This is a genomic window from Burkholderia sp. AW49-1, assembly GCF_053427845.1.
In genome coordinates, this window is record NZ_JBSAXF010000022.1 from 1 (window position 1) to 56756 (window position 56756).

Here is a 56756-nt window from a genome sequence, read left to right on the forward strand (position 1 = left end):
GGCGGTTCTGTCGGTGCCTCGTGCGGCCGGCTAAGGCCCGCCGCTAGGCATCGCCGCATCATTCAATTCTTCGCGCGTCGGGTAGCTGCTTACCCGATATGGACTACTAATCGGAAGCCGACCGACGCGCGTCCAGTGGGAACCTATGAGTAACGCACCCATGTCGGAATTCGAGCGGGCGAGAGTCGCGCTCGGCTATGTTCCGCCCGACGACCGCGACACGTGGCGTCAGGTGGGGATGGCGCTCAAGGCCGAGTTTGACGAGGAGGGCTTCGCCCTCTGGAACGAATGGAGCCAAGGCGCGCAGAACTACAACGGCAAGGACGCGCGCGATGTGTGGAAGTCGTTCAAGGGCGGCAAGATCACCATCAACACGCTGTTTCACCTCGCCAAGCAAGGCGGCTTCGATCCGCGCGCGCATCGGGCGAAGCCGGTCGATCCAGCCGAGCGCGAGCGGCAGAATGCCGAACGCGCGGCCCGCGAGGCAGCCGAGCTGGCCGAGCTGACAGAGAAACAGCGGGCCGCGTCAGCGCTTGCTGAATCGATCTGGTCGGCGTCCGAGCCTGCGCCGGCCGATCATCCCTATCTCGTTCGCAAGCGCATCCCGGTCGACGCGCTGCGCGTCTATCGTGGCGGCTTGTGCATCGGCACCGCCGCGTGCGACGGCGCACTCGTCATCCCGGCCCGTGACGCGGACGGCAGGCTGTGGACGCTGGAATTCGTCCTGACGGACGGCCAGAAACGCTATCTGCCGAATGGCCGCAAGGCGGGCTGCTTCTCGCTGATCGGTGGCCCGTTATCTTCCGCGCCGTCCACGCTGCTGATTGGCGAGGGTTACGCCACGTGCGCGACGCTCGCGGCCGCGACGGGCTATCCGGCCGCCGTCGCCTTCGACGCCGGCAACCTGCACGCAGTCGCGACGGCGCTGCGCGGCCAGTATCCGGACGCCCGCATCGTCGTGTGCGCCGACGACGACCACACGACGAAGGGCAATCCGGGCGTGACGAAGGCCCGCGCGGCGGCCGAGGCCGTCGCCGGCATCGTCGCGGTGCCCGACTTCGGTTCGAACCGTCCAGCGGCCGGCACCGACTTCAACGACCTGGCTGCGCACGTCGGCCCGGATGCGGTGGCCGCCGCCGTGCGCGCTGCGCTTGCGCCGGCCGGTTTGGCCGCCTCGTCGGATGCCGGCCAAGGCAAGGCCACGCCAGCCGCCACGAAGCCCGCCAAGCGCCCCAAAACGGCCCGCGCTCAGGACGGTAAGTCGCGGTTCGTCGTCGACGACAAGGGCGTGTGGTTTCACGGCTTCAACAATCAGGGCGACCCGCTGCCGCCGCATTGGGTCAGCACGCGTATCGACGTAATCGCGGAGACGCGCAACGAGATGAACAGCGAGTGGGGCTACCTGCTCGAATTCACGGACCGCGACGGCATCCTGAAACGGTGGGCGGTGCCGGCGGGGCTCTTCGCAGGCGACGGCACGGAGCTGCGCCGGATGCTGCTCGATATGGGCGTGAAGCTCGGCGTGACGCAGATCGCCCGCACGCAGATCGCGAACTATGTGCAGATGGCCCAGCCTGACGAGCGCGTGCGCTGCGTGCCGCGCGTTGGCTGGCATCACGGCGCGTTCGTGCTACCCGATCGTGTCATTGGCACCGGCAAAGAGGCGTTGATCTATCAGGCCGACACGCCGATCCAGAGCCAGTTCAAGGAACGCGGCACGCTGGACGACTGGCAACGCGAGGTTGCGGCTTACTGCGTCGGCAATAGCCGGCTGCTGTTCTGCGTCGCTACCGCCTTCGCTGGTCCGCTGCTGCATTTCTCCGGGCTCCAGTCGGGCGGCTTCCACCTGCTCGGCACGACGTCCAAGGGCAAGTCGACGGGCGGTGTCATCGCCGCGTCCGTGTTCGGTTCGCCCGACTACGTGCGGAGCTGGAAGGCGACCGACAACGCGCTCGAAGCCGTCGCCACGCAACATAGCGACGCGCTGCTGATCCTCGACGAAATCGGGCAGGTCGAGCCGCGCCTGGTCGGCGATGTGATCTACATGCTCGCGAACGAGTCGGGCAAGGCCCGTGCGTCGCGTAGCGGCTCAGCAAAGCCCGTGCTCACGTGGCGGCTGCTGTTCCTGTCGAACGGCGAAAAGAGCGTGTCCGCGCTGATGGCCGAGGGCAACAAGCCGATGAAAGGCGGTATCGAGGTGCGCTTGCCCGCGATCCCGGCTGAGGTTGGGGAAATGGGCGTCGTGGAGAAGCTGCACGGCTTCCCGACGCCGGCCGCGCTGATCGAGCATCTAGAGCGGCACGCCGGCAGGCACTACGGCACGGCGGGGCCGGCCTTCATCGAGTGGGCGTCGTCGCAGGCCGATGAGCTGGCCGAGCATCTGCGCGTGCGCGTCGATGAGCTGGTCGGGCAATGGGTTCCGGACGGTTCGCATTCGCAGGTCGCGCGCGTCGCCAAACGGTTCTGCCTTGTCGCGGTGGCGGGCGAGCTGGCGACGGCGCACGGGCTGACCGGCTGGCCGCAGGGCGAAGCGGTCGAGGCCGCACGTCGCTGCTTCGAGGGCTGGCTCGAACTGCGCGGAGGCACGGGCAATTCGGACGAAGCGGATGCGGTGCGACAGGTGCTGCACTTCCTCGTCGCACACGGCGACAACCGTTTCGTGTGGATGAACCGGGCGCAGGACGACCATCGACCGAACGCGCCGCACCGTGCGGGCTGGAAACGACTCGTGAAACACGACAAGAGCAGCGTCGCGATTGAGTCGAATCAAGCCTATTACGCGGAGTTCGGCGACAAGATGAGCGCCGAAGATGCGGAGTGTGTCGAGACGGAATATCTGATCGAGTCGACCGTGTTCCGTAAGGACGTGTGCGCCGGCTTCGATCACAAGATGGTCGCGAACGCCCTGATAAAGCGTGGTGTGCTGAGGCCCCGCACCGACGGCTATCCGTACCGACGTGAGCACATTCCGGGACATGGCCCAGCCATGGTCTACCGTGTGCTGCCGTCGATCTTCACGCTCGAACTGTGAAAGACGCCGCCGCCGTCCGGGAGGGCGGTGGCGGGGATTCCTTTGCGCGGTATTTTTGGCCCGCGCGTCAAAGTTGCTTTGAGCGATACGTGCCAGACGGAACCGGGCCGGCGGCTGCCTCGACTCTTGCCGCATCCGTAACAATCCAGTCCGGTTTATCTCCAGTATCTCCAGCATTCTCCAAATCGTTTGGAGACACACGAATCCCTACCCCATAAGGCTTTGCGGCCGATTCAGGCGGTTATCTCCAACTCTCCAACTTATTTTGCAGTGAGCGGACACGCGTCGATCGTCTGTGTCGACCGCGAAGCTTGGCGGGGCTTGGCTCTACGGGATTCGAGAGGCGTCGAAACCGTGTTTTCGAGGGGGGTGTCCGCGATGCGCCCCGATCGGACATTGTTACGTTGGCCGCAAGTGTCGAGGGGGAGCAAGGGACCCTGTAGCAGGGTCAATATGCGGGGGCTCACACCCGCGTCTTTTCTCTACTGACGGCAAACATAGGGGGGGGCACATAATAATAAGGGGCCAAATCATCGCCTCACCCTATGCCTAGGCCGTGTCCGTTTTACTGGTGGGAGACGCACGGAAGGGGGGCATACTCGCAGCGGTACGGATCTATCTTGCCGCTGCGATCGGAATGATTTCCGCACCGGCTTTGAGCTTGTCGAGGTAGTCCGCCCACTGTTGCATCATCGAACGTCGGGCCTTGATGAATTTCGTTCGGTTGTACGCGCGCCCCAGGCTGTCAGGGACGGTATGCGCTAGTTGGTGCTCGATCACTTCCGGCTTTTCCTCCAACTCTTCATGCAGGATCGTCCGTGCCATTGCCCGGAAGCCGTGACCGGTAATCTCGGTGCGAGTGTCGTAGCCGAGCCGACGAAGGGCTGCATTGATAGCGGCCTCGCTCATCGGCCGATTTCGGTCGCGAGCACCAGGGAACACGTAGACGCCTTCGCCAGTCAGGGCGTGAAGCTCGCGCAAAATCGTGACAGCCTGCGCGGCCAGTGGAACAAGGTGATCCGTTTTCGTTTTGTTGACGAAATAGCGCCATTCGCCTTTGTCGAGGTCGAATTGCGCCCATTCTGCCTTCCGCAACTCGCCCGGCCTAACGAACAGCATGGGAGCTAGCTTGAGCGCGCAGAGAACCGGGAACGTGCCCGTGAAGCCGTCGAACGCGCGAAGCATCTCGCCCACTTTCTCCGGCTCAGTGATTGAGGCAAAGTGTGTTGTCTGCGCGGGCGGGATTGCATCTACCAGATCGCGGGCCGGATCGGCCTTGCAGTACCCCTCTTTGATGCCGTAGCGGAATACCCGGCTAATCTCGCTGCGGATGCGATGGGCGGTAAATCTGGCTCCACGCCCGTCTACGCGCTTCAGCACGACCAGTATCTCCGGGGCGTCGATTTCAGCGATAGGGCGCTTGCCGAGCCATGGGAATACATCGTTCTCCATGCGGGCGAGCGTCTTGGCATGCTGCGCTGGCTCCACGGTCGTCTTGCGCTCGGCCATCCAGCCACGGGCGACAACCTCAAACGAATGGGCGGCCGCGAGCAGGCTGGCCCTTTTTTCCGCCTTCTTCGCTTCACCCGGATCGATGCCGGCAGCGAGCTTTTCACGGGCTTCGTCGCGCTTCTTCCGTGCGGTCGCCAATGTAACTTCCGGGTAGACGCCGAGCGAGTAGCGCTTTTCCTTGCCCCCAAATCGGTATTTGAGGCGCCACCACTTGCCCCCGCTCGGGGCGACTTCCAGATAGAGGCCGCCTCCGTCGAACAGGCGCACGGGCTTGTCGGCTGGCTTGGCGTTCCGGATGGCTGTATCGGTTAATGGCACGGGGGCAACTCCTGACGGGTAAGGCAACTTCGGATCGGTTGCCCCCAATGTTGCCCCCGCTTGCCCCCGGCTGTCTACGCACTACACGGCACTTTGCCGGAATGAAAAAACCCGCGAAGCCTTGTGCTGTCGCGGGTTTTGGGACTTCCGGGAATTTCCCGGAACTATGTCATGGTGCCCAGGGCCGGAATCGAACCGGCACGCCTTGCGGCGGGGGATTTTGAGTCCCCTGCGTCTACCAATTTCACCACCTGGGCTTTGATCCTGGCCGCGCATGCGATTGTGCGCGGCGAAACGCGGATTATGGCGGAAAACGGGGCACCGGGCAAGCTGTCCGGCGATCGTCCCTGCGTTACCGGCTCAGATAGACGAACTGGCCGTGCTTCACGATCCCCATCACGCTCGCGCGTTGATCGAGCCCCACGTGATCCTTGTCGCTCGTATTGACGACGCCGTTCGGCACGACGAGCTCGTGCGCGTGCTCGAGCTCGCGCCGCAGCGCCGCGCGGAAGGCCGGCGTGCCGGGCTGCGCGGCCTTGAGCGCGCGGCCGACCGCGTCGGCAAGGCGCGGATAGACGCCCGCCGCATCACCGGCGAACTGCGTGACCGTGCCGGCGCCGTATTTCGCTTCGTACGCGTCGACGAACGCGAGCGCGGCCTTGCGGGCCGGATGGTCGGCGGGCAGCGTGCGCGCGACGACGACCGGCTGGGTCGGGAACAGCGTACCGTCGACGTCCTTGCCGCCGAGCTTGATGAACTCCGGCGTCGCGATCCCGTGCGTCTGGTAGATCGCGCCCTTGTAGCCGCGCTCGATCAGCGTACGCTGCGGCAGCACGGCTGGTGTGCCCGAACCCGCGATCAGGATCGCGTCCGGCTTCGCCGCGATCAGCTTCAGCGCCTGGCCGGTGACGCTTGCGTCGGTGCGGTTGAAGCGCTCGGTCGCGGTCACGCGGATCTTGCGGACGTCCGCGAAGCGTGTGAATTCGTTCAGCCAGCTGTCGCCGTAGCTGTCCGCGAAGCCGATGAAGCCGACCGTCTTCACGCCATGGTTTGCCATGTAGCGCGTCATCACGTCGGCCATCGCGCTGTCGCTCTGCGCCATCTTGAACGCCCAGGTCCGCGCGCCTTCCTGCGGCTCGACGATCGCGCCGGAGCCGACCAGCGTGATCATCGGCGTCTGCGCGGCCGCCACCGCGTCGAGCGCCGCGAGCGCGGCCGGCGTGATGTTCGGCCCGACCACGACGTCGACGTGATCCTCGTCGACCAGCTTGCGGATGTTGCGCACGGCGGCGCCCGGGTCGGACGCGTCGTCGAGCACCGTCACCTGCAGCGGCTGCCCGGCGATCGTCTTCGGCCACATCAGGATCGCATTCTTGCTGGTGATGCCGATCGCGGCGGCCGGGCCGGTCGACGACAGGTCGACGCCGACCTTCAGGTCGGCATGCGCGGCCGCGCAGGCGAGCACGAGGGCGGCGCCGGCGGCGCGGCGCAACAGGGCGGGAAGCGTCATGCGGGAATCTCCGTCTGCATCGGGCAATAAAAAGGGGCGCAATGTGCGCCCCTGTGTTTATACCTGTCCTTCAAAGCTCGTACGATTCGGATTCGCCCTTGAGCGCCTGCTCGATCAGCTTGCGGTTCAGCGTCGGCGACAGCAGCTCCACGAGCGTATACACATAGCTGCGCAGGTAGGCGCCCTGCTTGAGCGCGACGCGCGTCACGTTGCTGCCGAACAGGTGGCCGACCGGAATCAGCCGCAGGTTGCGGTCGCGCTCCGGGTTGAACGCGATGTCGGCCATGATTCCGACGCCGAGCCCGAGCTCGACGTAGGTCTTGATCACGTCGGCGTCGATCGCCTCCAGCACGATGTCCGGCGACAACCCGCGCAGCGCGAACGCGTGGTTGATCTTCTTGCGGCCGGCGAACGCGTCGTCGTACGTGATCAGCGGGTATTGCGCGAGATCGTCCAGCGTGACCGGCTTGCGTTCGAGCAGCGGGTGGTCGGCCGGTACCACGGCCGCGTGATGCCACTGGAAGCAGGGCAGCGACACGAGTTCCTTGTAGTCGGCGATCGCCTCGGTCGCGATCGCCAGATCGGCCTGGTCGTGGATCACCATCTCGGCGACCTGGGTCGGGCTGCCTTGCAGGATCGACAGGTGCACCTTCGGGAAGCGCTTCTTGAATTCGGCGATCGCGGCCGGCAGCGAGTAGCGGGCCTGCGTGTGGGTGGCGGCGATCGTCAGGTTGCCCTGATCCTGCGCCGCATAATCTTTTCCGACCCTTTTCAGGCTTTCCACTTCCTGCAGGATCCGCTCGACCGACGCGAGGATGATCCTGCCCGGCTCGGTGAGCGAGCGCACGCGTTTGCCGTGCCGCGTGAAGATCTCCACGCCCAGCTCGTCCTCGAGCTCGATGATCGCCTTCGATACCCCCGGCTGCGACGTGTAGAGCGCCTTGGCGGCCTCGGTGAGGTTGAAATTCTGCCGGACGGCCTCGCGCACGAAGCGAAATTGGTGCAGGTTCATTTATAACCCTTCCGCATATCAACAGAATTTTTTAGTCGTTTGAAATATAAGGCGAGTTTATTACGATTCACCGGAGTTTTTCAAATATGGATATCTGTTTTCGTCATTAGCAATCCAGCCGGGCCGCGGAAGGCCGGCGGTGGCGGCGGAACGGAGATTCGGGCGCGACGTGGCTAGGACGTCGCGCGGTCACCACGAAAACCCTGGGGTCCCCGAATGTATCAGTACGACCAGTACGACCAGACGATCGTCGACGAGCGAGTCGCGCAGTACCGCGATCAGGTGCGCCGCCGCCTGTCGGGCGAGTTGAGCGAAGACGAGTTCCGTCCGCTGCGCCTGCAGAATGGCCTGTACATGCAGCGCCACGCGTACATGCACCGCATCGCGATTCCGTACGGCAACCTGCGCAGCGAGCAGCTCCGCATGCTGGCGCGCATCGCCCGCGAACACGACCGCGGCTACGGCCACTTCTCGACCCGCTCGAACATCCAGTTCAACTGGGTCCAGCTCGAGGAAACGCCCGAAATCCTCGCGAAGCTCGCGTCGGTGCAGATGCACGCGATCCAGACGTCGGGCAACTGCATCCGCAACATCACGGCCGACCAGTTCGCCGGCGTCGCTCAGGACGAGGAGATCGATCCGCGTCCGTGGTCGGAAATCCTGCGCCAGTGGTCGACGTTCCATCCCGAATTCGCATGGCTGCCGCGCAAGTTCAAGATCGCGGTGTCCGGCTCGAAGCACGACCGCGCGGCCGTGCAGATCCACGACCTCGGCGTGTACCTGGAGAAGAACGCGCAGGGTGAAGTGGTCGCGAGCATCCTCGCGGGCGGCGGTCTCGGCCGCACGCCGATCGTCGGCGCGGTGATCAAGGAAGACCTGCCGTGGCAGCACCTGCTGACCTACTGCGAAGCCGTGCTGCGCGTGTACAACCGCTACGGTCGCCGTGACAACCTGTACAAGGCGCGTATCAAGATTCTCGTGAAGGCGCTGTCGCCTGCGAAGTTCGCGCAGCAGGTCGAGGAAGAGTGGCAGCACCTGAAGGACGGCCCGTCAACGCTCACGCAGGCCGAGCTCGACCGCGTGTCGCAGTACTTCTTGCCGCCCGTCTACGAGAAGCTCGCCGACACCGACGCATCGTTCGAACAGCACCTGCTCGAGAACAAGGCGTTCGCGCGCTGGGTCGAGCGCAACGTCGCGCCGCACAAGGTGCCGGGCTATGCCGCCGTCACGCTGTCGCTGAAGGATCACCGCGTGGCCCCGGGCGACGCGACCGACGCGCAGATGGACTTGGTGGCCGACTGGGCCGACGCATACTCGTTCGGCGAACTGCGCGTGTCGCACGAGCAGAACCTGATTCTCGCGAACGTGAAGAAGCGCGACCTGTTCGCGGTATGGGAAAAGGCGAAGGCGGCCGGTTTTGCGACGCCGAACATCGGCCTGCTGACCGACATCATCGCGTGCCCGGGCGGCGACTTCTGCTCGCTCGCGAACGCGAAGTCGATTCCGATCGCGCTGGCGATCCAGCAGCGTTTCGACGATCTGGACTACGTGTACGACCTCGGCGACCTGTCGCTGAACATTTCCGGTTGCATGAACTCGTGCGGTCATCATCACGTGGGTAACATCGGCATCCTCGGCGTCGACAAGGACGGTGCCGAGTGGTACCAGGTGTCGCTCGGCGGCGAGCAGGGCACGGGCCGCAACGGCGCGCGCCTCGGCCGCGTGATCGGGCCGTCGTTCTCGGCGGAGGAAGTGCCGGACGTGATCGCGAAGCTGATCGACACGTTCGTCGAGACGCGCATCGACGGCGAGCGCTTCATCGACACGTACGACCGCATCGGCATCGCACCGTTCAAGGAGCGCGTGTATGCGGCGCGCCAGGCAGTGAACGCGTAACCAACCGGGTAGAAGGAATTTGCAGATGGCTTCGATTATCAAGAACCGCGCAGTGATCGACGACGCATGGCAGGTCGTGCGCGCGGCGGAAGACGGTGCGCTGCCCGCGGTCGACGCGTTGCCGGCCGGCAAGGTGCTGGTGCCGTTCGCCCTGTGGCAGGCCGAGCGCGCGGCGCTCGTCGCCGCGAAGACGAAGGACGAACTCGGCGTGTGGCTCGCGCCGGACAGCGAGCCGGCCGATCTCGTGGCCGACTTCGCTGCGATCTCGCTGATCGCCGTCGATTTCCCGCGCTTCGCGGACGGCCGCGGCTACAGCATCGGGCGGCTGCTGCGCGAGCGCCACGGCTGGACCGGCGAGTTGCGCGCGATCGGCGACGTGCTGCGCGATCAGCTGCTGTACATGTCGCGTTGCGGCTTCGACGCGTTCGCGGTACGTGCCGACAAGGACATCCACGACGCGCTGAACGCGTTCGGCGAATTCACGCAGCGTTACCAGGGCGCGTTCGACGAGCCGGCGCCGCTGTTCCGCCGCCGCGATGCCGCGGCCGACGCCAAGGTGAGCGCATGAGCACCGCGACCGCACTGACGCCGGAACTCGCTACGAAGGTCGAGCGTCTCGACGCGCTGCTCGCGCAGATCGGCGCGCGCCACGAGAAGGTGAAGTTCGCGAGCAGCCTCGCCGCGGAAGACATGCTGCTCACGCACGCGATCCTGTCGAAGGGCGTGTCGATCGGCATCTTCTCGCTGAACACCGGCCGCCTGCACGCGGAAACGCTGGGCATGATCGATCGCGTACGCGAGCGCTACGGCTACGAGATCGAGCAGTTTCACCCGCGCCAGGACGCGGTCGACCAGTACGTCGCCGAGCACGGCCTGAACGCGTTCTACGAAAGCGTCGAGCTGCGCAAGTCGTGCTGCCACATCCGCAAGGTCGAGCCGCTGAACCGCGCGCTGGCCGACGTCGGCGCGTGGGTCACGGGCCAGCGCCGCGAGCAGTCGGTCACGCGTGCGGAGCTGCACGAGGAAGAACAGGACGAAGCGCGCGGGATCGCGAAGTACAACCCGCTCGCCGACTGGACGGAAGCCGACGTGTGGGCGTACCTGAAGGCGTTCGACGTGCCGGTCAACCCGCTGCATGCGCGCGGCTACCCGAGCATCGGCTGCGAGCCGTGTACGCGCGCGATCCGCCCCGGCGAGGACAGCCGGGCGGGACGCTGGTGGTGGGAGTCGCGCGACACGAAGGAATGCGGGCTGCACATCACGATCACGCCGATTCCCGCGAACGCCGAAGCCGGCGCCGCGCACTGAAAGCCGACAAGAAACCGAATATTGCGTCGCCCGCGATAGCGGGCGGCACGAACCCAGAAGAGAAGGACTGAAATCATGAGCACGACGCTCGAGCAATCCGCCTTTGCCCCGCCCACCGGCGCCGACGACCGCATGGGCCACCTCGACTGGCTCGAAGCCGAGTCGATCCACATCCTGCGCGAACTCGTTGCCGAATGCAGCAAGCCGGCGCTGTTGTTCTCGGGCGGCAAGGACTCGGTCGTCGTGCTGCACCTCGCGCTGAAGGCGTTCGGCCTCGGCGCGAACCGCAAGACGACGCTGCCGTTCCCGCTCGTGCACATCGATACGGGCCACAACTACGAGGAAGTGATCGACTTCCGCGACCGCCGTGCGCAAGAGCTCGGCGCCGAACTGGTGGTCGGCCACGTCGAGGATTCGATCAAGCGCGGCACGGTCGTGCTGCGCCGCGAAACCGATTCGCGCAACGCCGCGCAGGCCGTCACGCTGCTCGAGACGATCGAACAGCACGGCTACACGGCGCTGATCGGCGGCGCGCGCCGCGACGAAGAGAAGGCGCGCGCGAAGGAGCGGATCTTCTCGTTCCGCGACGAATTCGGCCAGTGGGATCCGAAGGCGCAGCGCCCGGAACTGTGGAGCCTGTACAACGCACGTCTGCACAACGGCGAGCACCTGCGCGTGTTCCCGATCTCGAACTGGACCGAGCTCGACGTGTGGCAATACATCGCGCGCGAGAATCTCGAACTGCCGTCGATCTACTACGCGCATCAGCGCGAGATCGTGCGCCGCAACGGTCTGCTCGTGCCGGTCACGCCGCTCACACCGATGCGTGACGGCGAGACGAGCGAACTCGCGCAGGTGCGCTTCCGCACGGTGGGCGACATCAGCTGCACGTGCCCGGTCGAGAGCGATGCGGACGACGTCGAGAAGATCATCGCCGAGACGGCGGTGACCGAGATCACCGAACGCGGCGCGACCCGGATGGACGATCAGGCCTCCGAAGCCGCGATGGAACAGCGCAAGAAGCAAGGTTATTTCTGAAGCACACGAGGACATTCACATCATGAGCATCATCGAGAACACCGAAGACCTCGGCGTGTTGCGCTTCATCACCGCGGGCAGCGTCGACGACGGCAAGAGCACGCTGATCGGCCGCCTGCTGTACGACAGCAAGGCCGTGCTGTCCGACCAGCTGTCCGCGCTGTCGCGCGCGAAGAACAAGCGCACGGTCGGCGACGAGATCGACCTCGCGCTGCTGACGGACGGGCTCGAAGCCGAGCGCGAGCAGGGCATCACGATCGACGTCGCATACCGCTATTTCGCGACCGCGAAGCGCAAGTTCATCATCGCCGACACGCCGGGCCACGAGCAGTACACGCGAAACATGGTGACGGGCGCATCGACCGCGCATGCGGCGATCATCCTGGTCGACGCGACGCGCGTGACGATCGAGAACGGCGTCGCGGAACTGCTGCCGCAAACGAAGCGCCACAGCGCGATCGTGAAGCTGCTCGCGCTGCAGCACGTGATCGTCGCGATCAACAAGATGGACCTCGTCGAGTACAGCGAAGCACGCTTCAACGAGATCCGCGACGCGTACGTCGCGCTCGCGAAGCAGCTCGGCCTGAACGATGTGCGTTTCGTGCCGGTGTCGGCGCTGAAGGGCGACAACATCGTCGGCGCGAGCGAGCGCATGCCGTGGTACGCGGGCGAGCCGCTGCTCGACGTGCTCGAATCGCTGCCGGTCGAGACGCAGGCGCATGACGCGCTGCGCTTCCCGGTGCAGTGGGTCGCGCGCCAGGACGGCAGCTCGGCCGACGATTTCCGCGGCTACATGGGCCGGATCGAATCGGGCGAGGTGAAGGTCGGCGACGAAATCGTCGTGCTGCCGTCGAACCGCACCGCGACGATCGCCGAGATCGTCGCGCCGGTGCCGGGCGGCACCGCGTCGGTTGCGCACGCATTCGCGGGCCAGACGGTGACGATTCGCCTCGAACAGGACGTCGACGTGTCGCGCGGCGACATGTTCGTCACGACGGCCGAGACGGTCGCGCCGGCGAAGAAGCTCGAGGCGGACCTGTGCTGGTTCGACGAGACGCCGCTGTCGCCGCAGCGCAAGTACCTGCTGAAGCAGACCACGAGCACGGTGTTCGCGAAGATCGGTGCGGTCAAGGAAGTGCTCGACGTGCATACGCTGTCGCACGCGACCGACCGCCAGGAACTGAAGATGAACGACATCGGCCGCGTGGCGCTGACGCTGCAGAAGCCGATTGTCTGCGACACGTACGACGCGCATCCGGGCACGGGCGCGTTCGTGCTGATCGACGAGGCGACGCATCATACGGTCGCCGCCGGCATGATCCGGGCGTTCTCGGCGTAACCGGCGTTTTGCGCCGCCCGTCTGGGCGGCGCGCGCCGGTCGCCGTTCACGAGCAGGACAAGCGAAGCGACAAACATGGGCAAGGTGTATCTGATCGGAGCAGGGCCGGGCGCGGCGGACCTCATCACGGTGCGTGGCGCGCGGCTGCTCGAGCAAGCCGACGTCGTGCTGCACGACGCGCTCGTCGAGCCGGCAATGCTCGACTATGCGCCGAACGCGCGGAAAATCGCGGTCGGCAAGCGCTGCGGGCAGCGTTCGACCGCGCAGCACTTCATCAACAAGCAGATCGTCGACGCGGCGCGCGAGCATGCGTGCGTCGTGCGCCTGAAGGGCGGCGATCCGATGCTGTTCGGGCGCGCCGAAGAGGAAATGCGCGCGCTCGAGGCGGCTGGCATCGATTACGAGATCGTGCCGGGCATCACCGCGGCGCTGGCCGGCGCGGCGACGCTGAAGCGCTCGCTGACGTTGCGCGGCGTGTCGCGCAGCGTCGCGTTCGCGACGCACAGCCGCGCGCCGGGCAGCGACGAGATTCGCGAGGCCGCGCGCGCCGATTCGATCGTCTACTACATGGGCCGCGACAGCGCGCCGGGCATCGCCCGCGAACTGATCGACGCGGGCCGCGCGCCCGCCACGCCGGTCGCGATCGTCGAGGCGTGCAGCACCGCGCGCGAACGCACGCTGACGCTCACGCTGGCGCAGATGGCGGCGGGCGACGCGCAGGCGTGGCTCGACCCGGCGGAACCGAGCCTGCTGATGATCGGCGACGCGTTCGCCGAACGCGTGCGGCGCGTGAAAGAGGGCGATGCGCTGCAGGATGCCGCTTGAGTCGAGCGCGTGGTTCGCAGGCGAAAAAAAAGCGCTGGCTTTCGAAGCCAGCGCTTTTTTGTTTGGGCTCGCCGATTCGCTTACGCGTCGCGGCCGAGCTGGTCGATGCAGTAGCGTGCGATCGCATCGAGCACGCCGTCGTCTTCCCCGACGGCCGTCGCGCAACGGATCTCGATGCCCGGATGCGCGGCGCGGCACGCGTCGACGAGCTGCGGCAGGTCGCGGCGCACATGGCCACCCTGGCCGAAGAATACGGGTACCACGGTGATGTGCGTGCAGCCGGCCGCGACCTGCGCGGCGATGGCCGTATCGAGCGACGGCGTCATCAGTTCGAGAAACGCCAGCGACACGTGCGGGGCAGGGGAGCCGGCCGCGCGCAGCCGCGCGGCGAGCCGCTCGAACGGCTCGGCCCAGCGCGGATCGCGTGCGCCGTGGCCGAACAGGACGATGCCGTGCGAACTCATGTCGAAGCCTCCGTCGTGACGGCGCTCAGTGCCGATCGACCCACTTGAGCGCGAACAGTCCGAGCGCGAGATAGATGAGGCCCGGTGTCGCCGCGGTCAGCGGCGCGGGCCACGTGTTCAGCGTGCCGATGTGCGAGAACAGCGTGTTGAGCAGCTGGAAGCTCATGCCGAGCATGATGCCGCCGAACACCTTCACGCCGACCACGCCGGCACGCGTATGCAGGTACGCGAACGGCAGCGACAGCACGAGCATCACGAACACCGCGAACGGGTAGAGCAGCTTGCGCCACAGCGCGATGTCATAGCGCTGCGTGTCCTGCTGGTTTTCGCGCAAGTGCTGGATGTAGCGGAACAGGTTGATGAGCGACATCCGTTCCGGCGACACGAGCAGCACCGACAGGATCTGCGGCGTCAGGTCCGAGCGCAGCCGGTATTCGGGCAGCGTCACCTGCTGCGACCGGTACACGGGGTTCAGCGCGTCGGCCGGTTGGCCGCTGATCGGCTTGATCGGCGTCAGTTCGGTTTCCGTCACGCCCTTGAGCAACCAGTGGCCGGGCGGCTCGTAGCGGCCCGTCTGCGCGATCCGCACGTTCTGCAACTGGAATTTCGAGTCGAATTCGTAGATGCGCACGTTGCTGATCGTCGAATCGGGCGACAGGCTGCCGACGTTGACGAAGCGCGTGACCTGATCGCCGTTCTCGCGGGCCGCGAGCGTGTCCTTCACCCACACGCCCGACTGGAAGTTCGACGACACCGATGCGCCGAGCGCCTGCAGCCGCACGCGTTCGGACAGCTGGTCGGCGTACGGGCCGACGAATTCGCCGATCAGGTAGGTGATGATCACGAGCGGAATGCCGATCTTCAGCAGCGAGCGCAGCGCCTGGTTGGTCGCGAGGCCCGACACGCGGAAGATCGTGAATTCCGAGTTCGCGGCCATCTGCGCGAACACGTAGATCGCGCTGATCAGCGCGGCGACCGGGATGATCTCGTAGAAGCGCGACGGGGTCTGCAGCGCGACGCGCAGCACCGCGTAGCCGAACTTGTAGTTGCCGTGCCCGACCGAGTTCAGTTCGCTGATCAGGTCGAAGAAGAAGAACAGGCCCGAGAACGCGAACAGGATGAAGATGAACGTGACGTAGATCTGCCGCGCGAAGTATTTTTCATAGAGCCGCATCGATCATGCTCCCGAGCGGCCGAACAGCGCGCGTGTAAACAGCGGACGATTGCGCACGCGCAACCAGAAGATGAACGCGACGATCGCCGCGACGACCAGGTGCAGGCCGACGAGGCCGACGCCGAACGACATCTTGCCCTGCTCGATCTGCGCCTGCACGACGTTCAGCAGGTTCGAATACGTGAGATAGATCAGCACGGCCATCACGAGGTTGATCGTGCGGCTGCGGCGCGGATTCTGGTACGACAGCGGAATGCCGAGCACCATCAGGTTGATCGCGATCAGCGGCAGCCCCGCGCGCCACGCGAATTCCGCGAGGTTGTCGCGCGTCGGGTTGCGCAGCAGGTCGGGCGTCGGCGTGCTGTTGGTGGTCGGCACGTTGGTGACCGGCGTGCTCGTGATCTTCACGCCGTAGCGCTGGAACTCCATGATCTTGAAGTTCGGCTGGCCGGGCGTGCCGTCGTAGCGGCGGCCGTCCTCCAGCACGACGAAGCGATCGCCGTCCTTCGTTTCCGTGTGGCCCGTGTGCGAGACCACGACGTTGACCTTGCCGTTCTCGGTCGACGTGACGAACACGTTCTGCACCTTGCTCTGGTCCGGCGACATCTTTTCGATGAAGAACACGCGATGGTTCGACGCCGATTCGCGGAACTGGCCAGGCGCGAGCAGCGAGATTTCGTCGCGCTGCTGGAAGCGCGCCTTGATCATCTTGCTCTGCTGGTTCGACCACGGCCAGCCGACGAACGCGAAGAACGCGATCAGCAGGACGATCGGCGTGGCGAACACGCCGATCGGCTTGATCAGGCGCGTGAGGCTCACGCCCGACGCGAGCCAGACGACCATTTCGGAGTCCCGGTACCACCGGGTCAGCACGAACAGGATCGACACGAACAGCGTGACGACGAGCATCACGGCGAGATAGCCGATCACGGTCAGGCCGATCAGCACGAGCACGTCGCGCGGATCGATTTCGCCGGACGCGGCATAGCCGACGATGCGGATCATCATCGTCGTGAGCATGATCGTGAGCAGCACCATGAACACGGCGCCAGCCGTATACGCAAGCTCGCGCTGGAGGGAGCGTTCGAAGATCATTCTTGATGAGAAGAGGGCGGGAGGCTGCGCACGCGTGGTGGAGCGCTCGCGCCGCCACGGGAAAAATAGCGGATAATTGCGGCTTTCATCCTTAGCCCAGATTTTATCCGAGGACAAGCGCGATGGACTTTAGCATAAAAGGCTGTGATTGGAGCAAAGGCGAAGCCAAGGGGTTCCTGACCGGGAAGTCCGACTGCATCGTCCTCGGCATCTTCGAGGCGCAGACTCTCTCGGGCGCGGCCCTCGACATCGACACGGCCACCAAGGGGCTGATCTCGCGCGTGGTGAAGGCCGGGGATATGGACGGCAAGCGCGGCAAGACGCTGTTCCTGCACGAGGTATCGGGCATCGGTGCGTCGCGCGTGCTGCTCGTCGGCCTCGGCAAGCAGGATGCTTTCAATCAGAAAGCCTACAACGACGCGGCGACGGCCGCATGGCGCGCGCTGCTGGCGACCAAGGTCGTCCAGGTCACGTTCTCGCTCGCTCAGCTGCCGGTCGACGAGCGCGGCTCCGACTGGGGCGTGCGTGCGGCGATTCTCGCGCTGCGCAACGAGACCTACCGCTTCACGCAGATGAAGAGCAAGCCGGAACCGGCGTCGCATACGCTCAAGCGCGTCGTGTTCAGCGTCGATCCGGCCGATGAAAAGGCGGCGAAGCTGGCGGCCAAGCAGGCTGTCGCGCTGGCGAACGGGATGGACCTCACGCGCGACCTGGGCAACCTGCCCGGCAACGTGTGCACGCCGACCTATCTCGGCAACACCGCGAAGAAGATCGCGAAGGATTGGGGTCTGAAGGTCGAGGTGCTCGGCCTGAAGCAGATCCAGGCGCTCAAGATGGGCTCGTTCCTGTCGGTTGCGCGCGCGTCGGTCGAGCCGCCGCAGTTCATCGTGCTGCATTACCAGGGCGCCGCCGCGAAGGCTGCGCCGGTCGTGCTGGTCGGCAAGGGCATCACGTTCGACACGGGCGGCATCTCGCTGAAGCCGGGCGAGGCCATGGATGAAATGAAGTACGACATGTGCGGCGCGGGCTCGGTGCTCGGCACGATGCGTGCGGTCGCCGAAATGGGCCTGAAGATCAACGTCGTCGCGATCGTGCCGACCTGCGAGAACATGCCGGGCGGCAACGCGACGAAGCCGGGCGACATCGTCACCAGCATGAAGGGGCTGACGATCGAGGTGCTCAACACCGACGCCGAGGGCCGCCTGATCCTGTGCGACGCGCTCACTTATGCGGAACGCTTCAAGCCGGCGGCCGTGATCGACGTGGCGACGCTGACGGGCGCTTGCGTGATCGCGCTCGGCGGCCACAACAGCGGCCTGTTCTCGAAGGACGATGCGCTCGCGGGCGAGCTGCTCGACGCCTCGCGCGAAGCGAACGATCCGGCGTGGCGCATGCCGCTCGACGACGAATACCAGGAACAGCTGAAGTCGAATTTCGCGGACATCGCGAACATCGGCGGGCGTCCGGCCGGCGCCGTGACGGCGGCGTGCTTCCTGTCGCGCTTCACCGACAGCTATCCGTGGGCGCACCTGGACATCGCCGGCACGGCGTGGAAGGGCGGCGCGGCGAAGGGCGCGACCGGCCGTCCGGTGCCGCTGCTCGCGCAGTTCCTGATCGACCGCGCCGGCCAGTGATGGCACGTCTCACGACGATGCGGGTGCGCGGGCAATGACGCGAATCGATTTCCATTCGAACGTCGGCGATTCGCTCGCGTACGCATGCCGGCTGCTGCGCAAGGCCTACCTGGCCGGGCAGCCGGTCGTCGTGCTGGCGGAACCCGCGCGCCTGCGCGCGCTGGACGAGCGGCTCTGGACGTTCTCGCCGCTCGATTTCATTCCGCACTGCGGCGTCGACAGCGCGCACGCGGCCGGCACGCCGATCGTGCTGGCCGCTGATCTCGACCAGGCGCCGCATCACCACGTGCTGCTGAATCTCGGCGCGGCCGTGCCCGCGCAGTTCGCCCGCTTCGAACGCCTGCTCGAGGTGGTCGGCAATGCGCCGGACGAGCTGGCCGCGGGCCGCGACCGCTATCGCTTCTACCGCGATCGCGGATACGCGCTGAACAACTACAAGCAAGGCAGCTAGCTGAAATCGTCGACGGAGCATTCCCGTGAACCAAGCCGAATCCTCTTCGATCCCGACGCTGACCGACGTGCTGGTGCCGGGCAAGCCGGTGCCGGCGCGTTCGTCCGCGACCGATGCGCCGCCGCGCGACGATGCGGCCGTGCCGGAACACGCGGGACTTGACCCCGAATTCGTGGTGGTCGAGCCGGTGCCGACGCCGGACGTCCCGACCGTCGAACTGCCGGGCGACAGCGATGCGCCGGCGCAACCCGGTGCCGCCGGGCACGTCGTCGCCGAGGAGTCGGCTGCGGCGCTGGCGCCGTTGCGCTCCGCGCTGGCCGACGACGATGGGCAGCAGGCCGGCGTAGCCGCGACGCCGCACGACGCCGGCGAAGCGATGCCGTCGCACGCGGTCGCAGCGGCGGTCGACGAACTGGCCACCGATCATCTTGCTCGCGCGGCGCACCCGGAATCGCATGCGGCCGCCGCGCTGACGCCGGAGGACGCGCAACATATCGCCGAGCGTCTGCGCAATCGGCTGACGAATTATCTGACAGGGGAAGGGCGCGAGGCCATCGAGGCACGCTGCCGCGACGCGCTGCACGACCATACGGCCTGGCTGGTCGGCCAGATTACGCGCGAAGTGGCGCTGGCGCTCGAAACCGAAGTGATGGAATGGGTTCGCGATGCGGTCGACGAAGAGATCGCTCGCCGCCGAGCCGGACGTTCAGGCTGAGCGCACGGAGAGTTTCGTGCGCGGGCGCGGCTCCGGTTGCAACGAGAAGCATGGCGCCGTGCCGGGCGCAAAGCGCGGCGCGCGTGCATGCGCCCCGTCATCCGGTTCAGCGCAGCGAAAGCACCCATTGCGCGAGCGTGTGCGCTTCGGCGCTCGTCAGTTGCGTATTGGCGGGCATCGGCACGCCGCTCCACACCCCGACGCTGCCCTTCACGATCGATTGCGCGAGGTAATCGACGGCGTCGGCACGTGCTGCGTACTTGCCGGCGATGTCGTGGAACGACGGGCCCATCAGCGGCTTGCTGACCGCATGGCAGGCCATGCAGTTCTTGCGCTGCGCAAGCACGAGTCCGTCGCTGGCCTGGTCGGCGTGTGCCGCCGCCGCGCTGCAGGTCAGCAGCGCGACGAGCAGCGCGCGCGATATCGTCTGTTTCATGCGGTTCTCCGCCGGCGGAAACGGCCGGCTTCACGGTCCGCGCATTATAAGAGCAAAGGGAAAGCGCGTTTTGCGCGTTTCCCCCGGCGGCCTTCTGCAATGGGGTCGCATGACACGCGTACCGCGTCAGCCGGTGACCGCGCCCTTGTTCGCCGGGCGCGCGAGGGCCGCGTACTTGGCGAGCACGCCGCGCGTGTAGCGCGGCGCCGGCTGCTTCCACGCGGCCCGTCGGCGCGCGAGCTCGGCGTCGTCGACGTTCAGCTGCAGCACGAGCCGGTGCGCATCGATCGTGATCGAGTCGCCTTCCTGCACGAGTGCGATCGTGCCGCCGACGAAGGCCTCGGGCGCGACGTGTCCGACCACCATCCCCCAGGTGCCGCCCGAGAAGCGGCCGTCGGTGATGAAGCCGACCGATTCGCCGAGCCCCTTGCCGATGATCGCTGACGTCGGCGCGAGCATTTCCGGCATGCCGGGGCCGCCCTGCGGGCCGAGATAGCGCAGCACCAGCACATCGCCGGCGCGGATCCGGTCGCCCAGGATCGCATCCATCGCGCTTTGCTCGTCGTCGAACACGCGCGCCGGGCCCGTGATCACCGGGTTCTTCAGGCCGGTGATCTTCGCGACCGCGCCGTCTTCCGCGAGGTTGCCCTTCAGGATCGCGAGATGCCCTTCCTTGTACAGCGCGCGATCGATCGGGAAGATCACCTTCTGGTCCGCGCGCGGCACGCCCGGCACATCCTTCAGCTCCTCGGCGATCGTCCGGCCGGTGATCGTCATGCAGTCGCCGTGCAGCAGCCCCGCATCGAGCAGGATCCGCAGCACCTGCGGGATGCCGCCGGCCTGGTGCAGATCGGTCGCGACGTACTGGCCCGACGGCTTCAGGTCGCAGATCACCGGCACGCGCTTGCGGATGCGCTCGAAGTCGTCGATCGTCCAGTCGACCTCGGCCGCGTGCGCGATCGCGAGATAGTGCAGCACCGCGTTGGTCGAGCCGCCGGTCGCCATGATCAGCGACACCGCGTTCTCGATCGACGCCCTCGTGATGATGTCGCGCGGCTTCAGGTCGCGCTTCACGGCCTCGACCAGCACGCGCGCCGATTCGGCGGCCGAGTCGACCTTCTCCTGATCGGGGTTCGCCATCGTCGACGAGTACATCAGCGACATGCCGAGTGCCTCGAACGACGAGCTCATCGTGTTCGCGGTATACATCCCGCCGCACGACCCCGACGTCGGGCACGCATTCTGCTCGACCCCTTCGAAATCTTCCTGCGACATACGGCCCGCGGTGAACTCGCCGACCGCCTCGAATGAGGACACGATCGTCAGGTCGCGGCCCTTCCAGTGGCCGGGGCGGATCGTGCCGCCGTACACGTAGATGCCCGGCACGTTCAGGCGCGCGAGCGCGATCATCCCGCCGGGCATGTTCTTGTCGCAGCCGCCGACCACCACCACGCCGTCCATCCACTGGCCCTGCACGCAGGTCTCGATGCAGTCGGCGATCACTTCGCGCGACACGAGCGAGTACTTCATCCCCTCGGTGCCCATCGACATGCCGTCCGAGATCGTCGGTGTGCCGAAGATCTGCGGGTTCGCATCGGCCGCCTTCACCGCCGCGACGGCCGCGTCCGACAGCCGCTGCAGGCCGGAGTTGCAAGGCGTGATCGTCGAATGGCCGTTCGCGATGCCGATCATCGGCTTGTCGAAATCGGCCTTCTGGTAACCGAGGGCGTAATACATCGAGCGGTTCGGCGAACGGGCCACGCCTTGCGTGATGTGCTTCGAGCGACGGTTGTACGGCATGGGGGACTCCATCGTTGTATTGGCGACGCCCGCGAACGGCGCGCCGGTTCGGATCAATCAAGAATGGAGTTTCCGCTTTGGGATGTCCAATATATTATTTGTCGCTTATTAAGTCGTTTTGCGAATGAGTGAAATATGGCTGACCCGACGCCCGATCTGCGCCAGTGGCGCTATTTCGTGACCGTTGCCGACGAGCGCCATTTCGGCCGTGCGGCCGAGCGCCTGTCGATGACGCAGCCGCCGCTGTCGCAAGCGATCCGGGCGCTGGAGGACGCGCTCGGCGTCGCGCTGTTCGCGCGTACCAAGCGCTCGGTCGCGCTGACGGCGGTCGGTGCGGCGCTGCTACCCGACGTCCGCCGGCTGCTCGCGTCGGCCGACGCTCTGCCGCCGCTCGCGCGGCGTCTCGCGCGCGGCGAAGCCGGTTCGCTGTCGCTCGCGTTCGTGTCGACCGCCGATTACGGGCTGCTGCCGTCGCTGCTGCGCGCATTCGGCGCGCGCTATCCGCAGGTGCGGCTGCAACTCGCGGAGGCGACGAGCGACGTGCAGATCGAGGAACTCGTCGCGGGCCGCATCGACGCGGGGCTCGTGATTCCGCCGGTGCCGCCGCGCCACGCGGCCGGGTTGTCGTACCTGCCGGTCGTGCGCGAGCCGCTGGTGGTCGCGATGCCGGCGGCCGCGGCGCCCGGCGTGCCCGAAGACGAACCCGTGCATCTGGCCGAGCTGGCCGCGCTGCCGCTCGTCATCTTCTCGCGTCGTTTGGCGCCCGGCTTTTATGACATCATTACGGGCTGCTACGGCGCGGCGGGGGAAACCCCGCGCATCGGCCAGGAGGCGATCCAGATGCAGACGATCGTCAGCCTCGTGTCGGCCGGCATGGGCGTCGCACTGGTGCCGCAGTCGTTGCGTAACCTGCGGCGCACCGGCGTGGTCTACCGGCCGCTCGCCGGCGACGCGCCGGTCGTCGAGACGGGCCTCGTGTGGCGCACGGGCGATGTCAGCCCCGTGCTCGCCGGCTTCATCGACGTCGTGCGCGCGCACGGTCTCGCCGCATGATGCGAACGATGGCGCGCCGGCGCCGTCCAATGCGCGGTGCGGCGCCTGTGCGAGCGCCGTACCGCATTCGAAAACTTCATCGCTAACCCATGATCATTCACCCGAATTTCGACCCCGTAGCGATCCATCTCGGGCCGCTGGCCGTGCGCTGGTACGGCCTCATGTATCTCGTCGGCTTCATCGCGGCGATCGTCGTCGGCCGGATCCGTCTGAAGCTGCCGCACGTCGCGGCGCAGGGCTGGACCGCCAAGGACATCGACGACATGATGTTCTACGGCGTGCTCGGCACCGTGCTCGGCGGCCGGCTCGGCTACGTGCTGTTCTACAAGGCCGACTTCTACTTCTCGCATCCGCTCGACGTGTTCAAGGTATGGGAAGGCGGGATGTCGTTCCACGGCGGCTTCCTCGGCGTGACGCTCGCGATGGCGCTGTTTGCGTGGCAGCGCAAGCGCCACTGGCTGCAGGTCACCGATTTCGTCGCGCCGATGGTGCCGACGGGTCTCGCGGCCGGGCGGCTCGGCAACTTCATCAACGGCGAGCTGTGGGGCCGCGTGACCGATCCGAACGCGCCATGGGCGATGTTGTTTCCGGGCGCGATGCGCGACGACGCGGCATGGCTGCCGAAGCATCCGGCGCTCGTCGAGCAGTGGCATCTGGCCGACGTGTTCATGCAGTACCAGATGCTGCCGCGCCATCCTTCGCAGCTCTACGAGATCGCGCTCGAAGGCATTGCGCTGTTCTTCGTGCTGTTCTTCTTCTCGCGCAAGCCGCGGCCGATGGGCGCGATATCCGCGCTGTTCCTGATCGGCTACGGGCTCGCACGCTTCACGGTCGAATTCGCGCGGGAACCGGACGACTTCCTCGGCCTGCTCGCCCTCGGGCTGTCGATGGGGCAGTGGCTGTCGTTGCCGATGATTCTCGCGGGCATCGCGCTGCTGGTGTGGGCGTATCGTCGCCGCGCGGCGAGCGTCGCGGCGTGATGTTGCATGCGTCATGCGGTCGCGTCATGCGCGAGCTGTGTGACGCATGACGCGTGATGCGATGCGGATGCGTACGATCGGCGTGCGCATCGATCGCAGGATCCCGAACGAAAAACGCCGGCCCGAAGGCCGGCGTTTTCACATCTGCCGCGCGTTGCGGGACGTGCGTTACTTCATCTGCACCGAGCCGTTGACCGTGACCGACACGGTCGCCTTGCCGCCTTCGACCGCGATCGGCGCGCTCATCTTCGCGCTGTCCATCGGTGCCGCGGCCATCGCCATCATGCGCGGGTACGGCTGCACGTTGCGGCTGCCGCCGACGTTCACGTCACGGATCGAGTAGCTGTTGTAACCGAAAGCCTTCGCGGCTTCGTCCGCGCGCGCGCGGAACGACTTGATCGCTTCGGTCGTGAGCTTCTGCTCGGCCGCGCGCTGTGCTTCGGGCGACAGCGAGAACTCGACGTTCGCGACTTGCATCTGGTTCGACAACTGGCCCGCGAGTTTCGACGCCGCCGCGAAATCGCGCGATTCGAGCACGACTTCGGTACGGCCGCGCCATGCGGAGATCTTGCCGTCGCGATCGGTGCTCGGATACACGGAGAACGCGCCGGTGTGCGCAGTGACGCCCGCTACGCCCTTCGCCTGCGCGAGCGCCGCGTCGGCGCGCTGGTTGAGCGCGGACGTCAGGCTGCCCGGGTCCTTCGCCTGCTGTTCGTAGAACAGCGTGATGTGGATGATGTCCTGTGGCACGTCGGCGCTGGCCTGCGACGACAGCGACAGCACGCCCGCCGGTTCCGGAAAGTGCGGGTTCGCGGTTTGCGCGTGCGCGGCCGGCGACGCGAGCGTCAGTGCGACGGGCACGGCGGCGGCGAGGGCGAGCGACAGCGCGAGTGCGGATTTCTTGGTCATTGTTGGACTCCTTGTGCGAGGGCGCGCATGCGGATCACGCGTGCGCGACGCGGGCGTACCGCGCGACGAAAAAACGGCCGTCGTCCCGATCGGGCGACAGCGGTTGCTTAGGCTGCACGAACGCGCCGCGAGTTCCGTGGCGGCGGCACGTATTGACCGGATTTGACCTTTGGCGTGTGTCTGTTGCGCGGGCCGATGCGTGTGCCGACTGCGTGCGCCTACTTCATCAGCTTTTCGGTGATGAAGCGCCACTCGGCGCGCGTGACGGGTGTGATCGACAGCCGGTTGCCGCGTGCGAGCACGCGCATGTCGGCGAGTTCGTCATGCTCGCGTAGCGCGGCGAGCGGCACGAGCGGCGACTTCTTCACGAAGCGCACGTCGACGAGCAGCCAGCGCGGTGATTCCTGCGTCGACTTCGGATCGTAATACGGGCTTTTCGGATCGAACTGGGTGGGGTCGGGGTAGGGCGTCGACGAGACTTCGGCGAGGCCCGCGATGCCCGGCTCGGGGCAGCTCGAGTGATAGAACAGCACGCCGTCGCCGATCTTCATCGTGTCGCGCATGAAATTGCGCGCCTGATAGTTGCGCACACCGGTCCACGGCAGCGAGTGCTGCGGCGCGTGCGCGAGATCGTCGATGCTTGCTTCGTCCGGTTCGGACTTCATCAGCCAGTATTGCATGGATCGTGATCGACGCAGAAAGGGCTGCTACAAAAGGAAACGGCATCGGGATTCCCCGATGCCGTTGGATAGGCCCCCGCCTTGGCCGCTAGGCCGGCATCCTGAACCTGAGGTTCAGAATTGGTCGCAGTTAGCAGCACTTCGGGTACATCAGACTGAGTGACGCGCGCGCCCGTGCTACAAATTTCCGCAACCGTGCACATGGCATTGGTTCAAGGAATATATGACCTTGGCGAACCAGGCAGGGAAGCTGACTGAACTGTGTTTCGTTGCGCCAATTTGACCACCGTTGATCGCCGAGATCAAGGGGAATCGACACATCGATCAAACGTTACTGCGTCTCGTGCTGTGCGAGCACCGCGCCGAGCTGTTCGTTCATCTGGTGCATTGTACGACGGATTTCTTCCGCCGGAAATGCTTCACCGTGACGCACGCTCGTTTGCAGTCGCAGCAATTCGGATGCGAGCGACAATGCCGCCATCACCGCGATACGGTCGGTGCCGCGCACCGAACTGTTCGCGCGGATCTTCGACATTTCGGCGTCGACGCGTGCGACGGCCTCGAGCAGCGCCGCTTCGGTCTCGGCCGAACAGGCGAGCCGATAGGGCTGACCGAGAATCGAGACTTCGATCTGCTTGGTGCTCATGCGTGTTCTCCGTGGCTGGCCGCGTCGTCGCCATCCGTGCGCGCCTGCGCATCCAGCAGGTCGAGCTGATTGTCGGCTTGTTCCGCGCTCTTCGTGCGCGGCAGTTTTTCGAGAATCGCATTCAGTTTGACCTGAGCGTCGTCGATCTTTGCCGACAGCGTGTCGCGCTCGGCCGCGAGCGCATTGCGTTCGTCGCGCAGTTGCGCGAGTTCCGCGCGGACCGTGTCCGCTTCCGCGCGCATTTGCGCGACTTGCTCCTCGAGCGCGAGCCGTTCCGAGTGATAGCGCTTGTTCAGCGAGATCAGACGGCCAATATTTTGAGATAAGGTTTCGAGTTCGTTGAGCATTTGCTGCGTCCTCTAAAGACCCAGCATTTTAGCGCGGAATAACGCGCATTCCGACATCTGTAACGTTTCCAGTCGTAACACCCCGGCTTCTTGCCGCGAATACGCGGTCCCGGCGCGTTCGCCGTGCGCTCCCGGCATACGTTCGGCCGCTTTCTTGACGCTCGCGCGACCCGCTCCTAAACTGGCGCCGCCTCGGTGCTCGCGCGTGCGTCGCGCGGTTAAACGGGAAGCAGGGCGCGCGCTCCGCATGGAGATCGCCAACCTGCGCTGCCCCCGCAACGGTAAGCGGCCGCGTCGGACGACGCAGGCCGGCTCGGGCGCGTTTCGCGTGCAGGTCGCACGCGGGCGCGGGCCACTGCGCGTGATACGCGCGGGAAGGCGAGCCGGTACGCCGCCAGCCCGGATACCGGCCGAGGCGAGGAGCCCGCACGGCTTCATGACGCGCGGCCTGCGGGGAAGCGGGGCGCGCAGTGCTTCACGGGACTTGTCTTCGATGCTGACCCCAATCGTACGCACGGCCTCCGACGCACGCCGCGGCGTGCCGCATCGCGCCGTCGTGCTCCCTCCGGTGGCGGCTGGTTCGCCCGGATCGACGACGCAGGGCATTGCGGCGCAGGGACCCGTCGCGCCGCGCGCCGACGCACCGTTGCCGCCGGAAGTCGCGGTCGCCGCGCCGATCATGCCTGACGGCGACGCAACCGCGATGCCGATCGACCCGATGTGGCGGCGTCCACTATATTGCGCAGAATGTCGGCCGCACGCAGGTGCGGGTCGATGGATCGTAGTCGTGTCACGCCGGTGCGACCGATGCTCGGCCGTTCGCCCGCTTGCGGGACGCGATCGGCGAAATGCGGGAATCAGGGTACCGTACGTGGCGTGCGCCATTGTGCGCCACCGACCGAGCATCGCTCGCCTTTCCGCACACGTGTATGGCATCCGAGCCGCGCGCGCGACGACATCACTGGTTCGCGGCTCGCCCGTGCATGCATCAATAACCTGTTCGACGAGGATGACGAGCTTGCGTACACCTGCAACACGCCGGAGCGCGACATCGGTTCCGTGCACGGCCGGTAACGACGGTCAGCGGAAGCATCGTGCGTCGTGCGCGACGCCGTGCGGCGCATGAGCGCCGCGCGTGCCGCCGCGATCTGGGCCGCGCTCGCGGCCGTGGTCGCGTTGCTGTTCATCGCTTCGCTGTCGATCGGCAGTGTGCCGATGTCGCCGTGGCAGGCGCTCGCGTCGCTCGTGCCGCACGGCGGCGACGCACTGTTCGCCGACATCGTGCGCACGTTGCGGCTGCCTCGTGCGCTCGCGGGGTTCGCGTGCGGCGCGCTGCTTGCGCTGGCCGGTGCGTTGCTGCAGGTGCTGCTGCGCAATCCGCTCGCGGAGCCGTATGTGCTCGGGGTGTCCGGCGGCGCGGCCGGCTTCGCGCTCGTCGCGATGATCGCGGGCGGCGCGTGGTGGCTCGTCGATGCATCCGCGTTCGCCGGCGCGCTGGTGTCGGTCGCGCTCGTGCTCGGCCTTGCTCGCCGCGAGCTGTGGCGCGGCGACTCGCGCGACGCGTCGCCGCGGCTGCTCCTCACGGGCGTCGTGATCGCGGCCGGGTGGGGCGCGCTCGTCACGCTGCTGCTGTCGCTCGCGCCCGATGCGCGCCTGCGCGGCATCATCTTCTGGCTGACGGGCGACCTGAACGGCGTGACGGCGCCGTGGTTTGCATGGGGCGCGCTGCTGGTGGCCGCATGCGTCGCGCTGCCGGCCGCGCCGCAGCTCAACGTGCTGCTGCGCGGCGACGCGACCGCACTCGCGCTCGGCGTGCCGGTCGCGCGCGTTCGCGTGCGGATCTACCTCGTCGCGTCGCTGGCCGCCGCGGCCGCAGTGACGACGGCCGGCACGATCGGTTTCGTCGGCCTCGTCGTGCCGCACGCGCTGCGGCTCGCATTCGGCAACGACCAGCGCATGCTGCTGCCGGCCGCGATGCTCGCGGGCGGCGGCGGCGTGATGGCCGCCGACCTGCTCGCGCGCACTGCGATCGCGCCCGCGCAGTTGCCGGTCGGCGTGATGACCGCGTTGATCGGCGTGCCGGTGTTCCTGTGGATGTTGCTGAGGAGACCGATGCGATGACGCACGCCGCACCGCACACTGCCGGCGAAATGACCTATGCGGCGATCGATCTCACGCTGACGGCCGGCGAACGGACGCTGCTCGACGGCTTCACGCAGGCGTTCCGTCCCGGCGAGATCTGGTGCATCGCGGGGCCGAACGGCGCGGGCAAGACGACGCTGCTCGCGACGCTCGCGGGCCTGCAGCGACCGGCCGGCGGCCACGTCGAGATCGACGGCCGGCCGCTCGCCGCATGGCCGCCCGAACAGCTCGCACGGCGCCGCGCACTGATGCCGCAGCAATTGCACGACGCGTTCAGCGCGACGGTATTCGACACGGTGCTGCTCAACCGCTTTCCGTATCTCGGCGGCTGGGGCTGGGAGCGCGACGGCGACCGCGCGGCCGCACGGGACGCGCTCGCGACGTTCGAGCTGACCGCACTCGCGTCGCGCGACGTGCTGTCGCTGTCGGGCGGCGAGCGACAGCGCGTCGCGCTGGCCGCGACGCTGTGCCAGGACGCGCCGCTGATGCTGCTCGACGAACCGCTCGCCCATCTCGACCTGCATCACCAGATCGATGGCCTGACCGCGCTGAGCGCATGGCTCGACGCGGGCCCGCGCACGGTGCTGTTCTCGTGCCACGACCTGAATCTCGCGCGGCGTTACGCGACGCACGCGCTGTTGCTCGACGGCCGCGGCCATGCGTGGGCGGGCCCAGTGCGCGACGTGCTGACGCCGGCACGCGCGAGCGACGCGTTCGGCTATCCGCTCGTGCTGATCCGCGAGAACGGCCGCGACGCGCTGCTGCCCGCGTGGCCCGAGCGACGATGAACTTCCTTCTTTCGATGCGCGGCACCGGCCGCGCCAACGAGGCAACCTTCCGATGACGAACCCGACAGACTTCCCGCCCGCGATCGCACCGCTCGACGAGACGCTGCGCAAGCGCCTGCAGCATGTGATCGATCACAAGACCAAGCCGCCCGGCAGTCTCGGCCAGCTCGAGGCGCTCGCGCTGCAGGTCGGCCTGATCCAGCGCACCGAGAAGCCGCACGTACAGCGTCCGGTGACGATCGTGTTCGCGGGCGACCACGGGATCGCGGCCGAGGGCGTGAGCCCGTATCCGCAGGCGGTCACCGCGCAGATGGTCGCGAACTTCCTGGCCGGCGGCGCGGCGATCAATGCGTTCTCGGGCGTCGCGCAGAGCGTGCTCGAGATCGTCGATGCGGGCGTCGCGTCGACGCTGCCGGTGTCCGACCGGCTCGTGTCGCTGCCCGTCGCGCGCGGCACGCGCAACTTCGCGGCCGAACCGGCGATGGCGCCCGACGAGGTGCAGACGGCGCTCGCCGCCGGTGCGGCGCGCGTGCGCCTGCACGCCTCGCTCGGCACGAACGTGATCGGCTTCGGCGAAATGGGGATCGCGAACACGTCGTCGGCCGCGTGCCTGATGAGCCGACTGCTCGACGTGCCGATCGACGCGTGCGTCGGGCGCGGCACGGGCCTCGACGACCAGGGGCTCGCGCACAAGCGCGCGGTGCTCGGCCGCGCGCTCGTCCGGCATTCGCATGCGATCGCGCCGCTCGATGTGCTCGCGACGTTCGGCGGTTTCGAGATCGCGATGATGACGGGCGCGTATCTCGCGGCCGCGAGCGAGCGGATGACGATCCTCGTCGACGGCTTCATCGCCACTGCCGCGCTGCTGGTCGCCGAGCGCATCGCGCCCGGCGTGCGCGACTACTGCGTGTTCTCGCATGCGTCGCACGAGGCCGGGCACCGGCGCATGCTCGAGCATTTCGGCGCGAAGCCGCTGCTCGCGCTCGACCTGCGCCTCGGCGAAGGTACGGGCGCCGCACTCGCGCTGCCGCTGGTGCGCGCGGCGGTCGCGTTCCTCACCGAGATGGCGAGTTTCGAATCCGCGGGCGTCGACAATCGTGACGCCTGAACACGCGAGCGGTGTACGCGCCGAACTGCGCTATTTCTTCGTCGCGCTCGGCTATTTCACGCGCGTGCCGGTGCCGCGCGCGATCGGCTACGCCGCCGGCGATCTCGACCAGGCCGCACGTTACTTCCCGCTGGTCGGCGCGTGCGTCGGCGCGTGGGGCGCGCTCGTCTATCTCGCGGCACTGCGCGTGTTGCCCGCGCCGATCGCGGTCGGCCTGTCGATGGCCGCGACGTTGCTCGCGACCGGCGCGTTCCACGAGGACGGCCTGGCCGACAGTTGCGATGCGTTCGGCGGCGGCTACGCGCGAGACGACGTGCTGCGCATCATGCACGATTCGCGAATCGGCACGTTCGGCGCGGTCGCGCTCGTGATCGCGCTCGGCCTGAAATGGCAGGCGCTCGCGGCCATGCCGCCGCTGCGCGCCGCGTGGACGATGATCGCCGCGCATGCGGCGAGCCGCGCGGGGGCCGTGAGCCTGCTGATGTCGCTCGACTATGTCCGGCCGGAAGGCAAGGCGAAGCCGGTCGCGCAACGCATGGGCGCACGCGCGGCCTGGATCGCGGCCGCATTCGGGCTGCCGTGGCTGTTCTGGCCGGACTGGCGCGCGGGCCTCGCGGCGCTCGTCGCGCTCGTGCTCGTGCGCGCATGGGCGGCCCGCTATTTCGTGAAGCGGATCGGCGGTTATACGGGCGACTGCCTCGGCTTCGCGCAGCAGTTGAGCGAACTGGCGATCTATCTCGTGGTGCTCGGATGGATCTCGTCCTGATTCGCCATCCGGCCGTCGATGTCGAACCGGGCGTTTGCTACGGACGCAGCGACGTGCCGCTCGCCGCGTCGGCCGAGGCGGGGGCGCGGGAAGTGCGTGAGCGTCTGGCGGCGCTCGGGGCGCCGTTGCCCGGGCAGGTCTGGACGAGCCCGCTGACGCGTTGCGCGTCGGTCGCCGCGCGGCTTGCGCAGGCGTTCGACGTGCCGCTGCGGCGTGACGCGGGCTGGCAGGAAATGGACTTCGGCGCGTGGGAGCTGCGGCGCTGGGACGATATCGACCGCGCTGCGCTCGATGCGTGGGCGGCCGACCTGATGCATGCGTGCGCGCATGGCGGCGAAAGCGTCGCACGGTTCGCCGCGCGTGTCGCACGGATCGCGGACGCTGTCGCGGTCGCGCGGACCGATGCGCCGCAATGGGCGCTCACGCACGCAGGCGTGATTCGCGCATTCGCGTCGCATGCGTTGCGCGTGCCGCTCGATACACTGCTGTCGCGACCGGTGCCGACGGGCGGCGTCGTCTGGTTGCGGTCCGAGGATGCCGACCGCACATGGGACGTCGTCCACTGGGACGCATAGGCGACCGCTTGCTCGTCTGACGTGCGGAAGGGCATCGAAGCCCGAAATCAGCGCGCCGGCCGCCGCGCCCGCGCGGCGTCGAGATCCTCGCACAATGCGGCCGCGCCTTGCGCGATCCGCGGCGATGGCCGGGTCAGCAGATCGCCGTCGATCGCGAACAGGTTGTTGCGCGCTACGGCCGTCAGCGCGGGCCATGCACGCCAGCGCGCGAGGCTCGGCAGCGGTGCGTCCGAACGTGTCGCGCCGGCACTCGTCGTCACGATCGCTTCCGGATTCGCCGCGAGCACGGCTTCGTCGGTGACGGTCGGCGCGAGTGGTTTCAGCGCCGCGAACACGTTGCGGCCGCCGCACAGCGAGATGACTTCGTTGAACAGATGCGCGCCGTTGAGCGTCGTCAACGGGCGGTCCCATACCTGGAAGAACATCGTGACGGGCGGGCGTGCCGCGTAACGCGCGCGCAGCGCCGCGATGTCGCGCGAGAACGATGCCGCGGCCGCGTCGGCGACCGGCTCGGTGCCGAGCAGCGTGCCGAGCCGGCGCAGCGACGTGGCCACGTCGTCGAGATGTTTCGGTTCACTGAAGAACAGCGGAATGTGCAGCGCACGCAGCGCATCGGTTTGCCGCTCGGCGTTGCCGTGTCGCCAGACGACGATCAGGTCGGGCTTCAGCGCGGCGATTCGTTCGAGGTCGAGCGCCTTGTTGTCGCCGACACGTGGCACGGCCTGCGCGGCGGGCGGGTAGTCGCTGTACGTGACCGTGCCGACCAGTTTCGCCCCGCCGCCGGCCGCGTAGACCAGCTCGGTCGCGTGCGGCGCAAGGCTGATCACGCGTTGCGCCGGTGCGGGCAGCGTGACGGTATTGCCGGCATCGTCGCGGGTCGTCACGTCGGCGTGAGCGAAGGGCGCGTGCGCGAGCGCGATCAGCGACGCGAGGGCCGGCAGCCGGCGGAGCAGGCAGGCGGTCATGCGGATGCCAGTGACAGCGTCGGGACGCACTGCGAGAGGGCATCGGCGATGCGCTGCCATTCGGCTTCGTTGCCCGGCAGGCCGACGCGCATGCTCGACGGTCGTGCAAAGTATCGCGTCCAGATCCCGTGTGCGGCGAGCGCCGCGTGCAGCGCGGCGGCGCGCGGGTCGTCGGTCCAGCTGAACAGCGGCGTCGCGTGTACCGCGAAGCCGTGCGTGCGCAGCAGCGCGGCGAGGCGCTCGCCGTCGGCCGCGAGTCGCGCGCGGGTGGCGGCCTGCCACGCGTGGTCGGCAAACGCGGCGGCGACCGCGTGACGCGCGGGGCCGCTGACGGTCCACGCGCCGAGCAGGTCGCGCAGCGCGGCGGCCAACTCGGGGCGAGCGAGCACGAAGCCGGCTCGAATGCCGGCGAGCCCGAAGAACTTGCCGACCGAGCGCAGCACGACGAGGCCCGGACGATCGGTGAACTGCGCGAGCGATGGCGTGGCGCCCGTATCCGCGAACGCTTCGTCGACGATCAGCGTGCCGCCGCGTGCCGACAGTTGCGCATGCCAGCCGAGCAGCCGTTCGGCTGGAACGAATTCGGCCGTCGGATTATTCGGATTCCCGACGATGACGTGACGCAGCGATGCGGGCAACACGTCCGCACCGATGTCGAGCGCGACGACGCGATGGCCGTGGCGCGCGAACGCGGGGGCATACTCGCCGTACGCGAGCGCGGCGACACCGGCGTCGCCGGTCGGCAGCAGCGCGGGCAGCGCGCGGATCGCAGCCTGGCTGCCGGCGACCGGCAGCACGTGCGCGGCATCGGGGGCGCCGTAGTAGCCGGCCGCGCATGCGGCGAGCGTATCGCCGTCGTCGGGCAGCCGGCGCCATGCGTCGGCCGGGACCGGCGGCACCGGATAGCCGACCGGGTTGATGCCGGTCGACAGGTCGAGCCAGGCGTCGTATGGAATGCCGTGGCGGTGCGCGGCTTCGTGCAGGTTGCCGCCGTGCGGGATGCGTGCGTCAGACATGATGGGTAGCGAGGATGAGTGCGCCGCTCGCGACGAGCAGTGCGAGCCACAGCGTGAGCGCGCGCGTGACGAGCGACAGCGCGGCGACGACGTGCACGGCCGTCGCCGGCGCGCCTGTGCCGAGCGCGGGACGGTCTTCGATTTCGCCGTGATAGACGGCCGGGCCGCCAAGCTGCACGTTCAGGCTGCCGGCGCCCGCGGCCATCACGGGGCCTGCATTCGGGCTGTCCCAGTGGCGCGCCTGCGTGCGCCAGCAGCGCCACGCGGCGGCCGTGTCGCCGAGCAGCGCGTAGCTCGCGGCGGTGAGGCGCGCGGGAATCCAGTTGAGCGCGTCGTCGAGGCGCGCGGCGGCCCAGCCGAACGTCAGGAAGCGCGGCGTGCGGTAGCCCCACATCGCGTCGAGCGTGTTCGCGAGCCGGAACAGCAGCGCGCCGGGGCCGCCCGCGACGACGAACCAGAAGAGCGCGCCGAAGATCGCGTCGTTGCCGTTTTCGAGCGCCGATTCGACGGCCGCGCGCGACAGCGCGCCTTCGTCGGCTTCACTCGTGTCGCGCGATACGATGCGTGCGGTCAGCGCGCGCGCGGCGCCGAGGTCGTGCCGCAGCAGCGCGGCGGCGATCGGTGCGACATGGTCGGCGAGGCTTTTCGCGCCGAGCGCGAACCACAGCAGCGCGACGTGCAGCGCGGCCGCGAGCGGCCAGGGCAGCACGGCCGCGAGCCACGTGGCGACGGCCACCGGCGGCACCACCGCCGCGAGCCAGGCGGCGACGCCGACCATGCGGCCGCGCCGGCCCGTGTTCAGCGCGCCTTCGATGAGCGCGGCGAGCCGGCCGAACGCGACGAGCGGATGCCAGCCGGCCGGTTCGCCGACGATGCGATCGACGATCGCGGCGGCGACCGCGAGCATCGCGACGACGGGCAGCGACAGCATCAGCATGACGGCGCTCCGGCCTTGAGTTCGAGCGGCAGCCCGGCGACCAGCAGCGTCACGCGCGTCGCGAGCGCAGCGATGCGCTGGTTCAGGCGCCCGAGTTCGTCGACGTAGCGGCGCGTGACCGACCCGAGCGGCACGACACCGAGCCCGATTTCGTTGCTGACGACGATCACCTTCGCGCGCGCACCGCGCAACGCGTGTTCGAGCCGCTCGACCTGTGCCGCATACTGCGCGTCGTCGAGCGGTTCGCCGTCGAGCGGGCACAGCAGGTTCGTGAGCCACAGCGTCAGGCAGTCGACGAGCAGGCACGCGTGCGGATCGTCGAGCCGCGCGAGCGTGCCGGCGAGGTCGACGGGCGCGTCGGCGAAGCCCCAGTCGGCCGGCCGGCGCGCGCGGTGATGCGCGATGCGCCGTTCGAATTCGGCATCGGCGGCCGTCGCGGCCGCGGTCGCGATATAGGTGACGGGGCGGCCGCTGTCGGCGGCGAGCCGCTCGGCGTGCGCGCTCTTGCCCGAGCGCGCGCCGCCGAGGACGAAGGTGAGGTCGTGCGGAATCATCGCGTGATTGTAACGGCGCACGCGAGGCGGCGCGGGCGATAATGCGGCCTTTGCTTCACCACGACTTGCATACGATGAATGCACCCGAACCGCAGCCGCGCGGCACGTTGATGATCCAGGGCACGACGTCCGACGCGGGCAAGAGCACGCTCGTCGCGGGCCTGTGCCGCCTTGCGCGTCGCGCGGGCGCGCGCGTCGCGCCGTTCAAGCCGCAGAACATGGCGCTGAACAGCGCGGTGACGGCCGATGGCGGCGAGATCGGCCGCGCGCAGGCGTTGCAGGCGCTCGCCGCGGGTGTCGCGCCGCATACCGATTTCAACCCGGTGCTGCTGAAGCCGACGAGCGATCGCGGCGCGCAGGTGATCATCCACGGCAAGGCGCGCATGAACCTCGATGCGCGTGCGTACCACGACTACAAGCCGGTCGCGTTCGACGCGGTGCTCGAGTCGTACGCGCGGCTGCGTGCCGGCTACGACACAGTGCTCGTCGAAGGCGCGGGCAGCCCGGCCGAGATCAACCTGCGCGAAGGCGACATCGCGAACATGGGCTTCGCCGAACGCGTCGACTGCCCTGTCGTACTGGTGGCCGACATCGATCGCGGCGGCGTGTTCGCGCATCTGGTCGGCACGCTCGCGTGCCTGTCGGACAGCGAGCGCGCGCGCGTGCGTGGCTTCGTGATCAACCGCTTTCGCGGCGACATCAAGCTGCTCGAACCGGGCCTCGACTGGCTGCGCGCGCAGACGGGCAAGCCGGTGTTCGGCGTGCTGCCGTACCTCCACGGGTTGACGCTCGATGCCGAGGACATGCTGCCGTCGCAGGCGCGCAGCGCCGCCTTGCGCGGCGACGCCGGCGTGTTGCGCGTGGTGGTGCCCGCGCTGCCGCGGATCAGCAACCATACCGATTTCGATCCGCTGCGCGCGCATCCGCAGGTCGAGTTCACGTACTGGAAGAGCGGCCCGGTGCCGGATGCCGACTTGCTGATCCTGCCCGGTTCGAAGAGCGTGCAGCGCGATCTCGCGTGGTTGCGCGACACGGGCTGGGACACGGTGATTCGCCGCCACCTGCGCTATGGCGGCAAGGTGATCGGCATCTGCGGCGGGATGCAGATGCTCGGCCGCACGCTGGACGATCCGCTCGGCCTGGAAGGCGCGCCCGGCAGCGTGCCGGGGCTCGGGCTGCTCGATTTCGACACGACGCTGCAGCCGGACAAGACGTTGAAGAACGTGGCCGGGCATCTCGCGCTGCCCGGCGCGGCCACCGTGCACGGCTACGAGATCCACATGGGCGACACGCGCGGGCCCGCGCTCGCGACGCCCGCGCTGGAACTGGCGGCGGGCGACGCAGCGGGCGGCGTGCGCCCGGACGGCGCACGGTCGGCCGACGGCCAGATCCTCGCGACCTACGTGCACGGGCTGTTCGACGCACCCGACGCGTGCGCGGCACTCCTCGCGTGGGCGGGGCTCGACGGCGCGGAGCGCATCGACTACCCGGCGCTGCGCGAGGCGTCGCTGGAGCGGCTGGCCGATTCGTTCGCCGAGCATCTGGACCTGCGCGCGTTGTACGCCGAGTTTCGCTGACGCAGGGCGTGCCCGGCCTGGCATTTTGCGACGGATCGCGTACAACTCGGATGGGCGGAGGTCCGCCCGAAGGAGCGCGACGATGAAGGCTCGATGGTGGTTGGGCGTGCTGTTCGCGGCGCTGCTGGGCGCGTCGGCGGTGGCGCATGCGTGTGACTCGTACGCGCCGGGCGGCGGCCCGGCCGGTTCGGGTGACGCCGCGCAAGGCAAAAGCGGCGGCTGAGGTTCGTTCGTAGCCCGTACGGGCAGCGGGGCATGAGCGGTCATGCCCTTTTTCATGACCCGATTCATTCCCGTCGGGAATCAGTTAAAGCCATATCGCGCGTTTATTGGCCGAATTGATTCGAATAGAGTGCGATCCATTCTCATCCACTCATGAAGGAATTCGCCATGAACCCCAATCGCCTCAACGATCTCGGCGCGACGCTGCTGCGCGTCGCACTCGGCGTGCTGTACCTCGCGCACGTCGCGCAGAAGGTGTTCGTCTTCACGCTGCCCGGCACCGCGCAGTTCTTCGCGTCGATCGGCCTGCCGGGCTGGCTCGCGTATGTGACGACGTTCGTCGAGCTGGCCGGCGGCCTTGCGCTGCTCGCGGGCTTCCGCGTGCGGATTGCCGCGCTGGTGCTGCTGCCGTTCATGCTCGGCGCGGTGTCCGCGCATCTGCCCAACGGCTGGAGCTTCGCGTCGCCGAACGGCGGTTGGGAATATCCGGCGTTCTGGGCCGTCACGCTGGCCGTGCAGGCGCTGCTGGGCGGCGGCGCGTTCGCGTTCGGCGCACCGCGTGCCGCGACGCGAACCGCATAAAAGGGGGCGGGCGTCGGCGCAACCCGTTCCGGTGACACCCCGTTTGCCGATATCATCGCTCCCTGTATCCGCAATCGAGCGGCGCTTGCCAGGCGGCAGGCGCCGCATGGCTTTTTCGGGGGAATTCATGACGGTCATCGTGGTGGCGAATCCGAAGGGCGGCGTGGGGAAAAGCACGCTGTCCACCAATCTTGCCGGCTATTTCGCGGCGCAGGGCGCGTGGGTCGCGCTCGCCGATCTGGACCGGCAGCAGTCCGCGCATGCGTGGCTCGACCTGCGGCCCGCCGGCCTGCCGGCGATCGAGGCGTGGGATCTCGATCCGGACGCGCCGTCGAAGCCGCCGCGCGGCCTCGAATATGCGGTGATCGACACGCCGGCCGGCCTGCACGGCACCCGGCTCAACGTCGCGCTGCAGCTCGCCGACAAGGTGATCGTGCCGCTGCAGCCGTCGATGTTCGATATTCTCGCGACCCAGCAGTTTCTCGAGCGTCTCGCCGGCGAGAAGGCCGTGCGCAAGGGCAGCGTCGAGGTCGGAATCGTCGGGATGCGGGTCGATGCGCGCACGCGCTCGTCCGACCAGTTGCACCGTTTCGTCGAAGGTCTCGGGCTGCCGGTGCTCGGCTACGTGCGCGACACGCAGAACTACGTGCAGATCGCCGCGCACGGCCTGACGCTGTGGGACGTCGCGAAAAGCCGCGTCGAGAAGGATCTCGAACAGTGGCGGCCGATCGTCGAATGGGCCGAGCGTCGCGCGCCGAAAGCGGAGAAGGTCGCCAAGGCGTCTTGATCCTCGAGGGCCGGACGGCGGCGAGGTCGATACACCAGGGTAAAGGAAGAAGGGCCCGATCCGGCGTCGTAACGGATCAGGCCCTTCCTGCATAGCCGACTACGCGGCACCGGCCGTCACGGCGTCCGGAGCGCCGCGGCAGCGACCCGGCGCGTCGCAACGCGCCGGCCGCCGCTTGAATCAGGTCCAGTTCTGCGTCGGCACGTGATCGCGGTGGCCCTTGATCTTGTTGCCTTCGTCGATGAACACGAGCTTCGGCTTCCAGCCGGCCTGCAGCTCGGCTTCATCGACCATCGCGAACGCCGCGATGATCACGAGGTCGCCGAGTTGCGCGCGGCGCGCGGCCGAGCCGTTCAGCGAAATCATCCCGCTGCCGCGCTCGCCCTTGATCGCGTACGTCGAGAAGCGCTCGCCGTTGTTGATGTTCCAGATGTCGATGCGTTCGTTCTCGATGAGGCCGGCCGCTTCGAGCAGGTCTTCGTCGATCGCGCACGAGCCTTCGTAATGCAGCTCGCAGTGCGTGACGGCCGCGCGGTGGATCTTCGATTTGAGCATATGGCGCTGCATGGTATCTCCGTGATGCGTGAGAGGCGAGGGCGGGCGGCCCGTCAGATTTCCAGGTTGTCGATCAGGCGCGTCGCGCCGAGCTTCGCGGCCGCGAGCACGACGAGCGGCTCGCCGGCTTCGAGTTCGGCGGCGCTCGGCGCGATCAGGTTCGCGCGGCGGCGGATCGAGATGTAGTCGGGCGCCCAGCCGCGCTCGGCCAGGTGCGTGCGCGCGGTCTGCTCGAGCTTGCCGAGGTCGTGTTCGCCGCCGAGCACGCCGTCGCGCACGCGCTGCAGCGTCTTCGCGAGTTCGGGCGCTTCCTTGCGCTCGTCGGTCGTCAGGTAGCGGTTGCGCGACGACAGCGCGAGGCCGTCCGCGTCGCGCACGGTCTCGGCCGCGATGATCTCGACCGGCAGCGCGAGCTGCTGGCACATCCGGCGCACGATCATCAACTGCTGGTAATCCTTCTTGCCGAACACCGCGACGCGCGGCTGCACGCAGGACATCAGCTTCGCGACGACCGTGCACACACCGGTGAAGAAGCCCGGGCGGAACTCGCCCTCGAGGATCCCGCCGAGATCGTCGGGCGGCAGCACGCGGTACTCCTGCGGCTCCGGATACATGTCGCGCTCGGTCGGCGCGAACAGCACGTAGACGTTTTCCTTCTGCAGCTTCTCGATGTCGTCCTGGAGCGTGCGCGGATATTTGTCGAAATCCTCGTTCGGGCCGAACTGCAGCCGGTTGACGAAGATGCTCGCCACGACCGGGTCGCCGTGCTGGCGCGCGAGGCGCATCAACGACAGGTGACCTTCGTGCAGGTTGCCCATCGTCGGCACGAACGCCGTGCGGTTCTGGCCGCGCAACTGGTCGCGCAGTTCCTGGATCGAGCTGATGACTTTCATGATCGGGTAGCGGGTTCCTCGCGCAGGCGCGCGTTGGCGCCGCAACAGCGGCGTCGGGGTCGAAGCGGAGAACGCCGGCGCGCGGGCGGCGCATCGGGCGTCGGCGGATTGTAGAGGATTTGGCCGCCGGACGCATCGAAAAAAGTACGATCGTTCACTTTTTATTCGGGCGCACCGCGAGCGAGCCGCGCGGCTAGGCCCGGCGGCGGGATGCGGTGTGTTTCGGTGTGTGGGGGGGGACGCGGGCGCGGCGGCGCGCGTTACGCGGGCAGGTACGCGAGGCGCACGTAGATCGGCGCGAACGGTTCGGCCTGCGTGATCTCGACCAGCGATTCGCGCGCGAGTTCGAGCATCGCGATGAAGTTCACGACGACGACCGGCACGCCGCGCGACGTGTCGAACAGGTCGGCGAACTCCATGAAGCGTGCGTTCTGCAGCCGTCGCAGGATCAGGCTCATGTGTTCGCGCACCGACAGCTCCTCGCGGGAGATCTTGTGGTGCTGGACGAGCTTCGCGCGCTTGAGCACGTCGGCCCACGCGGCGCGCAGGTCGTCCGAATCGACGTCCGGGAAGCGCGGCGTGATGCTCTGCTCGATGTAGACCTCGGCGCGCAGGAAGTCGCGGCCGAGTTGCGGCAACTGGTCGAGGCGTTGCGCGGCGAGCTTCATCTGCTCGTATTCGAGCAAGCGGCGCACGAGTTCCGCGCGTGGATCCTCGGCTTCCTCGCCGGTATCGGCCTTCTTGACCGGCAGCAGCATCCGCGATTTGATCTCGATCAGCATCGCGGCCATCAGCAGGTATTCGGCCGCAAGCTCGAGATTCGACGTGCGGATCTGGTCGACGTAGCCCAGATATTGCGCGGTGACCTGCGCCATCGGGATGTCGAGCACGTTGAAGTTCTGCTTGCGGATCAGGTACAGCAGCAGGTCGAGCGGGCCTTCGAACGTCTCGAGGAACACCTCGAGCGCATCGGGCGGGATGTAGAGATCCTGCGGCAGCTTGAAGAGCGGCTCGCCGTACAGACGTGCGAACGCCGCGACACCGTCGACCGTGTCGGGCGTCGAATCGGCGCCCGCGGGAGCGGCGATCGCGTCGTCCTGCCGGGCGGCGCTGGCCTCGTCGGCGGCGCTCACGTCGTCAGAAGTTCTGGTAGTAGACGTAGGACGTTTGCTTCACGCGCGATTCCTGCTGCTCGGCGCGCTCGTCGAGGTCGATCGGCTGCTTGTCCCACAGCAGCGAACGGCCCTTGCGCTGCTCTTCTTCGAGCGTCGGCTTTTGTTGCTTGAGCTGGTTCAGGAATTGCGTGACGTCGGACTGGTACGGCATGGCTTGGCTTTCCGTTTCGGGCGGCGCACGATGCGCCGGGTTCGCGATGGCGGGATTTTACCGCATCGCGGGGAACAGCCGGCGGCAATCGCGCGTCGAATCCGCTGGCCGACACCCGCGGCGCGTTCGGCCGGCCCCGCGCGCGTCGCGTTGCGTCCAGGCGTCAAAGCGGCGCCCGTGCGGGCAGCGCCGCCACCCTGTGGTCAAATACGGGGTTTTCCACAAAATCAGCAACCGAGGACGAGGTCATATTTGGCGGGTCAGGTGAACCAGCAGGCACATACGGCGCATGAGGCGAACCCGCGCGCGGCGCGTCACCGCGGTCGTCGCGCACGGCGCGCACGGCGCGGCGCCGGTGCGGCGGCCCGGGCGGCCCTCGCGGGCTGTCTCGCCGCGTGCTTCGTGCTGCCGGCGTATGCGAAGTACGACGTCGAAATCGACTCGCCGCGCGCGATCCGCAAGCTCCTCGAGGCCCATCTCGACATCGCGCGCTTCGCCAAGCGCGACGACATCAGCGACGACCAGTTCGACTTTCTCGTGACCGCCACGCCGCAGCAGGTGCGCGACCTGACCGCGACGGCCGGCTATTTCTCGCCGGTCGTGCGCACCGACGTGCGCACGCGCAACGGCAAGCGCGACGTGCGCGTCGCGGTCGATCCGGGGCCGCAGACCGTCGTGTCGACGGTCGACCTGGCGTTCAAGGGCCCGGTCGAGACCGAGGATCCGAAGCAGGAAGCCGCGACGCGCTTCGCGTTCTCGCTGAAGCCGGGCGACCCGTTCACGCAGTCCGACTGGGACGGCGCGAAGGGCGCGGCGCTCAAGCAGTTGCAGTCGCGCCGCTACCTGGGCGCGAAGATCGCGTCGTCGGAAGCGCGCGTCGATCCGCGCACGCAGCGCGCGACGCTGGCCGTCACGTTCGACAGCGGCCCGACTTTCACGATCGGCAAGGTCGACGTCGACGGCGTGCGCCGCTATCCGGAAAAGATCGTCACGAACGTCAATCCGCTGTCGGAAGGCGAGATCTACGACGTGCGGCGGATCACCGAGCTGCAGCGGCAGCTGCAGAACACGCCGTACTACGCGAGCGTCGCCATCGACGTCGGCGACGATACGGCGAAGCCCGAGCGCACGCCCGTGCACGTGAAGGTCAGCGAGTTTCCGTACAACAACATTCGCGGCGGCGTCGGCTACGCGACCGACACGGGCCCGCATGTGCAGGGCTCCTACACGTATCTCGACACGTTCGGCGCCGCGTGGCCGCTCACCGTGTCGGGCCGGCTCGACCAGATCCAGCAGTACGGCCAGGTCCAGCTGTCGATGCCGCCCGGCGAGAAAGGCTGGACCAACAGCGTGCTTGCGTCGTACACGAACACCAACGTGTCCGACACGCGGATCTACAGCGCGCGGGTCGGCGCGCAGCGCACCCGCACCGGTCAGTTCATCGACTACGCGTACTCGCTGATGTTCTACCAGGACCGGCTCGACCAGAACGGCGCCGGCCCGACCACCAGCCGGGCGCTGGTGCCGCAGTGGGCATGGACGCGCCGCAACGTCGACGATCCGCTGTTCCCGCGCTCGGGCAACCTGATCCACGCGGAGGCCGGCTTCGCGATCAAGGGCGTGCTGACGGACCAGACCTTCATCCGCGGTTACGCGCGCGGCCAGCAGTACGTGCCGATCGGCAAGCGCGACCTGTTCGTGTTCCGCGCGGAGCTCGGCGGCGTGTTCACGAGCGGCGGCTCGACCGGCGTGCCGGCGTCGCTGCTGTTTCGCGCGGGCGGCTCGAATTCGGTGCGCGGCTACGGCTACCAGAGCATCGGCAACAGCGTCGACGGCTCCGTGCTGCCGACCAAGTACCTGATGACGGGCACCGCCGAATACCAGCACTGGTTCAACCGCGACTGGGGCGCCGCGACCTTCTTCGACATCGGCACCGCGACCGATGCGTGGGGCGAGAAGGTGTTCTACCCGGGCGTCGGCATCGGCGCGCGCTGGCGCAGCCCCGTCGGCCCGATCAACGTCGACGTCGCGTACGGACTGCGCAACCACAGCGTGCGCCCGTACCTGACGCTCGGTATCGCTTTCTGACCTTGTTGCACGAGCCACGACGAACCGCATGACGAAGGATCCGAACGACACGCCGCCGCCTCACGATCCGGATTCGCCCGAGCGCGCGCCCGACGCGCGGCCGCGCGCGCCGCGCCGCGTGCGTGCGGGCCGGATCGTCGCGTGGACGCTCGTGACGGTCGCGCTGCTCGCCGGGCTGGCGGCCGGGCTCGTGCTGGCTGCGGCGACGACCGAGCGCGGCACGCGGCTCGCGTGGCAGACGGCCGTGCGCGTGCTGGGCGGCCGGCTGGCGGGCACGCTGGAAGGCGGCGCGCTCGCGACGGGCGTGCGGTTGCGCGGTTTCGCGTGGACGAGCCCCGGCGGCACCGGCACCGAAGTGCGGATCGACCGGCTCGACGGCCGCTGGGCGTTGACCCGCGCGCCGTGGCGGCTGTCCGTCGATTACCTTCGCGCGGGCACGATCGACGTGCGGATCGCGCCGGGGCCGTCGACGCCGAGCACGACGCCGCAAGACTTGAGCCTGCCGCTGCAGTTGCGGATCGACGACCTGCGCGTCGATCACCTGGCGATTCACGAAGGCGGGTCGACGACGCAGCTCGACCATCTCGCGCTGAACGGTCGCAGCGACGGCCGTCACCATGAACTTGCGCTCGACGGCGTCGACACGCCGTACGGCGCGCTGACCGCACGCGCGAAGCTCGACGGCGTGAGGCCGTTCGCGCTGACGGGCAACGCGACATACGTGGGCAAGCTCGCGAACGAACCGGTCAACGCGAGCGCGAACGTATCGGGGTCGCTCGAAGCGCTCGTCGCCGACGTCACCGCGAGCGGGATGAAGTTGAATGGGCGCGCGCACGTCGAGGCTGCGCCGTTCGGCGCTGTGCCGCTCACGCGCGCGTCGCTCGCGTTCGATCACGTGAACCCGCAGGCGCTCGCGCCGGGCGCGCCGGCCGCCGATCTCGCGGTGCGCGCGGAGCTGGCGCCCGTGACCGCGCCGGCCGGCGCCGCACCGGCGAAGGGCTTTGCCGTGACCGGCCCGGTGTCGATCGTCAACGCGAAGCCCGGCACGCTCGGCGAGCACCTGCTGCCCGTCGTCGACGCACATGCGACCATCAATCTCGACGCACACGCGCAGCGGATCGACGGCCTCGCGCTGAAACTGATCCGCGACGGCAGCGTGACCGGCAACGGCGCGCTGACCGGCGGCAAGGGCCGCTTCGACCTGAAGGTCGCGAACCTCGACCTCAATGCATTCGTCGCCGAATTGCGGCCGATGCGCCTGGGCGGCCCGCTCGGCGTGACGCTCGCGGGCGACGTGACGACCGTCGACTTCAACCTGAACGATCCGAAGCTCGCGCTCGGCGCACGCGCGAAGGTCGCGCTGACGCAGCAGCAGACGGTGCTGACCGATGCGCGCGTGACGGCGGGCAAGGGCCGTATCGACCTGACCGGCGTGTTCCGTCACGACGCGCATTCGAGCTACGACGCGAAGGCGACGCTGACCGCGTTCGATCCGCTGCTGCTCGCCGCGATGCGCGCGCCGGGCACGGGCGGCGGCAAGCCGGCCGCCAAAACGGCGAAGGCGACAGCGAAGGCCCCGGCCCGGCGCGGCGAGACGCGCGTATCGGGCACGCTGACGGCCTCCGGCGCGTTCGCGCCGCAGGTGTCGACGAAGGCGACCTTCAAGCTCGGCGACAGCCTCTACGACGGCGTGCCGCTGACCGGCGCGGGCGTCGTGCAGCTCGTCGGCGCGCGGATCCTGCCGAGCAACGCGAACCTGTCGATCGCGGGCAACCACGTCGATCTGCGCGGCAGTTTCGGCGCGCCGGGCGACCGGCTGCGCTTCGTCGTCGACGCGCCCGAGCTCGACCGGCTCGGCTTCGGCGTGCAGGGGCTCGTGCAGGCGCAGGGCGAGCTGACCGGCAGCTTCGCGCATCCGAACGTGACGGGCACCTACAAGGCCCAGCACGTCGTGGTCGGCTCGAACCGGATCGGTGCGGCGCAGGGGCGCGCCGATATCCGCGACGGCGCGCACGGTGCGCTCGTGTTCACGGCCGACGCGACCGACATCGCGCTCGGCTCGCTGCAATTGAAATCGCTGCGCGCGAACCTCGACGGCACGCGCGCGAAGCACACGCTCGACGCGTCGGCGCTCGGGACCGCCGGCGGCCGCGTGATCGACCTGACGCTCGCGGCGAACGGCGGGGTGGTCGAGAATCGCGACGGGATGCGCTGGGACGGCACCGTTACGCGCCTCGCGAACCGCGGCACGCCGTCGGTGGCGCTGCAGGCGCCGCTTGCCGTGTCGGCCGGCGCCGGCCGCGTGACGCTCGGCGCGACGCGGCTCACGCTCGAAGGCGCGGCGATCGACTTGAAGTCGTTCGTGTTCGATCACGGGCAGATGCGCTCGGCCGGCGCCGTGCGCGGTGCGTCGGTCGCGCGCTTCCTCGAGATCCGCCAGGAGCTGACGGGCCAGCGGCCGCCGGTGCGCACCGACGTCGTGCTCGATGCCGACTGGGATTTCTCGCTCGGCGCGAACGCGACGGGCTACGTGCAGTTGAAGCGGCGCGGTGGCGACGTGACGATCGAGACCGGGCGCGGCATCGCGTCGCTCGGGCTGACCGACCTGTCCGCGCGCGCGAGCTTTGCACCCGGCAACCGGCTCAACGTGGTGGCGCTTGCAAAGGCGAACCGGGTCGGCACGCTCGACGCGAACGTCACCGTGCCGTTCGCGCTGCGCGACGGGGTGTTCGGCGTCGTCGACGACGGCCCGCTGTCGGGCCGCATCGACGCCGACATCCCGTCGCTGAAGTCGACCGGCAACCTGTTCGGGCCGAGCTACCTGCTCGGCGGGCGCGCGGCACTGAAGCTGACGATCGCGGGCACGCCGGTGAAGCCGAACGTGTCGGGCATGCTGACGGGCGACGATCTGTCCGCGACGCTCGTCGACCAGGGCGTGCAGTTGAAGGACGGCATCGTGCGCGTGAAGCTCGCGGAGAACCTCGTCGAATTCCAGCAGGTCGAGTTCCACGGCGGCGACGGCACGCTGCGCGCGATCGGCCGCGTGCGTCTCGACGGCGAGGCGCCGGACCTGACCGCGAGCATCGTCGCGGACAAGCTCGAGCTGTTCGCGGCGCCGGACCGCAAGCTGTCGCTGTCGGGCAAGGCGACCGTCGCGAACGACGGGCCGCGCGGCGCGCTGTCGATCGACGGAAAGTTCGTCGTCGACCGTGCGTTGTTCGACCTGCCGGAGGACGCGGCGCCGCACTTGTCCGACGATGTCGTCGTGGTGCGGCCGGACGGTACCGTGCGCGGCGAGACGCCGACCGGCACGGCGGTCGCGAAGCCGCAGAAGGTCGAGGACAAGCCGGCGCCGTCGCTCGCGCCGCGCGCGAACATCGACATCGGCCTCGGCAACAACTTCCGCTTCAAGGGGCACGGCGCGGATCTGGGGCTGCGCGGCACGATCACCGTGATGAGCGCGCCGGGCGTGCCGCTGCGCGCGGTCGGCAACGTGCGCGTGACGGAAGGGTCGACGTATACGTCGTTCGGCCGCAAGCTCGCGGTCGAGAACGGCTTCTTCACGTTCAACGGCCCCGTGTCGAATCCGGGCGTGAACATCCTCGCGATGCGGCGCAACCAGGAGGTCGAGGCCGGGGTGCAGGTCACCGGCACGATTCAGTCGCCGACGGTCAAGCTCGTGTCCGAGCCGAACGTCACGGACAACGAAAAGCTGTCGTGGCTGCTGTTCGGGCACGGCACCGACCAGGGCAACAACGTCGGCCAGCAGAACGCGATGACCGCGGCGCTCGGGCTGCTTGGCAGCGCGACCGGCAGGCGCGTCGCGCAGAGCATCGGTCTCGACGAGTTCTCGATTGGCCGCAGCGACGTCGGCCTCACCGATGCACAGGTCGTGCAGATCTCGAAGGCGATCAACGAGCGCTTCGTGCTCGGTTACGAGCAAGGGCTGCAATCGGCGAGCAACGCGTTCAAGGCGACGATCAACCTGACGCGCTTCTGGTCGGTGTCCGCGTATGGCGGCACGTTCCAGGGCGTCGACCTGAACTACACGCGGCGCTTCGATCGCTGGTTCAGCCGGCGGTGACGATGCCGCACGCCGGTCGCACCGCCGTCGCGCGGTCCCCGCTACGAACATAAAAAAAGCCCCGCACGCATGGGTGCGGAGCTTTCTCGTGCAAGCGGTCGTGCGTGCGGCTTACTTCACGCGCATGCCGGGCTTCGCGCCGCTGTGCGGCTCGAGGATGTAGAGGCCCGGCTCGGCCTTCTCGTCGGCAGCCGACGCGGCGAGTACCATCCCTTCCGACAGCCCGAACTTCATCTTGCGCGGCGCGAGGTTCGCGACCATCACCGTCAGCTTGCCGACGAGCTGTTCGGGCTGGTACGCGGACTTGATGCCCGAGAACACGTTGCGGGTCTTTTCCTCGCCGACGTCGAGCGTGAGCTGCAGCAGCTTGTCCGAGCCTTCGACGGCCTGGCACGCGACGATCTTCGCGATGCGCAGGTCGACCTTCGCGAAATCGTCGATCGAGATCGGACCGTCGTCGGCACCGTTCGCGGCGGCCGCCTTCGCGTTCGCCTTGGCGTTCTTGCCTTCCTTCGCGGCGCTGGCGGTGGCCGCACCCGCGGCAGCGGCGCCGGTGGCCTCGGCCTGCAGCGAATCGCGGTTCGCGGCGAGCAGTGCGTCGATCTGCTTCGAATCGACCCGCGTCATCAGGTGCTGGTACGCCTTGATCGGCTGCGTGGACGACAGCGGCTTCGCGGCATCGGCCCACGTGAGCGGCGCGATCCCGAAGAAGGCCTCGACGGCTTCCGCCACGCGCGGCATCACCGGCTTCAGCGCGAGCGACAGCAGACGGAACGCCTCGAGGCTCACGCTGCAGGTTTCGTGGAGGGCGACCGCATTGGCCGGATCCTTCGCGAGCTCCCACGGCTTCGCGCCGTCGACATACGCGTTCACTTCGTCGGCGAGTTCCATCGTCTGGCGCAGCGCGCGGCTGTATTCGCGCGCTTCGTAGTGCGCGGCGATCGCGGGAATCGCATCGCGCAGCTTCGCGACGAGCGGATGGTTCATCGCGCTGTCCTGCACGCGGCCGTCGAAGCGCTTGAGCAGGAAGCCGGCCGCGCGGCTCGCGATGTTCACGTACTTGCCGACGAGATCGCTGTTCACGCGCGCCTGGAAGTCGTCGAGGTTCAGGTCGATGTCTTCCATCGTTGCGTTCAGCTTAGCGGCGAAGTAGTAGCGCAGCCATTCCGGGTTCAGGCCGGTGTCGATGTAGCTCTGCGCGGTGATGAACGTGCCGCGCGACTTCGACATCTTCGCGCCGTCGACCGTCAGGAAGCCGTGCGCGAACACGTTGGTCGGCGTGCGATGGCCCGAGAACTCGAGCATCGCCGGCCAGAACAGCGTGTGGAAATACAGGATGTCCTTGCCGATGAAGTGGTACTGCTCGGCGGTCGAGCCCGACCGGATCCACGCGTCGAAGTCGATGCCCTTGCGGTCGCACAGGTTCTTGAAGCTCGCGTAATAACCGACCGGCGCGTCGAGCCACACATAGAAGTACTTGCCGGGCGCGCCCGGGATCTCGAAGCCGAAGTACGGTGCGTCGCGCGAGATGTCCCAGTCGGCGAGCTTCGCTTCACCGGCGTCGCCGAGCCATTCGCGCATCTTGTTCGTAGCTTCCGGTTGCGCGAGGCCGCTGACCCATTCGCGCAGGAACGACTCGCAGCGCGGGTCCGACAGGCGGAAGAAGTAGTGCGTCGACGTCTTGCGCACCGGCGTCGCACCGGACACGACCGAATACGGGTTCAGCAGTTCGGTCGGCAGGTAGGTCGAACCGCACACTTCGCAGTTGTCGCCGTACTGGTCCTTCGCGTGGCACTTCGGGCATTCGCCCTTGATGAAGCGGTCCGGAAGGAACATTTCCTTGACCGGATCGTACGCCTGCTCGATCTCGCGCTCGGCGATCAGGTCGTTGTCCTTCAGCGCGAGGTAGATCTTCTCGCTCAGCACGCGGTTCTCTTCCGAGTCGGTCGAGTAGAAGTTGTCGAACGACACGCCGAAGCTGTCGAAATCGCGCTTGTGCTCGGTCCACACGCGGTCGATCAGCTGCTTCGGCGTGAGGCCTTCCTTCTCCGCGCGCAGCATGACCGGCGTGCCGTGCGTGTCGTCGGCGCCGATGTAGTAGACCTCATGGCCGTGCATTCGCAGCGTCCGCACCCAGATGTCGGTCTGGATGTACTCGACCAGATGGCCGATATGAATCTGGCCGTTGGCGTAGGGCAGTGCGGACGTAACGAGGATCTGGCGGCTGCCTTGCGGCGCCGCGGCCTGCACGGAAGTGAGGTCGGATGCGGACATAGGGTCTGTAGAAGAACGGCGGGAAACGACGGAAACTGCGATTCTAGCAGGGGCGCGGGCAGGTCAGCCGGCGCGGGCGCCATGGACTGGGCGCCGGAGGGGGCGGGGCCGCCGTGACGGCGTGCCCGGCGGCGTGATGCTGCGGCGCAGCACGTAAATTCCGGGCAAAAAAAACCGGGGCGGATACGGCCCCGGAGCAACAACGACAAGAGGAGAATGGTGACGCGCCGGCTGCGCCAGCCGCGTACCGTAAAGACAGACCGCGGGCCGAGACAGAAGTTCGAAATTTTTTTCGATTTGTTACGGGCCCCGCTGGGAGCCTTGTGCGGCGGGGGCGCGCGCCCCCGTTTCCTCCTCTCGCGGCGATGCTTACTGCTGTGCTGCGCGCAGGTAGATCTCGACGCGGCGGTTTTGCGCACGGCCGGCTTCGGTCGCGTTGTCCGCGATCGGGTTCGACGGGCCCATGCCTTGTGCCGACAGGCGGCCGCCGGCGACGCCGCGCTGCACCAGCGCGTTCACGACGCTCTGCGCACGGTTCTGCGACAGCGTCTGGTTCAGCTGTGCCGAGCCCGTGCTGTCCGTGTAGCCGACGATCGATGCCGTCACTTGCGGGTTCTGGTTCAGCGTCGTCGCCAGGTCGTTCAGCAGCGGCGTGAAGGCCGGCGTGATCGCGTACTGGTTCGTCGCGAACGTCACCGAGCTCGGCACGTTCAGCTTCAGCGAGCCGTCCGGCTGCTCGGTCACCTGCGTGCCCGTCTTGGCTGCCGACGGCGCGAGCTTGTTCTTGATCGCTTGCCAGTTGTAGCCCGTCACGCCGCCGACCAGTGCGCCGACGCCCGCGCCGATCGCCGCGCCCTTGCCGCCACCGGCCAGTGCGCCGATACCCGCGCCCAGCGCCGCACCCGTGCCGGTGCCGACGGCCGTATTGTTGCCTTGCTGCGTGGCGCAGCCTGCCAGCAGCGCGCCGGCGAGTGCGAAGACGGACAGGCGAGTCGCGATTTTCATGTTCATCTTGGATTCCTCTCTTGGTTGAACGAGTCGACAACGACGACAAACAACAGTTACGGCTCCCTGCGCGGACGCCCGAAAAAGGAAGGGCGGGCCCGCGCTCGCGGCAGCCGCCGAGGCGGCCGCATGCCCTGTTCGCCAGCGGGGCTGTTCCGGACAGGGCGACGCATCAGCCTCTACAATATAGGCGGTTGTTGGCCGATTTGGCCCCATAGCATGCCGCACGCGAAGATTGCTCCGACGCGCGCGTTCGCGCAATGGCGTGCAACAGATTCTTTCACTTTTCCCGATTTTCGCAGCGTTATTTGATATTTTTTGACGTTTGCGCGAGAGAAAAACGTTTTCACGGAGTTTCGATGAGCATTGACCGGGCACAAGTCGACGCCGCATTGGCGGCTGTCGTCGACCCCAATACCGGCCGTCCGTACGCGGCGAACAAGGGCGTGCGCAATGTCGCGATCGACGGCGACGCCGTGGCGGTCGACGTGGTGCTCGGCTATCCCGCGCGCAGCCAGTACGGCGACGTGCGCGCGCGCATTGAAGACGCGCTGAAAGCCGTGCCGGGTGTGCGCGACGCACGCGTCGCCGTGTCGCAGGAGATCGTCGCGCACACGGTGCAGCGCGGCGTGAAGCTGCTGCCGAACGTGAAGAACATCGTCGCGGTCGCATCGGGCAAGGGCGGCGTGGGCAAGAGCACGACGGCCGTGAACCTGGCGCTCGCGCTCGCCGCGGAAGGCGCGTCGGTCGGCATTCTCGACGCCGACATCTATGGTCCGTCGCTGCCGACCATGCTTGGCATTCACGGCCAGCGCCCCGAGTCGCCGGACAACCAGTCGATGAATCCGCTGGTCGGCCATGGGCTGCAAGCGAATTCGATCGGTTTCCTGATCGAGGAAGACAATCCGATGGTGTGGCGCGGCCCGATGGCGACGTCAGCGCTCGAGCAGCTGCTGCGCCAGACCAACTGGCGCGAGCTCGACTACCTGATCGTCGACATGCCGCCGGGCACGGGCGACATCCAGCTCACGCTCGCGCAGCGTGTGCCGGTGACGGGCGCCGTGATCGTGACGACGCCGCAGGACATCGCGCTGCTCGACGCGAAGAAGGGGCTGAAGATGTTCGAGAAGGTCGGGATTCCGATCCTCGGCATCGTCGAGAACATGAGCATCCACGTCTGCTCGAACTGCGGCCACGAGGAGCACATCTTCGGCGCCGGCGGGGCGGACCGGATGGCGAAGGATTACGGCGTGAACGTGCTCGGCAGCCTGCCGCTCGACATCGCGATCCGCGAGCGCGCCGACAGCGGCACGCCGACGGTCGTGGCCGAGCCGGACGGCGCGCTGGCGCGGCGTTACCGCGACATCGCGCGCGGGGTCGCGCTGGCGATCGCCGAGCGCGCGCGCGACATGACATCGAAGTTCCCGTCGATCGTTGTTCAAAATACGTAAAACCCTTGCGGGGCGGGGCCTCACGCTGTATACGGCGCCGCGAGGCGCGGTATCATGGCGACTTTTCCCGGGTCCCTTTACCCGCCCGGTATGGCCGCCGTGTCGAACGGCCGCCAGCCGGCATGAGGATCGAATGAACCAACGACATCACGGCGTGCACGCCGGCCGCGCGCGGCGCGCGCTGCTGGCCGCCGCCGCGCTGGGCCTGCTGGCCGGCTGTACCTCTTTTTCCTCGTCGCACGAAAAGCGCGCCGATGCGCAACTGCAGCCGTCCGTCGGCTCGCAGGCACGCGGCGCGGTGACGTTCGTCGAACGCCCTGACGGCGTCCAGGTCACATACAACCTGGCCGGCCTGCCGCCGAACAGCGATCACGCGCTGCAGGTGCACGAGCGCGGCGACTGCAATGCGGGCGACGGCTCGAGCGCCGGCCAGGTGTTCGCGCCGGCCGCCGACCGGTTGCGCGCGGGCGCGCGCGTCGCCGGCGATCTCGGCAACATCCATGCGGATGCGAACGGCGTCGCGGCCGGTTTCATCGTCGCACCCGATCTGGCCCTCGACGGCGTGCGCTCTGCGCTGAATCGCGCGGCGCTGGTGCACCGCGACCCGAGCGACCCGGCGTTTCCGCAGCATGGAGCGGGCCCCGCGCTCGCTTGCGGCGTGATCCGTTGACGGCCGCCGCGTGCGCACGCCGATGATCGCGTAAAATGTCCGCCTTCCCCGGCCGCCGCCTTGAACCGGCGGCCGTCGTTTACCGTCACGCAGCGTTTCCTGGCGCCCCGTTATGAGCATCAAGTCCGACAAGTGGATTCGGCGCATGGCCGAAGAGCACAAGATGATCGAGCCGTTCGTGCCCGATCAGGTTCGCGCGTCCGAGGACGGTCGCAGGATCGTCAGCTACGGCACGTCGAGCTACGGCTACGACATCCGCTGCGCGGACGAATTCAAGATCTTCACGAACATCAACTCGACGATCGTCGATCCGAAGAACTTCGACGAGGGTTCGTTTGTCGATTTCAAGGGCGACGTGTGCATCATCCCGCCGAACTCGTTCGCGCTGGCCCGCACCGTCGAATATTTCCGCATCCCGCGCACCGTGCTCACCGTCTGCCTCGGCAAGTCGACGTACGCGCGCTGCGGGATCATCGTCAACGTGACGCCGTTCGAACCCGAGTGGGAAGGCTACGTCACGCTGGAATTCTCGAATACCACGCCGCTGCCCGCGAAGATCTACGCGAACGAAGGTGTCGCGCAGGTGCTGTTCTTCGAAAGCGACGAAGTGTGCGACGTGTCGTACGCCGATCGCGGCGGCAAGTATCAGGGTCAGCGCGGTGTCACGCTGCCGAAAACCTGATCTGGTTGCATAACGTCTCACCAGTTTCCGGGTGACCGCTGCGCGTGACGCGCCGCGGTCGTTCTTTTTGGAGAATCGCCCATGAAGTTTCGTTTCCCCGTCGTCATCATCGACGAAGATTTCCGCTCCGAGAACATCTCGGGCTCCGGCATCCGGGCGTTGGCCGAAGCGATCGAGAAGGAGGGCGTCGAAGTCCTCGGCCTCACGAGCTACGGCGATCTGACGTCGTTCGCGCAGCAGTCGAGCCGCGCGTCGTGCTTCATCCTGTCGATCGACGACGACGAACTCATGCTCGGCGAAACGGGCCCGGACGGCGAGCTGCCCGAACTCGCGACCGCGATCATCGAGCTGCGCGCGTTCGTCACCGAAGTGCGCCGCCGCAACGCGGACATCCCGATCTTCCTGTACGGCGAAACGCGCACGTCGCGCCACTTGCCGAACGACATACTGCGCGAACTGCACGGCTTCATCCACATGTTCGAGGACACGCCGGAGTTCGTCGCGCGCCACATCATCCGCGAGGCGAAGGTCTATCTCGACTCGCTCGCGCCGCCGTTCTTCAAGGAGCTGGTGAAGTACGCGGACGAAGGTTCGTATTCGTGGCACTGCCCGGGCCACTCGGGCGGCGTCGCGTTCCTGAAGAACCCGCTCGGCCAGATGTTCCACCAGTTCTTCGGCGAGAACATGCTGCGCGCCGACGTCTGCAACGCGGTCGACGAACTCGGCCAGCTGCTCGATCACACGGGCCCGGTCGCGGCGTCCGAGCGCAACGCGGCGCGCATCTTCAGCGCGGACCACCTGTTCTTCGTGACCAACGGCACGTCGACGTCGAACAAGATCGTCTGGCATGCGACGGTGGCGCCGGGCGACATCGTGCTGGTCGACCGCAACTGCCACAAGTCGATCCTGCACGCGATCACGATGACGGGCGCGATTCCGGTGTTCCTCACGCCGACGCGCAATCACTTCGGCATCATCGGGCCGATCCCGCGCGATGAATTCAAGCCGGAGAACATCCGCAAGAAGATCGAGGCGAACCCGTTCGCGCGCGAGGCGCTGCGCGAGAACCCGGACATGAAGCCGCGGATCCTGACGATCACGCAGAGCACGTACGACGGCGTCGTCTACAACGTCGAGATGATCAAGGACCTGCTCGGCGACCTGCTCGACACGCTGCACTTCGACGAAGCGTGGCTGCCGCATGCGACCTTCCACGATTTCTACCGCGACATGCACGCGATCGGCGACGGCCGTCCGCGCACGGGCGCGCTCGTGTTCGCGACGCACTCGACGCACAAGCTGCTCGCGGGCATCTCGCAGGCGTCGCAGATCGTCGTGCAGGATTCGGAGAACCGCACGTTCGACAAGCACCGCTTCAACGAGGCGTACCTGATGCACACGTCGACGAGCCCGCAGTACGCGATCATCGCGTCGTGCGACGTCGCGGCCGCGATGATGGAGCCGCCGGGCGGCACCGCGCTCGTCGAGGAATCGATCGCCGAGGCGATCGACTTCCGCCGCGCGATGCGCAAGGTCGACGCCGAATACGGCGACGACTGGTTCTTCAGCGTGTGGGGCCCGGACGACCTGTCGGAAGAAGGCATCGGCTCGCGCGAGGACTGGATGCTGAAGCCGAACGACCACTGGCACGGCTTCGGCCCGCTGGCGGAAGGCTTCAACATGCTCGACCCGATCAAGGCGACGATCATCACGCCGGGGCTCGACGTCGACGGCGAGTTCGGCGAGACGGGCATTCCGGCCGCGATCGTCACGAAGTACCTGGCGGAGCACGGGATCATCGTCGAGAAGACGGGCCTGTACTCGTTCTTCATCATGTTCACGATCGGCATCACGAAGGGCCGCTGGAACTCGATGGTCACCGAACTGCAGCAGTTCAAGGACGACTACGACAACAACCAGCCGCTGTGGCGCGTGCTGCCGGAATTCGTCGCGCAGCATCCGCGCTACGAGCGCGTCGGCCTGCGCGACCTGTGCACGCAGATCCACGACGTGTACCGCGCGAACGACATCGCGCGCCTGACGACGGAAATGTACCTGTCGGACATGGAGCCGGCGATGAAGCCGTCGGACGCGTTCGCGAAGCTCGCGCACCGCAAGATCGACCGTGTGCCGCTCGACGAGCTCGAAGGCCGCGTGACGAGCATCCTGCTCACGCCGTACCCGCCGGGCATTCCGCTGCTGATTCCGGGCGAGCGCTTCAACAAGACGATCGTGAACTACCTGCGGTTCGCGCGCGACTTCAACGAGCGCTTCCCGGGCTTCCACACCGACATCCACGGCCTCGTCGCGGAAGAGGTGAACGGGCGCGTCGAGTACTTCGTCGATTGCGTGCGCGACTGATGGCGGCGCAAGGACGAATCCGGACGATGCGCGCGGCGCTGGCCGCGCTCGTCGTTTGGGCAGGCTGGTCGGCAGGGCCGGCAGGGCTGAACGTCGCGCATGCTGAAGTGGCGGCGGCCGACCCGATCGACGTCGCGATGCGGCAGTGTCTCGCGCGGCGCGACCGGTCGTCGACGGCCGGCCAGATCCAGTGCATGGGCGAAGCGCAGCAGCAGTGGCAGGCGGTGATGGACGGCGCGTACCAGCGCCTGTCGAACGACGCGCCGGCCGACGCGAAGCGAGGCTGGCAGGACAGCCAGCGCCGCTGGGTCACGTGGCGCAAGGATGAAGTTCATCTGCTGAAGGCGGTGTACGACACGACGCGCGGGACCGCTTACGCGATGTCGAGCGCCGACATGCAGTTGCAGCCCGTGCGCGATCGCGCATTGGCGCTGCGCGCGGCGGCCGACCGCTATGCGCCGCCTGCCACCGTGCCGGTCGCGGCCACGAGCGGTGCGCAAGGCGACACCCAGGGCGGGGCGGGCGCGGCGCCGGGCACTGCGGTGGCGGCCACCGGCAAGTCGGCGAACGCGCCGCGCGACCCGGCGATACGCCGCGTGCGGCCGTGCGTGCAGGATGCCGCGTGCGAGCACGCGCTGTTCGATTTGAACCGCTATTACCAGAAGCTGCGTCGCAAGATGCCCGCGCATTCGGCCGCGACGCTCGTGCGCGCGCAACGCGCGTGGGTCGCGTTCAGCGATGCGACGGCGCCGCTCGTCGGCGAGGACGGACGCGTCGACCTGATCGGCGCGCGCATCGCGACGATGAAGCGCCTGTCGGAAACGGCCGGCAACAACTGACGTCCCGCGCGCGGCGCCTATGCGGGTTGCTGCGTGTCCAGCCGGCCGAACCACGACGGCACGAGCGCGACCGCATCGTCGAGCGACGCGAGCACGTGCAGGCTCAGCGCGACGATCTCGGGCGTCGGTGCCTTCAGGTCGGGCACGGTGACGACCGATGCACCCGCGCCGGCGGCCGACTGCGCGCCGAAGTCGCTGTCCTCGAACGCGACGCACGCGTGCGCCGGCACGCCGAGGCGTTCGGCCGCGAGCCGGTACACGGCCGGGTCGGGCTTGCCGCGCGCGACTTCGTCGCCGCCCGCGATCGCGCGGAAGAACGGCAGCACGCCGACCGCA

At 67.8% G+C, this 56756-nt stretch carries 51 protein-coding genes, 1 tRNA gene, 1 other RNA gene and 1 riboswitch (1 of these 54 running past the window's edge); of the genes, 28 read left to right on the top strand and 25 right to left on the bottom strand.

Going from position 1 to position 56756, the window contains the following annotated elements; translation table 11 throughout:
• Positions 1-160 precede the first annotated feature (160 nt).
• The gene (locus ACV22W_RS25675; RefSeq protein ID WP_448022447.1) at positions 161-3031 is read left to right on the top strand and encodes a DUF927 domain-containing protein; all 2871 of its coding nucleotides are present in this window, start codon (positions 161-163) and stop codon (positions 3029-3031) included.
• A gap of 615 nt (positions 3032-3646) precedes the next feature.
• Here ACV22W_RS25675 and ACV22W_RS25680 read toward each other — a convergent pair.
• From ACV22W_RS25680 to ACV22W_RS25695, 4 genes are all read right to left on the bottom strand, one after another.
• Positions 3647-4861: a tyrosine-type recombinase/integrase gene (locus tag ACV22W_RS25680; protein ID WP_448022397.1), complete on the bottom strand. Its 1215-nt coding sequence runs from the start codon at positions 4859-4861 to the stop codon at positions 3647-3649.
• A 172-nt stretch (positions 4862-5033) separates the two neighbouring features.
• Positions 5034-5118: transfer RNA gene (locus tag ACV22W_RS25685), tRNA-Leu, on the bottom strand.
• A gap of 95 nt (positions 5119-5213) precedes the next feature.
• Positions 5214-6371: an ABC transporter substrate-binding protein gene (locus tag ACV22W_RS25690; protein ID WP_448022398.1), complete on the bottom strand. Its 1158-nt coding sequence runs from the start codon at positions 6369-6371 to the stop codon at positions 5214-5216.
• Positions 6372-6441: 70 nt separating this feature from the next.
• Complete coding sequence (locus ACV22W_RS25695; protein ID WP_009689198.1) at positions 6442-7383, bottom strand: CysB family HTH-type transcriptional regulator; 942 nt, start codon at positions 7381-7383, stop codon at positions 6442-6444.
• A 216-nt stretch (positions 7384-7599) separates the two neighbouring features.
• On the opposite strand from ACV22W_RS25695, the gene ACV22W_RS25700 reads away from it, so the two are divergent.
• The 6 genes from ACV22W_RS25700 (at position 7600) to cobA (ending at position 13789) form a co-directional block, all read left to right on the top strand.
• On the top strand, positions 7600-9279 hold the full coding sequence (locus ACV22W_RS25700; RefSeq protein WP_448022399.1) for a nitrite/sulfite reductase: 1680 nt from the start codon (positions 7600-7602) through the stop codon (positions 9277-9279).
• A 25-nt stretch (positions 9280-9304) separates the two neighbouring features.
• Complete coding sequence (locus ACV22W_RS25705; RefSeq protein ID WP_448022400.1) at positions 9305-9847, top strand: DUF934 domain-containing protein; 543 nt, start codon at positions 9305-9307, stop codon at positions 9845-9847.
• Positions 9844-10587, top strand: coding sequence for a phosphoadenylyl-sulfate reductase (locus ACV22W_RS25710; protein WP_448022401.1), 744 nt, complete (start codon positions 9844-9846; stop codon positions 10585-10587). Before ACV22W_RS25705 ends, ACV22W_RS25710 begins: the two co-directional genes overlap by 4 nt.
• Before the next feature lie 75 nt (positions 10588-10662).
• The gene (gene cysD, locus ACV22W_RS25715) at positions 10663-11625 is read left to right on the top strand and encodes a sulfate adenylyltransferase subunit CysD (RefSeq protein ID WP_044845620.1); all 963 of its coding nucleotides are present in this window, start codon (positions 10663-10665) and stop codon (positions 11623-11625) included.
• Between the two features lie 22 nt (positions 11626-11647).
• Entirely contained in the window at positions 11648-12964 is a 1317-nt protein-coding gene (locus ACV22W_RS25720) for a sulfate adenylyltransferase subunit 1 (RefSeq protein WP_448022402.1), read from the top strand.
• A gap of 75 nt (positions 12965-13039) precedes the next feature.
• Complete coding sequence (gene cobA, locus ACV22W_RS25725) at positions 13040-13789, top strand: uroporphyrinogen-III C-methyltransferase (protein WP_448022403.1); 750 nt, start codon at positions 13040-13042, stop codon at positions 13787-13789.
• 80 nt (positions 13790-13869) lie between these two features.
• On the opposite strand, the gene ACV22W_RS25730 is transcribed toward cobA, so the two are convergent.
• From ACV22W_RS25730 to lptF, 3 genes are read right to left on the bottom strand one after another with little or no spacing between them, the layout of a single operon-like run.
• Positions 13870-14253, bottom strand: coding sequence for a sirohydrochlorin chelatase (locus tag ACV22W_RS25730; protein WP_448022404.1), 384 nt, complete (start codon positions 14251-14253; stop codon positions 13870-13872).
• Between the two features lie 25 nt (positions 14254-14278).
• Positions 14279-15427 (bottom strand): LPS export ABC transporter permease LptG, encoded by a 1149-nt coding sequence (lptG, locus tag ACV22W_RS25735; RefSeq protein ID WP_448022405.1) that lies wholly within the window; start codon positions 15425-15427, stop codon positions 14279-14281.
• Between the two features lie 3 nt (positions 15428-15430).
• Positions 15431-16522: an LPS export ABC transporter permease LptF gene (lptF, locus tag ACV22W_RS25740; RefSeq protein ID WP_044845625.1), complete on the bottom strand. Its 1092-nt coding sequence runs from the start codon at positions 16520-16522 to the stop codon at positions 15431-15433.
• A gap of 122 nt (positions 16523-16644) precedes the next feature.
• Between lptF and ACV22W_RS25745 the strand changes: the two genes are divergently transcribed.
• Genes ACV22W_RS25745 through ACV22W_RS25755 form a run of 3 tightly spaced genes read left to right on the top strand, consistent with a single transcriptional unit; the run spans position 16645 to position 19322 of the window.
• The gene (locus tag ACV22W_RS25745) at positions 16645-18156 is read left to right on the top strand and encodes a leucyl aminopeptidase (RefSeq protein WP_448022406.1); all 1512 of its coding nucleotides are present in this window, start codon (positions 16645-16647) and stop codon (positions 18154-18156) included.
• A 34-nt stretch (positions 18157-18190) separates the two neighbouring features.
• Complete coding sequence (locus ACV22W_RS25750) at positions 18191-18607, top strand: DNA polymerase III subunit chi (RefSeq protein ID WP_044845627.1); 417 nt, start codon at positions 18191-18193, stop codon at positions 18605-18607.
• A gap of 25 nt (positions 18608-18632) precedes the next feature.
• Entirely contained in the window at positions 18633-19322 is a 690-nt protein-coding gene (locus tag ACV22W_RS25755; protein WP_448022407.1) for a DUF2486 family protein, read from the top strand.
• Positions 19323-19428: 106 nt separating this feature from the next.
• Here ACV22W_RS25755 and ACV22W_RS25760 read toward each other — a convergent pair whose 3' ends face one another.
• Together ACV22W_RS25760 and ilvD are read right to left on the bottom strand one after the other, a co-directional pair.
• Positions 19429-19758: a c-type cytochrome gene (locus ACV22W_RS25760; RefSeq protein WP_448022408.1), complete on the bottom strand. Its 330-nt coding sequence runs from the start codon at positions 19756-19758 to the stop codon at positions 19429-19431.
• Positions 19759-19884: 126 nt separating this feature from the next.
• Positions 19885-21558 (bottom strand): dihydroxy-acid dehydratase, encoded by a 1674-nt coding sequence (gene ilvD, locus ACV22W_RS25765; RefSeq protein WP_448022409.1) that lies wholly within the window; start codon positions 21556-21558, stop codon positions 19885-19887.
• Between the two features lie 135 nt (positions 21559-21693).
• Here ilvD and ACV22W_RS25770 point away from each other — a divergent pair, with 135 nt between their 5' ends.
• Both ACV22W_RS25770 and lgt read left to right on the top strand, forming a co-directional pair.
• Positions 21694-22611, top strand: coding sequence for a LysR family transcriptional regulator (locus ACV22W_RS25770; RefSeq protein WP_448022410.1), 918 nt, complete (start codon positions 21694-21696; stop codon positions 22609-22611).
• An 89-nt stretch (positions 22612-22700) separates the two neighbouring features.
• Positions 22701-23591 (top strand): prolipoprotein diacylglyceryl transferase, encoded by an 891-nt coding sequence (gene lgt, locus ACV22W_RS25775; RefSeq protein ID WP_059527617.1) that lies wholly within the window; start codon positions 22701-22703, stop codon positions 23589-23591.
• A gap of 168 nt (positions 23592-23759) precedes the next feature.
• On the opposite strand, the gene ACV22W_RS25780 is transcribed toward lgt, so the two are convergent.
• From ACV22W_RS25780 to ACV22W_RS25800, 5 genes are all read right to left on the bottom strand, one after another.
• The gene (locus ACV22W_RS25780; protein WP_448022411.1) at positions 23760-24500 is read right to left on the bottom strand and encodes an SIMPL domain-containing protein; all 741 of its coding nucleotides are present in this window, start codon (positions 24498-24500) and stop codon (positions 23760-23762) included.
• 218 nt (positions 24501-24718) lie between these two features.
• A complete protein-coding gene (locus ACV22W_RS25785; protein WP_059527611.1) occupies positions 24719-25180 on the bottom strand; it encodes an EVE domain-containing protein in 462 nt (153 codons plus the stop codon).
• Positions 25181-25249: 69 nt separating this feature from the next.
• Positions 25250-25431: non-coding RNA, 6S RNA (gene ssrS / locus ACV22W_RS25790), on the bottom strand.
• 80 nt (positions 25432-25511) lie between these two features.
• Positions 25512-25826, bottom strand: coding sequence for a cell division protein ZapA (locus tag ACV22W_RS25795; protein WP_011885730.1), 315 nt, complete (start codon positions 25824-25826; stop codon positions 25512-25514).
• Positions 25823-26173, bottom strand: a complete 351-nt coding sequence (locus ACV22W_RS25800) for a hypothetical protein (protein ID WP_059527607.1) — start codon at positions 26171-26173, stop codon at positions 25823-25825. Before ACV22W_RS25800 ends, ACV22W_RS25795 begins: the two co-directional genes overlap by 4 nt.
• A gap of 176 nt (positions 26174-26349) precedes the next feature.
• A riboswitch (cobalamin riboswitch) is annotated at positions 26350-26602 on the top strand.
• 693 nt (positions 26603-27295) lie between these two features.
• Between ACV22W_RS25800 and ACV22W_RS25805 the strand changes: the two genes are divergently transcribed.
• The 5 genes from ACV22W_RS25805 to cobC are packed head-to-tail and all read left to right on the top strand — an operon-like array spanning position 27296 to position 31552.
• A complete protein-coding gene (locus ACV22W_RS25805) occupies positions 27296-28294 on the top strand; it encodes a FecCD family ABC transporter permease (protein ID WP_448022412.1) in 999 nt (332 codons plus the stop codon).
• Positions 28291-29103, top strand: coding sequence for an ABC transporter ATP-binding protein (locus ACV22W_RS25810; protein WP_448022413.1), 813 nt, complete (start codon positions 28291-28293; stop codon positions 29101-29103). Before ACV22W_RS25805 ends, ACV22W_RS25810 begins: the two co-directional genes overlap by 4 nt.
• A gap of 52 nt (positions 29104-29155) precedes the next feature.
• Positions 29156-30211, top strand: a complete 1056-nt coding sequence (gene cobT / locus ACV22W_RS25815) for a nicotinate-nucleotide--dimethylbenzimidazole phosphoribosyltransferase (RefSeq protein WP_448022414.1) — start codon at positions 29156-29158, stop codon at positions 30209-30211.
• Positions 30201-30977 carry an adenosylcobinamide-GDP ribazoletransferase gene (locus ACV22W_RS25820; protein WP_448022415.1) on the top strand — a complete coding sequence of 259 codons (777 nt, stop codon included), beginning with the start codon at positions 30201-30203 and terminating at the stop codon, positions 30975-30977. Before cobT ends, ACV22W_RS25820 begins: the two co-directional genes overlap by 11 nt.
• Positions 30962-31552 (top strand): alpha-ribazole phosphatase, encoded by a 591-nt coding sequence (gene cobC, locus ACV22W_RS25825; protein WP_448022416.1) that lies wholly within the window; start codon positions 30962-30964, stop codon positions 31550-31552. The genes ACV22W_RS25820 and cobC overlap by 16 nt, the downstream gene beginning before the upstream one ends.
• A gap of 47 nt (positions 31553-31599) precedes the next feature.
• Here cobC and ACV22W_RS25830 read toward each other — a convergent pair whose 3' ends face one another.
• Genes ACV22W_RS25830 through cobU form a run of 4 tightly spaced genes read right to left on the bottom strand, consistent with a single transcriptional unit; the run spans position 31600 to position 35024 of the window.
• Complete coding sequence (locus ACV22W_RS25830; protein WP_448022417.1) at positions 31600-32517, bottom strand: cobalamin-binding protein; 918 nt, start codon at positions 32515-32517, stop codon at positions 31600-31602.
• Positions 32514-33533 (bottom strand): threonine-phosphate decarboxylase CobD, encoded by a 1020-nt coding sequence (gene cobD, locus ACV22W_RS25835; RefSeq protein ID WP_448022418.1) that lies wholly within the window; start codon positions 33531-33533, stop codon positions 32514-32516. Before cobD ends, ACV22W_RS25830 begins: the two co-directional genes overlap by 4 nt.
• Positions 33526-34470, bottom strand: coding sequence for an adenosylcobinamide-phosphate synthase CbiB (cbiB, locus tag ACV22W_RS25840; RefSeq protein ID WP_448022419.1), 945 nt, complete (start codon positions 34468-34470; stop codon positions 33526-33528). Before cbiB ends, cobD begins: the two co-directional genes overlap by 8 nt.
• Positions 34464-35024: a bifunctional adenosylcobinamide kinase/adenosylcobinamide-phosphate guanylyltransferase gene (gene cobU, locus ACV22W_RS25845; protein ID WP_448022420.1), complete on the bottom strand. Its 561-nt coding sequence runs from the start codon at positions 35022-35024 to the stop codon at positions 34464-34466. Before cobU ends, cbiB begins: the two co-directional genes overlap by 7 nt.
• Before the next feature lie 74 nt (positions 35025-35098).
• Here cobU and ACV22W_RS25850 point away from each other — a divergent pair, with 74 nt between their 5' ends.
• From ACV22W_RS25850 to ACV22W_RS25865, 4 genes are all read left to right on the top strand, one after another.
• Positions 35099-36601: a cobyric acid synthase gene (locus tag ACV22W_RS25850; protein ID WP_448022421.1), complete on the top strand. Its 1503-nt coding sequence runs from the start codon at positions 35099-35101 to the stop codon at positions 36599-36601.
• Between the two features lie 82 nt (positions 36602-36683).
• Positions 36684-36824, top strand: coding sequence for a hypothetical protein (locus tag ACV22W_RS25855; protein ID WP_448022422.1), 141 nt, complete (start codon positions 36684-36686; stop codon positions 36822-36824).
• 167 nt (positions 36825-36991) lie between these two features.
• Positions 36992-37405: a DoxX family protein gene (locus ACV22W_RS25860; RefSeq protein WP_448022423.1), complete on the top strand. Its 414-nt coding sequence runs from the start codon at positions 36992-36994 to the stop codon at positions 37403-37405.
• A gap of 127 nt (positions 37406-37532) precedes the next feature.
• Positions 37533-38192, top strand: a complete 660-nt coding sequence (locus ACV22W_RS25865; protein ID WP_448022424.1) for a ParA family protein — start codon at positions 37533-37535, stop codon at positions 38190-38192.
• A gap of 180 nt (positions 38193-38372) precedes the next feature.
• Here the strand turns inward: ACV22W_RS25865 and panD are convergent, their stop codons facing one another.
• The 4 genes from panD to ACV22W_RS25885 all read right to left on the bottom strand — a co-directional run bounded on the left by panD (position 38373) and on the right by ACV22W_RS25885 (position 40966).
• Complete coding sequence (panD, locus tag ACV22W_RS25870; protein ID WP_006484038.1) at positions 38373-38759, bottom strand: aspartate 1-decarboxylase; 387 nt, start codon at positions 38757-38759, stop codon at positions 38373-38375.
• A gap of 41 nt (positions 38760-38800) precedes the next feature.
• Positions 38801-39640, bottom strand: a complete 840-nt coding sequence (gene panC, locus ACV22W_RS25875) for a pantoate--beta-alanine ligase (RefSeq protein WP_448022425.1) — start codon at positions 39638-39640, stop codon at positions 38801-38803.
• Positions 39641-39900: 260 nt separating this feature from the next.
• Positions 39901-40773: a segregation and condensation protein A gene (locus ACV22W_RS25880; RefSeq protein ID WP_059527573.1), complete on the bottom strand. Its 873-nt coding sequence runs from the start codon at positions 40771-40773 to the stop codon at positions 39901-39903.
• A gap of 4 nt (positions 40774-40777) precedes the next feature.
• A complete protein-coding gene (locus tag ACV22W_RS25885) occupies positions 40778-40966 on the bottom strand; it encodes a DUF3460 family protein (RefSeq protein ID WP_044849219.1) in 189 nt (62 codons plus the stop codon).
• A 252-nt stretch (positions 40967-41218) separates the two neighbouring features.
• On the opposite strand from ACV22W_RS25885, the gene ACV22W_RS25890 reads away from it, so the two are divergent.
• Positions 41219-43054, top strand: coding sequence for an autotransporter assembly complex protein TamA (locus ACV22W_RS25890; protein WP_448022426.1), 1836 nt, complete (start codon positions 41219-41221; stop codon positions 43052-43054).
• 28 nt (positions 43055-43082) lie between these two features.
• Positions 43083-47138 (top strand): translocation/assembly module TamB domain-containing protein, encoded by a 4056-nt coding sequence (locus ACV22W_RS25895; protein WP_448022427.1) that lies wholly within the window; start codon positions 43083-43085, stop codon positions 47136-47138.
• A 111-nt stretch (positions 47139-47249) separates the two neighbouring features.
• On the opposite strand, the gene metG is transcribed toward ACV22W_RS25895, so the two are convergent.
• Both metG and ACV22W_RS25905 read right to left on the bottom strand, forming a co-directional pair.
• A complete protein-coding gene (metG, locus tag ACV22W_RS25900) occupies positions 47250-49412 on the bottom strand; it encodes a methionine--tRNA ligase (RefSeq protein ID WP_448022428.1) in 2163 nt (720 codons plus the stop codon).
• Positions 49413-49781: 369 nt separating this feature from the next.
• The gene (locus ACV22W_RS25905) at positions 49782-50423 is read right to left on the bottom strand and encodes an OmpA family protein (RefSeq protein WP_059527561.1); all 642 of its coding nucleotides are present in this window, start codon (positions 50421-50423) and stop codon (positions 49782-49784) included.
• Positions 50424-50776: 353 nt separating this feature from the next.
• Between ACV22W_RS25905 and apbC the strand changes: the two genes are divergently transcribed.
• The 5 genes from apbC to ACV22W_RS25930 all read left to right on the top strand — a co-directional run bounded on the left by apbC (position 50777) and on the right by ACV22W_RS25930 (position 56420).
• A complete protein-coding gene (apbC, locus tag ACV22W_RS25910; protein WP_448022429.1) occupies positions 50777-51868 on the top strand; it encodes an iron-sulfur cluster carrier protein ApbC in 1092 nt (363 codons plus the stop codon).
• 133 nt (positions 51869-52001) lie between these two features.
• Positions 52002-52538, top strand: coding sequence for a superoxide dismutase [Cu-Zn] (sodC, locus tag ACV22W_RS25915; protein ID WP_448022430.1), 537 nt, complete (start codon positions 52002-52004; stop codon positions 52536-52538).
• Positions 52539-52650: 112 nt separating this feature from the next.
• On the top strand, positions 52651-53220 hold the full coding sequence (gene dcd / locus ACV22W_RS25920; RefSeq protein ID WP_006398615.1) for a dCTP deaminase: 570 nt from the start codon (positions 52651-52653) through the stop codon (positions 53218-53220).
• A gap of 81 nt (positions 53221-53301) precedes the next feature.
• Positions 53302-55581, top strand: a complete 2280-nt coding sequence (locus ACV22W_RS25925) for an arginine/lysine/ornithine decarboxylase (RefSeq protein WP_059527551.1) — start codon at positions 53302-53304, stop codon at positions 55579-55581.
• Positions 55581-56420: a lysozyme inhibitor LprI family protein gene (locus ACV22W_RS25930; protein ID WP_448022448.1), complete on the top strand. Its 840-nt coding sequence runs from the start codon at positions 55581-55583 to the stop codon at positions 56418-56420. The genes ACV22W_RS25925 and ACV22W_RS25930 overlap by 1 nt, the downstream gene beginning before the upstream one ends.
• 17 nt (positions 56421-56437) lie before the next feature.
• On the opposite strand, the gene ACV22W_RS25935 is transcribed toward ACV22W_RS25930, so the two are convergent.
• Positions 56438-56756, bottom strand: the end of a protein-coding gene (locus ACV22W_RS25935; protein WP_059692251.1) for an HAD family hydrolase. It continues 365 nt past the right edge of the window; the window shows 319 of its 684 coding nt (coding positions 366-684); its start codon lies off the right edge, out of view; it ends in the stop codon at positions 56438-56440.

Bases quoted from the DNA above. Each gene is read 5' to 3' on its own strand.
- dcd (WP_006398615.1), top strand. From the start codon at position 52,651: ATGAGCATCAAGTCCGACAAGTGGATTCGGCGCATGGCCGAAGAGCAC.
- ACV22W_RS25905 (WP_059527561.1), bottom strand. From the start codon at position 50,423: ATGAACATGAAAATCGCGACTCGCCTGTCCGTCTTCGCACTCGCCGGC.
- cobC (WP_448022416.1), top strand. From the start codon at position 30,962: ATGGATCTCGTCCTGATTCGCCATCCGGCCGTCGATGTCGAACCGGGC.
- ACV22W_RS25885 (WP_044849219.1), bottom strand. From the start codon at position 40,966: ATGCCGTACCAGTCCGACGTCACGCAATTCCTGAACCAGCTCAAGCAA.
- ACV22W_RS25800 (WP_059527607.1), bottom strand. From the start codon at position 26,173: ATGCTCAACGAACTCGAAACCTTATCTCAAAATATTGGCCGTCTGATC.
- ACV22W_RS25860 (WP_448022423.1), top strand. From the start codon at position 36,992: ATGAACCCCAATCGCCTCAACGATCTCGGCGCGACGCTGCTGCGCGTC.
- ACV22W_RS25770 (WP_448022410.1), top strand. From the start codon at position 21,694: ATGGCTGACCCGACGCCCGATCTGCGCCAGTGGCGCTATTTCGTGACC.
- ACV22W_RS25675 (WP_448022447.1), top strand. From the start codon at position 161: ATGTCGGAATTCGAGCGGGCGAGAGTCGCGCTCGGCTATGTTCCGCCC.
- sodC (WP_448022430.1), top strand. From the start codon at position 52,002: ATGAACCAACGACATCACGGCGTGCACGCCGGCCGCGCGCGGCGCGCG.
- ACV22W_RS25690 (WP_448022398.1), bottom strand. From the start codon at position 6,371: ATGACGCTTCCCGCCCTGTTGCGCCGCGCCGCCGGCGCCGCCCTCGTG.
- ACV22W_RS25895 (WP_448022427.1), top strand. From the start codon at position 43,083: ATGACGAAGGATCCGAACGACACGCCGCCGCCTCACGATCCGGATTCG.
- ACV22W_RS25710 (WP_448022401.1), top strand. From the start codon at position 9,844: ATGAGCACCGCGACCGCACTGACGCCGGAACTCGCTACGAAGGTCGAG.
- cobA (WP_448022403.1), top strand. From the start codon at position 13,040: ATGGGCAAGGTGTATCTGATCGGAGCAGGGCCGGGCGCGGCGGACCTC.
- lptG (WP_448022405.1), bottom strand. From the start codon at position 15,427: ATGCGGCTCTATGAAAAATACTTCGCGCGGCAGATCTACGTCACGTTC.
- lptF (WP_044845625.1), bottom strand. From the start codon at position 16,522: ATGATCTTCGAACGCTCCCTCCAGCGCGAGCTTGCGTATACGGCTGGC.
- ACV22W_RS25705 (WP_448022400.1), top strand. From the start codon at position 9,305: ATGGCTTCGATTATCAAGAACCGCGCAGTGATCGACGACGCATGGCAG.
- ACV22W_RS25805 (WP_448022412.1), top strand. From the start codon at position 27,296: ATGAGCGCCGCGCGTGCCGCCGCGATCTGGGCCGCGCTCGCGGCCGTG.
- ACV22W_RS25750 (WP_044845627.1), top strand. From the start codon at position 18,191: ATGACGCGAATCGATTTCCATTCGAACGTCGGCGATTCGCTCGCGTAC.
- cobT (WP_448022414.1), top strand. From the start codon at position 29,156: ATGACGAACCCGACAGACTTCCCGCCCGCGATCGCACCGCTCGACGAG.
- cobU (WP_448022420.1), bottom strand. From the start codon at position 35,024: ATGATTCCGCACGACCTCACCTTCGTCCTCGGCGGCGCGCGCTCGGGC.
- cbiB (WP_448022419.1), bottom strand. From the start codon at position 34,470: ATGCTGATGCTGTCGCTGCCCGTCGTCGCGATGCTCGCGGTCGCCGCC.
- ACV22W_RS25850 (WP_448022421.1), top strand. From the start codon at position 35,099: ATGAATGCACCCGAACCGCAGCCGCGCGGCACGTTGATGATCCAGGGC.
- ACV22W_RS25795 (WP_011885730.1), bottom strand. From the start codon at position 25,826: ATGAGCACCAAGCAGATCGAAGTCTCGATTCTCGGTCAGCCCTATCGG.
- ACV22W_RS25785 (WP_059527611.1), bottom strand. From the start codon at position 25,180: ATGCAATACTGGCTGATGAAGTCCGAACCGGACGAAGCAAGCATCGAC.
- ACV22W_RS25720 (WP_448022402.1), top strand. From the start codon at position 11,648: ATGAGCATCATCGAGAACACCGAAGACCTCGGCGTGTTGCGCTTCATC.
- ilvD (WP_448022409.1), bottom strand. From the start codon at position 21,558: ATGCCGTACAACCGTCGCTCGAAGCACATCACGCAAGGCGTGGCCCGT.
- ACV22W_RS25855 (WP_448022422.1), top strand. From the start codon at position 36,684: ATGAAGGCTCGATGGTGGTTGGGCGTGCTGTTCGCGGCGCTGCTGGGC.
- cobD (WP_448022418.1), bottom strand. From the start codon at position 33,533: ATGTCTGACGCACGCATCCCGCACGGCGGCAACCTGCACGAAGCCGCG.
- ACV22W_RS25745 (WP_448022406.1), top strand. From the start codon at position 16,645: ATGGACTTTAGCATAAAAGGCTGTGATTGGAGCAAAGGCGAAGCCAAG.
- cysD (WP_044845620.1), top strand. From the start codon at position 10,663: ATGAGCACGACGCTCGAGCAATCCGCCTTTGCCCCGCCCACCGGCGCC.
- apbC (WP_448022429.1), top strand. From the start codon at position 50,777: ATGAGCATTGACCGGGCACAAGTCGACGCCGCATTGGCGGCTGTCGTC.
- ACV22W_RS25810 (WP_448022413.1), top strand. From the start codon at position 28,291: ATGACGCACGCCGCACCGCACACTGCCGGCGAAATGACCTATGCGGCG.
- ACV22W_RS25930 (WP_448022448.1), top strand. From the start codon at position 55,581: ATGGCGGCGCAAGGACGAATCCGGACGATGCGCGCGGCGCTGGCCGCG.
- ACV22W_RS25925 (WP_059527551.1), top strand. From the start codon at position 53,302: ATGAAGTTTCGTTTCCCCGTCGTCATCATCGACGAAGATTTCCGCTCC.
- ACV22W_RS25865 (WP_448022424.1), top strand. From the start codon at position 37,533: ATGACGGTCATCGTGGTGGCGAATCCGAAGGGCGGCGTGGGGAAAAGC.
- lgt (WP_059527617.1), top strand. From the start codon at position 22,701: ATGATCATTCACCCGAATTTCGACCCCGTAGCGATCCATCTCGGGCCG.
- ACV22W_RS25700 (WP_448022399.1), top strand. From the start codon at position 7,600: ATGTATCAGTACGACCAGTACGACCAGACGATCGTCGACGAGCGAGTC.
- ACV22W_RS25730 (WP_448022404.1), bottom strand. From the start codon at position 14,253: ATGAGTTCGCACGGCATCGTCCTGTTCGGCCACGGCGCACGCGATCCG.
- ACV22W_RS25780 (WP_448022411.1), bottom strand. From the start codon at position 24,500: ATGACCAAGAAATCCGCACTCGCGCTGTCGCTCGCCCTCGCCGCCGCC.
- ACV22W_RS25760 (WP_448022408.1), bottom strand. From the start codon at position 19,758: ATGAAACAGACGATATCGCGCGCGCTGCTCGTCGCGCTGCTGACCTGC.
- panC (WP_448022425.1), bottom strand. From the start codon at position 39,640: ATGAAAGTCATCAGCTCGATCCAGGAACTGCGCGACCAGTTGCGCGGC.
- ACV22W_RS25830 (WP_448022417.1), bottom strand. From the start codon at position 32,517: ATGACCGCCTGCCTGCTCCGCCGGCTGCCGGCCCTCGCGTCGCTGATC.
- metG (WP_448022428.1), bottom strand. From the start codon at position 49,412: ATGTCCGCATCCGACCTCACTTCCGTGCAGGCCGCGGCGCCGCAAGGC.
- ACV22W_RS25695 (WP_009689198.1), bottom strand. From the start codon at position 7,383: ATGAACCTGCACCAATTTCGCTTCGTGCGCGAGGCCGTCCGGCAGAAT.
- panD (WP_006484038.1), bottom strand. From the start codon at position 38,759: ATGCAGCGCCATATGCTCAAATCGAAGATCCACCGCGCGGCCGTCACG.